We start from the raw sequence: 57671 nt of genomic DNA, 5'->3' as shown, positions 1-57671 counted from the left end.
AACCCGATGGCTAACAAAGGCCTGGTTGGGCGCAACGATTGTGTTGTTCCTCAACACTGCCGCCTATTCAGGCGAGATTTTTTATGGAGCGCTGAAATCAATTCCAAAAGGCGATGTGGAAGCAGCGGATGCTTACGGCATGACGGGTTGGCCACGCTTTAAGCGCATTATTTGGCCCACCATGCTGCGCCTCGCTTGGCCCGCTTATACCAACGAAGCGATCTTTTTGTTCCATGCCACAACTTTGGTGTATTTCTCCGGGTTCCCAGCTTGGCAACAACGCGGCGACGCGCTTTATTATGCCAGCTACTTTGCTGACAAAACGTTCAACCCGTTTGTACCTTATCCGATTTTGGGGTTCTATTTCGTGCTGCTCACGCTCTTGGTGATTTCCATCTATGGCGCCATCAACAAACGGCTCAACAGGCACCTGCCCGAGAACCAGCGCCAGAAGATCAAATATAAACCGCAAATTATTCGATAGGCTTGATCCCTCCACCCTTAATCCCTCCCCACGAGGGGGAGGGAAATAGTTTTGGCGCGAAGTCAACGCTCCCTCCTTCATCCTGAACTTTTCGAAGAATGAAAGTTTATGCACCGCATTCATGGTTCGACAGGCTCACCATGAGGAAGGTGGAGGGCCGTAGCCGCCCAAAACGGTTACAGCCCCAACCAGATATCGCCCATTACTCTGCCCAAGGATAGACGGCAGCCCAACCAGCGACGATTGTCGCAATGGCAATGTCAGGGACGCAACGTGCGCGTCGCGAACGCCACATAGTTGTGCGGTATGTCCCGTGGGAACGACAACCTTCCCTCCCGGCCTCCCCGGACTTGATCCGGGGTCAATTCTTCTTTTTACACCGCTAATTGACGCCCAAATCCCGCGCCACACTCCCCGCCCTCATCCTGAGCTTTTCGAAGGATAAAGCCACAATGCACGTCATTCATGGTTCGACAGGATCACCATGAGGTGGGATGCTGGTTCATCCTTTTAGTCCAGCGAAGCGCACACCGCTGAGGTCGGCCATTTCTCGTTTCCACGTTGTAATGTCACGTTCGTTCAAATCGCTTAGGGCCGCGTGGCCGCACGCCCGTGCCAGTACTTGCATAAGTTCCACACTGGCCCCAAAATATCGTGACAGACGTTCTGCACCCACCTGCACATCAAGGCGCTTGCGAAGCTCGGGCTTCTGGGTCGCGACGCCTACCGGGCAGTTGTTCGTGTTGCACATGCGCGCAGCGATACAGCCGACGGCTTGCATTGCCGAGTTGCTCAAAGCAACAGCATCTGCGCCAAGAGCCATAGCTTTCACGAAGTCTTCAGCCACACGTAAACCACCTGTTATGACAAGTGTCACTTCGCGACCTGTCTTGGCATCTAAATGGGCACGAGCGCGGGCAAGCGCCGGAATGGTTGGAATAGAAATATGGTCGCGAAAGATCAATGGGGCCGCACCTGTGCCGCCGCCACGACCGTCAAGGATGATATAGTCAGCACTCGCCTCAAGGGCGAAATCAATATCGTCTTCGATGTGATTGGCGGACAATTTAAACCCAATGGGAATACCGCCCGAACGCTCGCGAACCTGATCGGCGAGGTGTTTGAAATCCGCTGGTGTTTCAAGATCAGGGAAGGTTGACGGAGAAATCGCGGATTGCCCCGGTTCCAATCCCCGCACTTTAGCGATTTTGCCCTGTACTTTGTCGCCAGGCAAATGCCCACCCGTGCCGGTTTTCGCGCCTTGGCCACCTTTGAAGTGGAACGCTTGCACGCGCGACACAAGATCAAGGTCCCAGCCAAACCGCGCAGATGCCAATTCGTAAAAGTACCGCTGATTTTCTGCTTGCTCTTCGGGCAACATGCCACCCTCACCCGAGCAAATACCGGTCCCCGCCATCTGCGCACCACGCGATAAGGCCGTCTTGGCCTCTTCTGATAATGCCCCATAGCTCATGTCGGAGACAAAAAGCGGTATATCCAGCTGCAATGGCTTGGCGGCACGCGGGCCAATCGTGACATTCGTTGCCACGGGCACATCATCGAGCTGCGGTTTACGGGCCATTTGCGCGGGAAGTATCTGGATGTCGTCCCAATGCGGTAGGTCTTTGCGCGGCACGCCCATCGCGCCCATTTCACCGTGATGACCCAACTTCGATAGTCCATCCTTGGCGAGCGCGTGGATGCGGGCCACCGTTGGCTCTTCCGGCGTCGGGGTCGCGGTCGGAACGTCAGATTTGGGTTCTGGTGACGGGTCACCTACGTTCAGGTCACCCAGACTGGCGTGCGTGCCGTCGCAAAAAGGGCCTGACCCCGTAGCCTTACACTGGCACAGCGCCGCGCTGCCCGTGCTATCAGCGGTAAACTTCAGTGGTGTCACACCGGAACCAGCATGAGAGCCGTCGCAAAACGGCTGGCTTTTGGACATTCCGCACCGACACCAATAATAGTCCTTACCCTTCTCCAAATCGACTTTGGCAGGATGTTTCGCGGCTATGATCGGTGCGGACTTGGTCATGTGTTTTTCTTTCTCGGTGCTCTTGCTCTTGAGCTATAGTGGCTATTCGCTAGGTTTTATGATGATACATTTTTTCTGCAGCATTGCACCTACTTGCAATTATCCCGCCCCGATACGAATTTGTATGAACTTTTTACGAGTTGAATGACGACTTCAAGACCGTCATTTGTCTTTGGCGTGAAGATCATCCCAAAGCCTTCCCACCCGTTATTCTGCCCAAGGATGAACGACAGACCAACCCGCGTCAATTTCCGCAATGGCCATGTCGGGATTTGGTCGGTGCATCGCGAACGCCACCTAGTTGTCCGGGATGTCCCGTGGGAACGACAACCTCCCCTCTCGGCCGTCCCGGACTTGATCCGGTGTCTGTTCTTTCTTTTACACCGCCAATTGACGCCCAAATCCCGCGCTACACTCCCCGCCCTCATCCTGAGCTTGTCGAAGGATGCAGCCGCACTGCACTTCATTCATGGTTCGACAGGCTCACCATGAGGCGGGAGTGATGCAAACGCTATTTAGACCCAGCATCAAGTGCGGGGTGGCCAATGGTTATCGGGGTTCTGACCCTTTTGGCATTCCCGGCCTCGAGCCGGGATCGAACATAAATTGTACCAAACTCCGCCGCCACCTACGGCCGTCATCCCCGCGCAGGCGGGGATCCAGTCAGAAGCAAATCAAACATACGGCTTTCGCGTGGATAATCTCGCCTGAACCCCAGACTAAATCTGGGGTGACAGTTGTGGATTGTGGCGGCGTGTATACACAACAACTAAGTTCCGGCTCAGTAAAATAGAGTCCCGCAAATATGGCGAGTAACCTCATTGCCTTGTGTAAGTCTCGCTCACCATGCACGCCCCCAACAGGGGTAGAGGCCGAAGCACAGACACTGCTCTCAGCGTCACACTCAGGCCCGACCTGATGGGCCCGACGGGAATGACCTCAGCGCGTCATAGACCCATATGACTCATAGTTAGAGGCCCATAAATACTGGGGTCGACCCAGAATATGACAAGAGGAGACAAATCGGACAGCTCACCAAGCACGCCCTCATCCTGAACCTGTCGAAGGAGGGAACCGCAATGCACTCCATTCATGGTTCGACAGACTCACCATGAGGTGGGGGGAGGTGTTGCAAGCGTTGAGTGGGCCTCGAATCATATTCATCATTCGTGTTGCGTTGAAATCATCACAAAGCCTTCCCACCCGTTATTCTGCCCAAGGATGAACGACAGACCAACCCGCCTCAATTGCTGCAATAGCCATGTCGGGATTTGGTCGGTGCATCGCGAACGCCACCTAGTTGTCCGGGATGTCCCGTGGGAACGACAACCTTCCCTATCTGCCGCCCCGGACTTGATCCGGGGTCTGTTCTTTCTTTTACACCGTCAATTGACGCCCAAATCCCGCACCACATTCCCAGCCCTCATCCTGAGCTTGTCGAAGGATGCAGCCGCAATGCACTTCATTTATGTTCATCTAACATCCAAAGAGCCCCCCACCCTTAATCCCTCCCCACTAGGGGGAGGGAAATAATTTTGGATCAAACGTTTCGACTTCCCGGTCGTCATCCTCGGGCTTGACCCGAGGAACCATGATGCGGTGCCGTTCGGCGATGCCGAATTGGTTAAAGCTACCCTCTGTGAGAGACTAGGTGCTTCACACGCGAAAACGCCACGCTTAGAAATATTCAGAAAGTTCTAGGGCCAGAGCGCTGCGGACACGTTCACGCACGGGTATCGATGTCTCCGGTATTTCGAATTTCAAACCGGTCAGTTGTTCGTACAATGCGACATATTTGTTGCTGAACTCACGCAAGGTGTCGTCGGGAATTACTGGAATTGGATCATTGTAGGGGTCGCATTGGCTAACAACCCACAAGCGCAAAAACTCCTTATCCAAACTGTTCGGTTCCTCGCCAGCCTCAAAGCTTCGCTGATAGGTTTCGGCGATCCAAAAGCGACTAGAGTCCGGCGTATGAATTTCATCTGCAACAACTACAACGCCATTTTCATCAAGGCCGAATTCATATTTTGTGTCGACCAAGATAAGTCCCTTCGTGGCCGCTAACTCTTGTCCACGGGCAAAAAGGGCCAGGCTTTTTTCCTTAATCTCATGCCATTGTTCCGTCGTGACAAGTTGGGTTTCAAGGATCTCAAATTCTGTGATCGGCGCGTCGTGCCCTCCCTGAGGGGGTTTAGTTGTCGGGGTAATTATCGATTTGGACAATTTCTGGTTTTTCTTCAAGCCGTCTGGAAATTTATGGCCATATATCATTCTCTCGCCGCGCTCATACATTGGCCAAATGCTGGTGTTGGTAGAGCCTGTAAGATATGATCGGACCACAATTTCGATCGGCAACATGTCGAGGTCTTTGGCCATAACGACGTTCGGGTCCGGATAAGAAATCACGTGGTTAGGACAAATGTCTTTGGTTTCATCAAACCAGTAGCGGGCAATTTGCGTCAGCACTTGGCCTTTGTAGGGCACAGCCGCCAAAACCACATCAAACGCTGATTGACGATCGGTTGCTATCAATAGGCGTCGGCGGTCAGGCAACTGATAGGTATCGCGCACCTTATTTCGCGAAAATCCCGGCAATTCAGGGTATTCAGCATCGATTAGAAGGTTGTCTAGCTGATGCGCGTTCCCGGTTTGCTTCGCCATATGACCAATACCCCTTATCTTGAAAAAACGCAGAACGTACCATATGGGTTACGCATTGCAAGAGAACGACATCCAAACCGACCAACACAAAAAAGACAGCTACCCGGATTTGGCCCGGGGTGGCGGCAGGAACTTCCGCAATAAAAATAGTTGCCGTTTGCTCTGGCCTAGTTCCCTGCTTGCGCTGGAATGACGCCGTGGAATTATTTCAGCTCAACACAAGCCTTCTGTATCCGTCCCACCGCTTCTTCCAACTCAGCTTTTGCCGCCGCATAAGAAATCCGGAAATAAGGCGACAAGCCAAACGCTGAGCCCGGCACAATCGCGACATGGGCGCTTTCTAGGATATAGCGACAAAAATCGCTGTCGCTCTCAATTTTTGATCCATCTGGTGCTGTTTTGCCGATCATGCCTTCGCATGAGGAGAAGGTGTAAAACGCGCCTTCTGGGGTGCGGCATTGAACGCCTTCAATGGCGTTTAAGCCTGCCACAACCAAATCGCGGCGTTCTTGAAACGACAAGCGGCGGGTTTCAAGAAATGCTTCATCGCCATCCAGCGCTTCAATGGCAGCGGCTTGGGAAATCGAAGAGGGGCAGGATGTGGCTTGGCTTTGAATGACAGCCATGGCGCGGATCAATTCCTCTGGCCCGGCACCAAACCCTAAACGCCAACCGGTCATCGCGTGGGATTTTGAAACGCCATTGATAACCAACGCGCGGTCTTTTAGGCGTGGCTCGACTTGCACGGGGGTGACGAACTGAAAATCATCATAAATGATGTGTTCGTAAATATCATCGCTCATCAGCCAAACATGGGGGTGAGTGAGCAGTACATCGGCAAGCGCTTGCAATTCATCTGAGTTGTATGCCGCGCCGGTTGGGTTCGACGGAGAGTTTAGCAGCAACCAGCGGGTTTTGTCGGTGATCGCGTTTTCAAGCTGATCGGGTTGCAGTTTAAACCCTGCCTCCCCCGGACATTGCACCAGCACTGGCACACCGCCGCAAATCCGCACGATATCTGCGTAAGTGGTCCAGAACGGGGTTGGGATGATGACCTCATCGCCCTCGTTTAAGGTCGCCATAAAGGCGTTATAGAGCACCTGTTTCGCGCCGGCAGAGACCGAAATGTTTTTCGGCTCAAATTTGAGGCCGTTGCCGCGCGCCAGTTTTCGGCACACGGCTTCTTTCATTTCTAGCGTTCCATCGAGCGTGGTATATTTGGTTTGCCCCGCATCGATGGCTCTATGAGCGGCATCTTTAACATGATCTGGCGTGTCAAAATCCGGCTCGCCAGCGCCCAAAATAATCACCGGATTGCCTTGCGCCTTCAGTTCCCTAGCTCGGGTGCTGATTTTAATGATTTCTGAAACCGAGATATCAGAAATCCGGTTGGCACGGACAAATTTTGATGGCGAAATCGTTTGGGCGGTCATATTGTAATGCTCTTGTTTTTTGATCAGTGACTAGTCAATATCGAAACTTACGCCCTGGGCCAATGGCAATTCAGTGCCATAGTTTACCGTGTTGGTTGCGCGGCGCATATAAGCTTTCCACGCGTCTGATCCACTTTCGCGTCCGCCACCTGTTTCTTTTTCCCCGCCGAATGCACCACCAATTTCTGCACCTGACGTGCCGATATTGACGTTTGCAATGCCGCAATCTGAACCAGATGCAGAAAGGAACCGCTCTGCTTCACGCACATTCAAGGTGAAAATCATGGACGAAAGACCCGCACCAACGGCGTTTTGCATATCGATGGCGTCATCCAAATCTGTGTATTTCACCACATAAAGAATGGGGGCGAATGTTTCTTCAAACATTGGGCCAGACTGTTCGGGCATTTCAACAATTGCAGGGCGATAATAATAGGCGCTTTCATTGCTTTCCACATCAACGCGTTCACCACCAACAATTTTGCCGCCAGCCGCTTTTGCAGCAGACAATGCTTTTTCCATATTATTGGCCGCATCTTTGTCGATCAGTGGACCAACCAAAGCGTCTGAGGACAAGGGGTTGCCGATTGAAACGCCTTCATATGCCTTTTTAAGCTGAGGGACCAACTTGTCATAAACGCTTTCATGCACGAACAAGCGACGGGTTGATGTGCAACGCTGACCCGCAGTGCCCATCGCGCCAAATGCAATGGCACGAACTGCCATGTCCAAATCGGCAGATGGGCAAACGATACCCGCATTGTTGCCGCCGAGTTCAAGAATTGACCGTGCAAAGCGTTTGGCCAAACGTGGGCCCACTTCGCGGCCCATACGGGTTGAACCTGTTGCAGAAACAAGGGCGATTTTTTCATGATCAACCATCACTTCGCCGCCAACGCGATCCGCGACAAAAATAGTCGACAATCCTTCAGGTGCATCACCGAATTTGGCGAGTGCCTTATTCATGATCGCTTGGCAAGCCATGGCGGTCAAAGGTGTTTTTTCTGATGGTTTCCAAATGGTCGCGTTGCCGCAAACAAGCGCTAGCGCGGCGTTCCAAGACCAAACAGCCACTGGAAAGTTAAAGGCTGAAATAATGCCGACAACCCCTAGCGGGTGCCAGTTTTCCATCATGCGGTGTTCAGCACGCTCGGTCGCAATGGTAAGGCCATAAAGCTGACGAGAAAGACCAACTGCGAAATCGCAAATGTCGATCATTTCTTGCACTTCGCCCAAACCTTCGGATGGGATTTTACCCGCTTCGATGCTGACCAAACGGCCAAGTTCATCTTTATGAGCCCGCAATTCTTCGCCAAGCAAGCGAACAAGTTCGCCACGACGAGGGGCTGGCACATTGCGCCACGCTTTAAACGCGACATGGGCCTTGTCGATTTGACTTGAAATCTGATCGGCAGAGGCAAGTTTTACGTTGGCAATGGTCTCGCCCGTCGTTGGGCTTACGACAGCCAAGTCGCCGCCCTGAAGGGCTACGACATCAACGCCAAGTTTTTGCAACAGGTCTTTAGTTTGGTCTTTGACGCTCATGGATGGCTCCAGAATTTGTGATCTCGCAATTCGCCCATTGAGGCGAAACGCAGTCTTTGGTTGAAACGGATTGGCTAAACGCGGCTATTGTTCTTTAGAACAAGTTGGCGCGAGATGGCCTTTAAAATTCGTAATACTCATGATAAAGCAATGAAAAGCCCTGAAGAAGCAATGATTTTTCATTACTTGATGAGGAAAACTTATGCATACCAGTCGTCGCAATTTCCCTTCGATCAACACTTTAAGTGCGTTTGAGTGCGCTGCGCGTCATCTTAATTTCACCCGCGCAGCGGAAGAAATGAACCTGACGCAGAGTGCGATTTCAAGGCAAATTCGCGATTTGGAATTGCAATTAGGGGTTACGCTTTTCGAACGTATCCGCAAACGGGTTGTGCTGACTGAGGCTGGTGCGCGGTTTTTGGTGGACGCGAAATATTTGATTGAGCAGACCGAAGGGCTTGTTTACCGCACCATGGCCTCGGCCAAAGCGGATGCGACCTTGTCGGTTGCGACGCTGCCAACGTTCGGGTCGCACTGGTTGGCCCCACGGCTACCGCAATTCTTGCAGAACAACCCAAAGCTTGCGGTCAATCTTGAAAGCCGGTGGTCACCATTTTCGCTGCAAGAGCAGTTTTTTGATGTGGCGATCCATTTTGGCCGCCCTATTTGGGCTGGCGCTTCATGTCAGCCGCTATGTGATGAGTTTATGCTGCCCGTCGCCGCACCTGCCCTGATGGCCGATATGAACGTCAATAGCGCCAATGATTTGCCAAACGTTCCCTTGCTGCATTTACAGTCAAGACCAACGGCTTGGCGCGACTGGTTTGAGCAACAGCACATTGAAAATGATGAACCATTTCGCGGGCATCGATTTGATCAGTTTTCGATGGTGATTGAAGCATGTGTCGCCGGGTTGGGCGTTGGGTTGCTGCCTCAATATCTGATTGAAACACAAATTGAACTTGGACGTTTGGCCGTTGTCGACCCACGCGCATTGCAAACCGAAGATGCCTATTTTTTAGCGATACCAGACGACAAGGCTGAAAAAGCCGGGGTGGTAGAGTTCACCAAATGGATCCGCTCACAAATCAGCCAACCAGTTGATGAAACGGGTTAATGTAAGGCGAGCCGACTAAGGCAAGCTTCACGCTACAGATCACCCAACCTCATTTTCAGATGAAAACCAAGCGACCAGTTCGGCGGCATTTTTGACCCCGATAGATTTCATGGTGCGGGCGCGATGCGCTTCTATTGTGCGTTTGGATAGTCCAATTTCACTGGCGATTTGTGCATTGGTTTTACCTTGCGCCACGAGCGTGAGCACTTGCTTTTGCCTGTCTGTCAGTGTTTCGACGGTCGGGCGAACGGCTCTATTGATCGGTTCAAAACAATAAATAGCCTTGGCAAAAGGATCAGTCGGTTTCATCGATCGACCCCGCACGTTGCACCAAAACTCTGTCTGGTCAGCACGCCGCATAACCCGCTCATCATAATAGGTTAGCCCGCCAGCAAAATTTGATTTCCACATCTCGCCGGTACGTACGAAGTCTGCAAATTTGGGATATAACAGGTGAAAGCTGGTATTGTGCAATTCATCAGCCGTATAGCCAAATATCGAGGCGAACTCGATGTTGCATTGTTTGATGATGCGGTGTTCTGCAAGCACTAAAGGCACAGGCATTTCTGCCAGAGAAAACTGGTCAGGCTGGGTGCTGGCACCCTGTTGTGCTAAAGTTTCAATTGCATCCATAGGGTATAAATACGACTAAACAATTGCTGTGCGCAAGCTCTACCCTTTGCTATCTTCATCAAAGCTAGAGTGGGCAATGCCATGTCGATCAAAGATCTTGTCATCCTAAGCGCAAAGCGCACACCAATTGGCGCCTTAACCGGAACGCTTTCCAATCATAGCGCCGCTGAATTGGGTTCTATTGCGATCAAAGCGGCAGTCGCCCAGTCTGGTGTCGAAAATGACGCTATTGATGAAGTTTTGATGGGCCAGGTATTAACCGGTGGTGCAGGCATGAACCCAGCGCGACAAGCCTCACGCAACGCGGACTTGCCAGACCATACGCCGGCAGCGACCATCAACCAAGTGTGCGGCTCGGGCTTGCGCGCCATTATGCTTGGGGCGCAGCAAATTCAAACGGGTGTCGCCAGCTATGTGGTGGCTGGCGGGCAAGAAAGCATGACCAACGCGCCCCATGTCGCGCCGATCCGGCAAGGCAAAAAGGCCGGTGATCTGAAACTTGTCGACAGCATGATGTTTGATGCGCTTACCGATGCGTTTCATGGCTACCCAATGGGCAATACGGCCGAAAATGTCGCAAAGAAATATAACCTGTCACGAGAAGAACAGGATCAGTTCGCTTTAGCATCGCACCATAAAGCAGCGGCTGCGCAGTCCAATGGTTTCTTTGATAGCGAAATCATACCCATCACCATCAAAACGCGTAAAAGCGAAGTTAAATTTGGCGCTGATGAGAGCGTTCGCCCCGATACAAACATTGAATTGATGGGCAAATTACGCCCCATATTTGATCAGGAAGGCTCCGTAACCGCGGCGAATTCCTCCAGCATTAACGATGGTGCAGCTGCCCTTGTCATAGCCGACGCGGTTCGGGCAGCGGACGACGGGCTGACCTCACTGGCAAGCATTCGTGCCTATGCCCATACCGGGCTTGATCCCGCCTTTATGGGGCTCGGCCCGATTTCTGCTTCGCGCTTAGCGGCAAAACGGGCAGGTTGGTCTTTAGATCAAGTGGACCTTTTTGAGTTTAACGAAGCCTTCGCCGCTCAAAGTTTAGCAGTTGTGAAAGAATTGGACGTTGATCCGAAAAAGGTCAATATCAATGGCGGCGCAATTGCATTGGGGCATCCGGTCGGCATGTCTGGTGCGCGGGTGCTGAGCACATTGATCTATGCGTTGCAGGCACGCGGCGGCGGGCGCGGCATCGCAAGCTTATGCATTGGCGGCGGCATGGGCATTGCCATGGCGATTGAAGTTTGAGAACCGCAAAGCGGTTTTTTAGGAGGGAATATGAACAAAATTTATAATTCACCTGAAGAGGCCCTGAACGGTCTTCTCCATGATGATATGTTAATTGCCGCTGGCGGCTTTGGCCTTTGCGGCATACCGGAACTGCTGCTCGATGCGATCAGAACGTCAGGTGTTAAAGACCTTACATTCGCTTCAAATAATGCGGGTGTGGATGATTTCGGCATCGGCATTTTGCTGCAAACAAGACAAGTCAAAAAAATGATCTCGTCTTACGTTGGAGAAAACGCTGAGTTTATGCGCCAGTATCTTTCTGGTGAGCTTGAACTTGAGTTTAATCCGCAAGGCACATTGGCCGAACGTATGCGGGCAGGTGGCGCGGGCATTCCCGGTTTTTATACAAAAACAGGCGTCGGCACGATCATTGCAGAAAACAAAGACCACCGCGATTTCAATGGCGAAACCTACATTATGGAAGAAGGCATTTTTGCCGATCTTTCCATCGTCAAGGCGTGGAAAGCTGACGAAACCGGCAATGCGATTTTTAGAAAAACTGCACGCAACTTCAACCTACCCGCAGCAACTTGCGGCAAAGTGTGTGTGATGGAAGTTGAAGAGATCGTGCCTGTCGGGTCGCTTGATCCAGACTACATCCATCTGCCGGGCATTTATGTGCATCGGATTGTTGAGGGTCAACACGAAAAACGGATTGAGCAACGCACAGTTAGGGAGGCGTAAATGAGCTGGACAAGAGATCAAATGGCTGCCCGCGCAGCCCAAGAGTTGCAAGACGGCACGTATGTAAACCTTGGCATTGGCATTCCAACAATGGTGGCCAACTATATTCCTGAGGGCATCAATGTCACGCTTCAATCGGAAAACGGCATGTTGGGCATGGGCCCATTCCCAACAGAAGATGAAATCGATGCGGACCTGATTAACGCAGGTAAGCAAACAATCACCGAACTGCCCCAAACCGCCTATTTTGATAGTGCAACTTCGTTTGGCATGATCCGGGGCGGCAAGATCGCCATGGCTATCTTGGGTGCGATGGAAGTTGCTGAAAACGGTGACCTTGCCAATTGGATGATCCCTGGCAAACTCGTCAAAGGCATGGGCGGCGCAATGGACCTTGTTGCCGGCGTTGGCCGCGTTGTGGTTGTCATGGATCACACCAATAAGCACGGCGCATCCAAAATTCTAAAAGAATGCACCCTGCCGCTTACTGGAACCGGGGTTGTTGACCGTATCATTACCGACTTAGGCGTATTTGACGTGAAACCTGGTGGTTTGGAAATCGTTGAGACAGCCCCAGATGTTTCACGGGAAGATATCCAAAAAGCAACTGAAGCGAAGATTATAAACTGATTTGGGTTCGACTTCGTGTTCAGGCATTGCTGATGCTGTAAGCACCCCACCCTTAATCCCTCCCCATCAAGGGGAGGGAGATAGTAAGAGTAACGGCGTTGCCCAAGCCTTTTCCCCTATGATGGAACGGAAAGTGTTTGCAAAATGAGCTTCCCTCCCCTTGATGGGGAGGGATTAAGGGTGGGGTGGGGCCAAAAACACCCACATATGCGTCCCTAGCTCTTAGAAATCACCACATCACGCGAGCGTTCGGAAAGCACTTCCGGCCCATCCGCACGTAAAATCACAATCTCTTCGAGCCGCACGCCAAACTTGCCCGGCAAATAAATGCCCGGTTCGATGGAGAATACCATGCCTTCATCCAAAACAACCTCTGAAGAGGCCGAAATGTAGGGCGGCTCATGGAGTTCAATGCCCAAACCATGACCTAAACGGTGCGTGAAATATTCGCCATATCCCGCTTCGGTAATAACAGCACGCGCGGCTGCATCAACATCTTTGGCCATAACGCCCGGCTTAGCGGCTTTCATCGCGGCTTGAACTGCAGCTTCTACGGTTGCGTGGACCTTGCGATATTCTTCGCTCGGTTCACCAACCGACACCATACGGGTAATGTCGCTTGGATAGCCTTTTTTGATGCCACCAATATCAACCACCAAAACATCACCCTGATTGATCACGCGGTCACTGGTATGGTGATGCGGGAAAGCGCCATTTTCGTTGGCACCCACAATATCAAATGCTGGTTTAGCGCCCTGAGAAATGAAATATTCTTTGACCGCTTCGGCAACGTCATTTTCAGTCACCCCGACCCGAGCAGCATCGGCGGCAACTTGTTGTGCGCCGTCGGCAATGAGCGCATTCATTTTGAGCAGTTTATACTCATCATCGCCCTTGCGCATCCGCAATGCGCCCACGGTTTCTTCGGTGAAGCAATGTTTTGCCCCCGGCAGCGCTGCCAAAAGATTGAGCGCAAAGTCTGCGCGCATGGTTTCGTCCAACGACACTTTTGAAACTGTGCCACTGGTCACGTCTTTAAGCGCTTCGTCGAGCGCTTTTGAAGCACCATCCGCGTCCGCCCAATTGAAAAACTTGATGCTGGTATGTTCGCGCACCGCGTTGGCGTTTAGCACCGGCATAACAAACGCTTCAGTTGTCGGACCAATAAGCAGCACGCACATGCGCTCATCAGGATAGGGGTAATAGTCCAGCAACCACTGGATGTGCGCACCGGGCGCAAGTGCAACCAGGTCCACATTATGCTCGGACATCCGTTTGCGCAGACGTGCCAAACGGTTTTGAACTCTATCGCTCATTCTTCCCCTCCTGCCGACAATTCATGTCGGTTTCATTATTCATAAAACTTTTTTACTCAAAACAATATTTATTTACTGAACTTACCAGCGGCATTTGATGTTGGTCAATGCATGTTTTTTGGGATCGACGCAAACTCTCTTCAATATCATTGAGGAGAGAACACGATGAAACTCACTGCTGTTTTATGGATAATTATTGGATCAATGCTGGCAGGGATGGCCGTGATCGGCGTGCTGGTTGCACCAACCCTACCTATTTCAGACGGAATGGCGATATCGGTGGCTGGGATAGTCGGCTATTTGCTCGCCATCCCAGCCGCATTTATTATTGCCAAAAAGCTGGCAATTTAACGCACGAACTAGTTCGCCGTGCAGTCATAATCTGGCACGTCGCCGCCCCGCACCACCAACTGCTGGTCCGAAATGGAAGCGCTCATATCACCCCAGATGTCTTGGGCGCGTCCGCTAACTTTTGCCCGGTGTACAGCATATCGACCGTCGATAATGGCGAAGCCGTGATTTGGGGCAACCACCACTTGAACTTGTCTGCCATCACACTGATAGCTTTTTGCGAAGGCGCCTGGATCAGCTTCACCCATGTTCTGCTTGATCAAAAACTCCACATCTTGGCGTGGTGACACGAAACTGGTCACGCAGCCGCCATTTCGGCGACGAACTTCCCAAGATTGTCCTTGTGGGGCATCCACAGAAAGCCTTGCGCCGGACGGAATATCCCGCACCCTAATCCGCTGTCCATTGGCGGCAACTTGGAAGAGGTCAACGGGGCTAGCACTTTGATTGATAAAGGACGAATTGACGTTTCCGCCGCCCAAAGCTTGGGGCAAAACGACATCCGTACAAATCAAATTGGGGTTATTGCGATATTGTTGCAACGCTCTGTCGGCACCCGCATTACTGCTTTCTATTTCAATTTGAATGCCACCATTGCTGCGTTCAGAAATTCCATTGAAAATATCAATGATGGAATCAAACACTTGTTCTTCGCGAGTGGGCTGATCCGGCGTCAAAGGCTGGCGCGGCTCTGGTTCCGCAACATATTGACGACAAGCGTCGACAAACTGACGAACCGGGGTCGCACTGCCTTTAAGCGAATAGGTTGCCATCCGGCGTCCATCCATGGCGATATGCACAATATTGCCGCCAGCAAGACTTGCCCAGAACCCATCATTCATCTCAATTTGAGCAACGGGCACGGTGCCCCAATCAATATTTGGCACATTGCGCGTTCTAGCGACTTGTGTGCCTTGATTGCCGACCGTGTCCCAAAACACTTCAACAGACGTATTTTGGCTGAGGTCCGTCGGCGCAGAAGCGAACATGACTTGAGCGAAACCTTCCCCTTCGTCACACCGCGCGTCTAGGCCGATGCGGTCCGTTCCCAGGTCGCCGAACACCAAACGATGTCCACCATTGGATTGACGCGGTTTTGTCCATTTCAAACTCGAGTCGTTTGTTACATCTCCACTTACGGAAGGGCCGTAAAATTGTTGATTACAAGCGCGGACGAATTCACGCACCGGCCCCGCGCTTCCCTTAAGGGATAGGCGCAAGCGATGTTCTTCGTCTGCAATAAGCGTATATGCGCTGCCTGAAATCAAACCATTCCAAAGCCCATTTTTGGTGCTTAGAGAAAATGACGGCCCGCTTAGCTTATTGCCAATTGGCGAACGACCAATGCGCACTTCGCGTGTGTCTTTATATTGGCCAGCCCAACTTTGCAGTTTTAGTCGACTGTTAAAATCGGCTGATACGGGAAAGCCCGTGACATAGACGGTGGCGTTGCGGCTACCAGGTTCGCATACCGCAACAAATCCTTTGCGACCACTGCGGGAAAAATGCTCCACGACGGCCATATCGTTCGCGTCTTTTGGCGCAATGAACCGCCACGCAAATGATGCGGACATGTTGGTGTCTGATTTATACTGGGCTGCAGGGGTCAGCGTTACATCAAAGTTTTCCGCACAAATATCCATGGTGCCGGCCGCTTTAGCCCCCGAAGCGAAATCAACTTCCAATTTCGCATCGCATTTAAAACTATCTGCGCCAGCGGCTAAACGTGTCCGCACGCCATTGGTAATCCAGCGCAAAATCGGCACTTTGCGCCCATCAACACGTACCGATGAAATGCGGTCGTCTTTGATGGTCGAGCGAATGGTTAGAACTTCAAAATATTTGCGCTCTGGCTCAAGGTCCAGCACAACTTCATTATTGTTCGCGCACAAATCGACTTGTTCTTTAAAACGGTTGCCGTTTGACAATAAAGCGTCCAGCGCCGCGCTACATTTATATCCAGATGGCCCGCGCCGCAGTGTAAACTCTATCCGGTTTGAATCGATAAAGGCCGTGAAGCTTTGCGGTTTTCCATTAACGGCAAGCGAATAGATCCGCACTTCTGGGTCTGAAGGCACAATGGAGATTTGTTTTTTGGAGGTGCCTGCACCGTCGTCGGCAAAGTCGACATCGATTTGCCAGACTTCTTCGCACAAATCATATTTCTTACGCAAGAACCGACCATTCTCGGCAATGACTGAAAGGGTATATTTGCACCGAAACTCATTCACGTCCGCGCGCACTTCCACAAAGGAATATCCAGATTGGCTCGAAATGATTTTGGCCCGTTGCCCATCAATGAACACTGACTGCAATTCAATATTGTTGGGTGCTGTTTTTATGGTCAGCACGCGCGTTGAGATTTGCGCAAATGCGTTGGAAAGACCTCCAACCAAAATGAGACAAACGATCAACAGCTTATAAATTGCGATTTTGGAACGGCGCATAGTGTATTCCCTCAACTGAACAGCGCCCCCGCGCTAAAACTCCATTATACTGAAACGCGCCAATATGTCTAAATTGTGTATTCATGCCTCAATTCAAAGCCACGCTGACGTTTAATGCCTAAAATAGCCAGTTGGGCAGTGCAGTGGCGAATGACGGCCAAAGCCAGATCAGACCAACACCAATTATTTGTAAGCCAATATAAGGCGCAACCCCTCGATAAATATCGCCTGTGGAAACTTCTTTGGGCGCAACGCCGCGCAAATAGAACAGTGAAAAACCAAACGGCGGTGTTAAAAACGAAGTCTGCAAATTAATGGCGATAAGCACGGTAAGCCAAACCGGATCGTGTCCCAGCAAAATCAAGCCCGGCACAATGAGCGGTAAAACGATGACGGCGATTTCGACGAAATCAAGAAAGAAACCCAAAACGAAAATCACCAGCATGGAAAAAATCAGCGCACCGGTCGCGCCACCGGGCGTGTTGGCCAAAATATCTGCCACCCGCTCTTCGCCCCCTAAGCCGATAAACACCAGCGAGAACATGCCGGCGGCAAGGATCGTGGCAAAAATCATCGATGTCATTGTTGTGGTCGCGGTGAGGGCGGGTTGCAAAATCTTGTGTTGCACCAACCCATATACTGCCTTGAGCAATGCCGCGCCGCCAGCCAGTGCCAAGACGATATAGAAAACGCCCAGCGCAATATCAAAACCGGTCAGATCATTTCGTTGCAGACGCACCGGAAAATACTGGGTCAGCACAGCGAGCAACAGCAGAGCAACCAAGCCAACTTTGAGAAAGTTCCCACCAATTTTAAGTTTGAGCGCAGCCATAAAAATAGCCCCAGCCGCGCCAACGGATGCAGCTTCGGTTGGGGTCGCTATCCCCGTTAGGATGGAACCTAAAACGGCGATAATCAAACCAACTGGCGGCAGGATCGCACGCAGGGTGTCCGCGAGTACCACGTGGTTTTCTGATATCTGCAATGGTGGCATATCTTGAGGGCGTAGCAGGCCCCTGATGATCAGATAAGTGATATAGAGCGCGACCAAAAGCAGCCCGGGAAACAAAGCAGCGGCAAAAATTTGGCCAACCGACAATGTTTCAATAGTGAATTTTCCTTGCGCATATTGGGCTTGTTGGAAGCCATTTGACATGACGTCGGAAAGGATAATCAGCAATGTTGACGGGGGTATAATCTGCCCCAACGTGCCCGCCGTACAAACAGTACCTGCAGCAAGTCCTTTATCGTAATTTGCACGCAGCATTGCGGGCAGTGCAATCATGCCCATTGCGACAACTGTTGCGCCCACAATGCCTGTTGATGCGGCAAGTAAAGCGCCAACCAGCACAACGGATATGCCCAGTCCACCCCGAAAACTGCCAAATGCCCTGCCCATCGTTTCGAGTAATTCCTCGGCGATTTTGCTTTTCTCCAACACGGACCCCATCAGGATAAAAAGGGGAATGGCAATAAGCACATTGTTGGTGAGCAGGCCAAAAATCCGCTGGCCGGAAGCACCGAGCAAGCCAATATCCATGACGCCCAGTGTGCTGCCCAAAAACGCGAACAACACGGCAACGCCCGCGATAGAAAACGCGACTGGAAAGCCAATTAGAATTGCACCAATCAGCGCAGCAAACATAATGAGGTCGAGGTGAGCGGCCATTTAATGTTCTCCCCTCAATGTGTTGAAATGCCTTAACAGGCAGGCAATTGATTGGATGATCAGCAAAATACAAAAGATAGGAATAAGGGTTTTCAAGAGAAAACTAGCGGGCAATCCACCAACCGAAATCGCCCCCTCTTTAATTTTCCAAGCGTTGCGCACGCTGGGCCAAGACCAATATAGAATGGTCAGCATTGAGGGCAGTAAAAACACCAGATGCCCGAAAATATCGATCATTGCTTTTCGTTTGGCGCTTAGCCGCGCGTAGAAAATATCAACCCGCACATGTCCATCGATTTGCAAGGTGTACGCAGCGCCGATCATAAAGAGACTGGCATGGAAATAGAGCACCAGCTCCTGCACGGCGATGGAGTTTATGCCAAAAGCATAACGGGAAACGACGATGAAGAACTGCACCAACAGCATTAAAATGGCGAGCCACTTTATGGCACGTCCGGTAAAAATGGCCAGCTGATCAAGCCGATCTTCGATGCGCATAGATTTCCCCCATTCGCGAATTAGAAGGTGCCGCCCATTTGGGGCGACACCAAAATATCAATAGCCGAGAACGTGGGCACGGGCGTTCATTTGACCATTGTCGGCATAGGTCATGTATGAACCAACTGAATCGCGATAGGCGACAAAGCTTTCCGTGATTTCACGCACCAACTCGTCTTGGTCTTCGCGCAGTTCGCTCACCACTTCTTTCGCCGCTACACCAAAGGCATCAATGACGTCATCTGGTAATTTGCGCACCTGAACGCCTTCTTCGGCAACAAGCTTTTTCAAGGCAATCGCGTGCTTGGTGGTATATTCAGTCCAAACTGGGTTGTACAAACTCTCACAAGCCATCGCGACGGCTTGCTGTAGGTCAGCGGGCAAATCATTATAGGCTTTGGAATTGACCACACATTCTTCTGCAGAAGATGGCTCGCCAACACCGGACCAATAGTAGTTTTTCGCCACTTGATAATAGCCCAGGGCGCTATCCGTCCACGGACCGATAAATTCACCCGCGTCCAACGCGCCGGTTTGCAACGCCTGGAACATCGCTGGGCCACTCATCGCCTCGACGGACATGCCAACCTTGGCGCACATTTCAGAAGCCAATCCGGTGGTCCGAAATTTAAGCCCTTTAAGGTCTTCCGCCGATTTGATCTCGTTTTTAAACCAGCCTTGCCATTGTGGGCCCGAATTGCCGCAAAGAAACGGTTTTAGGCCAAATCGCGCATACATTTGGTCATAAAGCGCCTGACCACCACCATGGTAAAGCCAGCCAAATTGCTCGTCTGCGCGCAAACCAAAAGGCTGTGATCCGAACATCAATATGCCTTTGGATTTTGAACCCCAATAGGCAGGAACGGCATGATAAAGCTCAGCTGTGCCTTCCGAAACCGCATCAAATACACCACGGCCCGGCACAAGTTCGCCAGCGGCGTAAAGTTTTACTTTGATCCGACCACCGGAAAGAACCTCAATCCGATCTGCCAACATTTGTGCAGCAACACCCGGTCCGGGCAGGTTTTTGGGCCATGCAGTGACCATTTTCCATTGGCGCACATCCTGAGCGAGTGCTGGCGTCGCTAACGTTCCTGCTGCAACACCTACTGCGCCAGCCTTCAAAAAATCGCGTCTTTTCATTGGTTTCTCCTCCTCTTTGGGTTTTAGGTCCTTACAAAATTCCGGGTAAATTCAATCCCTTTTCACGCGCGCAATCCAGCGCTTCGTCGTAGCCAGCATCCGCGTGGCGCATGACGCCGGTTGCCGGGTCATTCCAAAGGACCCGCTCAAGCCGTTTTGACGCTTCGGGGGTGCCATCTGCAACAATTACCACGCCTGAATGTTGGGAAAAGCCCATGCCCACGCCACCACCATGATGGATTGATACCCATGTCGCCCCAGACGCCGTGTTCAACAGCGCGTTAAGCAATGGCCAATCCGACACAGCGTCGGATCCATCCTTCATGCTTTCGGTTTCTCGGTTCGGCGAGGCTACAGAGCCACTGTCCAAATGGTCACGCCCAATAACAACCGGCGCATCCAGCTCGCCATTGGCGACCATTTCATTAAACGCCATGCCAAGCTTGTGCCGGTCCCCGAGCCCCACCCAACAAATACGAGCAGGCAAGCCTTGAAAGGCAATCCGGTCGCGGGCCATATCCAGCCAATTGTGCAGATGCTTATTGTGGGGCAAAATCTCTTTGACCTTTTGATCGGTCTTGTAAATATCTTCGGGATTGCCCGAAAGCGCGGCCCAACGGAACGGCCCGATACCCCTGCAAAATAGCGGACGAATATAGGCGGGCACAAAGCCAGGGAAATCAAAAGCGTTTTCTAGCCCCTCATCTTTGGCCACTTGGCGAATATTATTACCATAATCAACCGTTGGAATGCCCTTTGCGTGAAAGTCCAACATGGCCTGCACCTGCACACGCATGGACGCACGCGCGGCTTTTTCGACAGCCTTTGGGTCGCTTTCGCGTTTGTCGGTCCATTCCGCCATACTCCAACCAATCGGCAAATAGCCATTGGTGGGATCGTGGGCAGAGGTTTGGTCTGTCACAATGTCAGGCCGCACGCCGCGTTTTACCAGTTCAGGAAACACATCCGCCGCATTACCCAACAGCCCAACGGATTTGGCCTCACCGGCCTTTGTCCAGCGCTCGATCATTTCTAGCGCTTCATCCAAACTGCCGGTTTTTTCGTCGATATAGCGGGTGCGCAATCTGAAATCGATTGAATCTGGATTGCACTCCACCGCTAAACAAGATGCGCCCGCCATCACAGCGGCAAGCGGTTGCGCACCGCCCATGCCGCCCAAACCGCCGGTCAATATCCATTTGCCCTTCAAGCTGCCGCCGTAATGTTGACGCCCAGCCTCCGCGAAGGTTTCATAAGTGCCCTGCACGATGCCTTGGGACCCAATATAGATCCATGACCCGGCGGTCATTTGGCCATACATCGCCAAACCCTTTTTATCGAGTTCGTTGAAATGATCCCAATTTGCCCAATGGGGCACAAGGTTTGAATTGGCAATCAAAACCCGTGGCGCTTCTGAATGGGTTTTAAAAACCCCAACCGGCTTTCCCGACTGCACCAGCAAGGTTTCGTCAGTTTTGAGCGTTTTCAGCGTATCAACGATTTTGTCGAAATCTGCCCAAGTCCGCGCCGCCCGGCCAATGCCGCCATAGACCACCAATTCATGCGGGTTTTCTGCCACATCTGGGTCCAAATTGTTCATCAACATGCGCATTGGCGCTTCTGTTGTCCAATCACCGCATATCAGGTCTTGGCCAATTGGCGAGCGCACCGTGCGCGCATTTTTGCGTGGGTTGTCAGTCATCTTCATTCTCCCTTGTTGGGGTCGCTGGTCAGCGCAAAATTATTCATCATTTCAAGAATTGATTTCAGGGTTGGCCGTAACTTGTCGGCTTTGGCCTGATCATATGTCCACGGCGCGTGCTCGTTGGTGAGGTAGGCACTCTGGGCCGTTTCCATTTGAAAGGCATGTTGGCCATTTTCAGGATCGGCATAATACCGTGTGGTCCAGCCGCCTTTAAAGCGCCCGTTAAGCACGGTGCTAAAGCCAGAATTGGCGCAAATGCGTTTCGCTTCGGTTTGAATTATCTTCGCGCAGGTTTTGCCGTCATTTGTGCCAAGATTTAAATCAGGCAACGTGCCTTCAAACAGAAACGGCAACTCGGAACGAATAGAGTGGCAATCATAAAGCACCACTTTAGCATGCAGCGCCTTTAGGCGATCCATTTGGTCTTGGATGGCTTGATGATAGGGCGCGTGAAAATCTTTACGGCGCGCTTCAATTTCATCCTCATCAGGCTCTTGGCCCTCAGAATAGATGCTTTTGCCTTCAAAATCTTGGGTGGGGCAAAGGCCTGTGGTGTTTTGCCCGGGGTAAAGCGACACCCCTTCTGGATCACGATTTGCATCAATCACATATCGAGAAAATGTTGCCCGAACCACGGTGACATTGTCCAAAAGCCCATCATAAAGCTGATCAATATGCCAATCAGTATCCACCAAACTTTGACCGCGTTCGTTCAGCTGCGACATGATGTGATCCGGCACATAAGTACCCGTATGCGGCATACCCAACATGATCGGGCTTTCGCCCATTTTAACCTCAACAGGATGCATCAGCGTGTCAGCTCCAGTTTCTGCCCGGCGTCCGCCAACAAGTCGTTGCCAAGCACATATTGGCCAGCGGCCACCAATTCGGGTGACATGTAACGGTCTTCTTCAAGCGACGGGATCGACTTGCGCAATGTGGATAAAAGCGAGACCAAGGTGGACGACGTTTTGATAGGTCCACGTAATTCCACGCCCTGTGCTGCGCTAAGCAATTCAATGCCCAAAATGTGCGATAGATTGGTGTTCATTTCCAGCAATCGTCGTGCCGCATGACAGGCCATTGAAACATGATCTTCTTGGTTTGCACTGGTTGGTGTTGAATCAACAGAGCAAGGCGATGCTTTTTGTTTATTCTCTGACATCAGCGCCGCCGAGGTCACTTCTGCAATCATGAAGCCTGAATTAAGCCCCGGATTTGGCGTTAAAAATGCAGGCAGCCCAAACGACAGAGCTGGATCAACCAACAATGAAATGCGTCGCTGTGCAATCGCGCCGATCTCTGCGATGGCCAACGCAATTTGGTCTGCGGCGAACGCCACCGGTTCAGCGTGAAAATTACCGCCTGAAATGATGTTGTGCTCGTCAATAACCAATGGATTATCGGTCACGGCATTTGCTTCAATATGCAACGTCACCGCAACCTGACGCAAAAGATCAAGGCACGCGCCCATCACTTGGGGCTGACAGCGCAGGCAATATGGATCCTGTACGCGTTCGTCATCTTCGCGATGGCTTTCTCGGATTTGCGAACCATCCAATAGATCGCGCAATGTTTGAGCCGCATCAATTTGACCTTGATGGCCGCGCAAGGTTTGAATTTCTTCGCGGAACGGCGCGTATGATCCCATGGCCGCATCCGTTGAAAGCGCGCCGGTGACCAACCCCGTTTTGGCCAACCGCCAAGTATCAAACAAAGCCGCCAACGCCAATGCGGTCGAGGTTTGTGTGCCGTTGATCAGCGCCAAACCCTCTTTCGGGCCCAAGACAATCGGCGTTAAGCCCGCTGCCTCGAGTGCCTTTTGGCCAGACATGCGTTCATCTTGATAAAAAGCTTCGCCTTCGCCAATCATCACTGCTGCCAAATGGGCCAACGGCGCGAGATCGCCCGAAGCGCCAACCGAGCCCTGACCCGGGATTACCGGTGTTACGTTTTTGGCCAGCATCTCTTGGATAAGGTCAACCGTTTCCCATTTGGTTCCCGACGCACCGCGCCCAAGTGACAACAGTTTAAGCGACATCATCAACCGGACGATATTTTGCGCCAAAGGCTCACCAACGCCTGATGCGTGGGACAGGATCAGGTTGCGTTGCAATTGTTCTGTATCTTCAACCGCGATACGGGTTTTGGCCAGTTTACCAAAGCCAGTATTCACGCCATAAACGGCGGCGTTACCTTGCGATGCCTTAAAAATAATTTCAGCCGCCCGCTCAATCGGCGCGCGGGCATCATCTGACAGTTTGACGGGCGTACCGTCGCGGTAGATTTGTTCGAGCTGGCTTAAGCTGGCAGCACCCGGGGTTAAAACCAACACTATAATTGTCCTCCAAAGACAGATTTTTTCAATGGGTTGAAGCCTATGCGATAGGCAAGTTCTGAGGGATGTTTCACATCCCAAATGGCCAAGTCGGCGCGTTTGCCTTGTTCGATTGAGCCGACAGATTGCTCAATGCCGAGCGCCTTGGCCGCGTTCAATGTCACCCCGGCCAATGCCTCTTCTGGGGTCATGCGAAACAGGGTTGCAGCCATGTTCATGGTCAACAATAAAGACGTAAGTGGGGACGAGCCGGGATTGCTATCGGTGGCAATGGCGATGGGCACATTGTGCGCCCGTAAATGATCAAGCGGTGGGGCTTGGGTTTCGCGCAGGGTGTAAAATGCACCCGGCAGAAGAACCGCCACCGTCCCAGCTTCTGCCATGGCTTTAACGCCTGCCTCATCCAGATATTCAAGATGGTCGGCCGATAGAGCTTGATAGGACGCAGCAAGCGCCGCGCCGCCAAGATTGCTCAGCTGTTCGGCATGCAGTTTTACCGGAATGCCGAGTTCACGGGCCTTATCAAAGACCAATTGGATTTGATCGGTTGAAAATGCGATGCCCTCGCAAAACCCATCAACCGCATCCACAAGACCTTCAACAGCAAGGGTTGGCAGCATCGTGTTGGCGACCTGGTCGATATAGCCATCGCTATCGCCTTTGAACTCTGGCGGTGTCGCGTGGGCGCCCAAAAATGTTGTTTTGATGTTGATCGAACGCAAAGTTGAAAGCTTGCGCGCCGCCAACAACATGTTGCGTTCGGATTTTAGATCGAGCCCATAGCCGGACTTAATTTCAATTGTCGTCACACCTTCTGCGATCAACGCATCAAGCCGTGGCAGGGCGCTTTGCACCAATTCATCAACGCTTGCGGCACGGGTTGCGGTGACCGTTGAAAGAATGCCGCCACCAGCGCGGGCAACTTCTTCATAACTCGCCCCTTCAAGCCGCATTTCAAATTCGGTTGCGCGATTGCCGCCATAAACAATATGTGTGTGGCAATCGATGAGCCCCGGGGTGACCAGCGCGCCTTCTAGATCAATTTGTTCGAACCCGGAGAACTTTTGCGGCAAGTCTGCTGATGGACCCGCCCAAGCAATATTTTCACCTTCAACCGCAATTGAACCCAATTCAATCAACCCGCCATATCGCCCAGCGTTTTGCGCCATAGACGCGATTGTGATGTTGGTCAGCACATAGTTTTTTGGCGTTTGTGAAGTCATATGGTTTAGCTTCTTGTCGGTTTTTATAAAAAGCAAAGCTTGTTTCAATCGTTAATATGTATATGCTTATTATGATTATGTACATGCATATGAAATTGGTCAAGTGAAACAAATGCAGCAAATTTTTGTAAAATCCGCCTTGTTGGCAAATGGGTGGGCAGACGATGTCCTGATCAGCATAAGTGGCGGCAAAATCACCGCCATTGAACAGGATGCGAGCCCGACCAAGGACGCCCTAGATCTGGGTGCCCAGATATTGCTGCCTGCCTTGGCAAATGTACATAGCCACTCGTTTCAGCGCGCAATGGCCGGTTTGTCAGAAAGACGCGGAGCGTCAACTGACAGTTTTTGGACATGGCGGGACGTCATGTACCGGTTTTTGGATGATTTAAGCGTCGACGATATTCACGCTATCGCCGCGTTTACTTTCATGGAAATGGCCGAAACAGGGTTCGCATCGGTTGGTGAGTTCCACTATGTACACCATCAAAAAGGCGGGACGCCCTATGACAATCCGGCAGAAACCAGCGTACAAATTATTGAAGCCGCGAAAACGATTGGCTTGGGTCTAACCCATCTGCCCGTGCTTTATTGCTTTGGCGGGGTCAATGAAGAAACGTTAAAAGGCGGACAGTTGCGGTTTGGCAGTGATTTTGAACTTTTCGAGCACATTGTTGATGGATCAAAATCTGCACTAAACGATGCGCCATGCGATTTTTCTCTTGGCGTTGCGCCCCATTCACTACGAGCGGTGAACCCGGGCTTGCTCGAACAAGTCACAAAGCTACTGCCCGATCGCCCCGTTCACATGCATATTTCTGAGCAAAAAATTGAAGTGGCAGAAGTTGAGGCAAAATTTGGCGCACGCCCTATTGAATGGCTGCTGGAGAACACTTCTGTCAATGAGCGTTGGTGCCTTATCCATTGCACCCATATGACGCCCAGTGAAACCATTGGGCTCGCAAAATCTGGCGCGGTTGCAGGGCTTTGTTCGATTACTGAAGCCAATTTAGGGGACGGGATATTTGACGGCACGCGGTTTGTGGAAAACGGCGGCACGTTTGGCATTGGCTCAGATAGCGATTTGCGCATATCCCTTACTGAGGAGCTGCGCACACTAGAGCATTCACAACGCTACGCGACGAACCAGCGCACCGTTTTGGCCAACCCACATGGCTCCAACAGCCAATTTTTGTTGCAAAGCGCGGCTGCCGGTGGCGCTCTAGCCCTTGGCCGTCAAAGCGGCGAAATCGCGGTTGGACATTGGGCGGATTTGATGAGCATTGAGCCGGACGCGTTTTTAGCCGATGGGTTGAAACAAAGCATGGCCCTTGATTATTGGATGTTTGCCGCCCGCCAAGATCGCGTTACAAACCTATGGTCAGCAGGCCGTCACATTGTTAGTAAGGGCGAACATAAAAATCGCAGCCAGATTGAACAGCGGTTCAAAACGGCAGTGCGCAAATTGCGAGCACTTTTATAGAACATGACCTCACCCTTGGAACCTGCATATCTCAAAATTAAGAATGAGCTGCTTGGCCGGATTCGAAATGGTGAGTTGCGCCCGGGTGACAAGATCGAACATGAAGAAATAATCGCCCAGCGTTACAATTGCGCACGCGCTACCGCCCATCGGGCGATTAGAGAGCTTGCGGAAGAAGGATTTGTGTTGCGTAAACGCCGTGCTGGCACGCGGGTCGCGTCCGCTGGTGCGCGGGCGACAAAGGTTACGATTCCCCTTGTACGCCAAGAAGTTGAAGCACGCGGAAAACGCTATCATTTTTCAATGTTGGCACAAAAACAATTGGTGCCCACCGGCATAGCGGCGGCGGCATTAGACCTACCGCCAAACACCCAAGCCCTATATTTGCGTTCTGTGCATTTTGCTGACGATCAGCCCTTTCAACTTGAAGAGCGTTGGATCAATCTGGCATTGGCCCCTGATGCCGTTGGTACTAAATTTGACATTGTTAATCCCAATGAATGGCTGGTGGAAAACTTGCCCTATTCAGAGGCCGCGCATTTCTTTTCGGCGGAAAATGCAAATGCTGATCAGGCCGCTATTTTGGGCCTGAAACCGAACGATGCCTTGTTTGTCATTGAGCGACGCACGCACCTTGAGGGTCAAACGATCACCTATGCACGCCTGATGCATCCGGGGGCTAACTATCGCATGACCGCAGAGAATTTCAGTTTCTCGACGAAAAATTAATAGTTCACCCTTAGTTTCATTACCATTATTTTGACTATTAGTTAAGTAATCAGCTTTTCGATAGTCGACACGATTGTCCTGAAAGCAAAAAATTGCCCTTTGAGTCTGCCACAAATATGGGTACGAACCCCAATTCTGTCGCGTTGATTGGCGATATTGCGACCGATTTGGGTTTTAAGTCCGTGCGCCCATTTTTGGGGCTGGGGGAAGTAGAACGCCAACCAAAGGTCAGTTCTGCCTCATTTTTTCTATTCGATTACGCTGCCAATTTCGATACTACCCGCGCACAGATCAAATCCATCCGTGAAAGCGACGACATTCTGGTTCGGTTCGCGCCGTTAATTTGTTTTGTTGAAACGCCGTCAAAAGCCATCATTTTGGAATGCGTTGATGTCGGGTTCGACGATATTTTGACCCTACCTTGGTCGGTGGATAAAATCCGCAAGCGGTTATCAAAACAGATCGATGTGAAGCACACATTTTTTGAGACCAATAGCTATTTTGGTCCCGACCGTCGCCGTTTCAATGAAAATTACGATCAGCACAAATACAACACGCCCTCGCCGGGGTCAGGATATCGACGTTACGGATTTGTCCGCAATAGTTTTTCTGGGGTGCAAATTATGAGCGAGAAGGTGGTGGGCAAGCCACCTAAACGGCACGGCATCACATCAAAGGCGGGTGTTCAGCATCGCGTGAACATTGGCTAGATCAGCTGCGCGTTTGCACTTATGCGCTTCAAAACCTGCGATTAACAACAGGACTGCAACTATGGGACATATCCATTTCCTAAGCGAGCAGGACCAAACTCTTCTTTAATTCGTCGGCACATTCTTTCAGAATTTTCTGCGGCCTAATACCTCCTCCGTTGGGCATCGCAGGCACTTGGCCTCCTTTATAGGAGGCCATTTTTTGTTTGCTATGGCTTAAAATCTCGCCTAGCGTCCGGCGCACACCTCCTGCCTTTTTGAGATTAACTCCCATGATTAAAGCCCAACACCGCATATACGCGATTTTCTTCCTGTTTTCTTTTGGCCTTGGCAGCATGTTGTCGCGGCTTGCTGACATACAAGAACAACTCAACATCGCAGAAGGATTGCTTGGCCTTGCGCTGATGGGCAGCTCGTTTGGCATGTTGATTTTTTTGACCTTCGGTGCGCCGTTGATCGAACGTTTTGGCACCAAAAATACATTTCTTTTCGCCAATTTGGCCATGGCCACCCTTTATATTGTCGTTGGTGGGTCCACCAATTACGCGCTGATGGTCATCGCCATTTTTGTTGGCGGCATGAGTGTTGGCGCGATGGAGATTTCGATCAATGTAGAAGCTGATCGACTTGAAGCGCATATCGGCCGACGGATTATGAACCGTTGCCATGGGTTTTGGAGCTTTGGTTTTTTCGCAGCGGCACTGCTTGGTGGGTTGATGCGGCACTTTGATGTTGCGCCACTTATGCACATGATCATGGCCTTTCCAATTGTTGTTTTTGGCACAGTTCTTACGGTTTTTGGCCAACTAATGGCGCCCGAAAAGCCCGACGCAAGCCTAGAAAAGACAAGCATCTTCACCCGGCCAACGCCTTTCATTTTGACATTGTGTGCGGTGTCTTTTGGCGCGCTGATTGCGGAGGGCGCTGGCATCGACTGGTCCACCATTTACATGCGCGACAGTTTTGAAATTGGCGAGTTTGCCCAAAGCACCAGCTTGATCGCTTTTACGTTGGTGATGGCGCTGACCCGGTTTTTTGCTGACCCAATTGTTGAGCGCTTTGGCACAGTAATCATGGCGCGCATTTCATTGTTGATTACAATTGTGGGCGTTGCATTGGTGGGGGTTGCTCCAACATTTTGGCTTGCTGTTTTAGGCTTCATGTTGTTGGGAATGGGCTCAAGCATCATTTATCCGCTTGCTGTATCCGCTGCCGCACGGCGCGGAGACCGTTCTGCTTCGACCAACGTTGCCTCCTTGGCACAAACGGCGTTTCTCGTGTTCTTTATCGGCCCAGCAAGTCTTGGCTTTATCGCGGAAGCATTTGGCATTCGCATGGCCTTTCTTGCGCCATTACCATTGCTGATATTGGGACTGATATTTGCTGGGGCGCTTGGCGGTCGCAGCTTTTCAGGGACGCAGAAATCACCTAAACTCTAGGCATGACTTCACATCTGGAAAATTTACCGCCCATCATTGATGGAAGACAATCTGAAACCGCCTTGCGCGTGCAACGCGGCACCATGCGCCTTTTGCGTCAACGGTTTGATTTTTGTTGTTATGCAGAAGTGACCCTTGCCACAGGCCGTCGTGCGGATTTGCTTGGTGTTGGGCCAAAAGGCGACATTTGGATCATTGAGATTAAGTCGAGTTTGCAAGACTATCAGGTGGACAATAAATGGCCTGAATATAGTCAATATTGCGACCGATTTTTCTTCGCCAAACCGCCCGAACTCAATGGTGATATTTTCCCTGAAGATGAAGGTTTAATCGTTGCCGATGGGCATGGGGCTGAAATTTTGCGCCCTGCACAAGAAGATAAATTACCCGCCGCGCGGCGCAAGGCGATTATGCTTCGCATTGCGCGCATGGGGGCGGACCGGATCCACCACTTGATGGACCCGGGGCCAAACGCGCTTTAGTCTGTTTTAAGCTGGCGCTGAAGTTTTTTGATCAATGCCAGACGATCTTTATCATCCATCCCACTTGAAAGAAGCTGGTTCAATTCAATTGTGAATTGCGCATATTCGCCCGTCCAATCCATATTGAATTGCGCGGGATCGATACGTGGCGCTTTGGTATGACGAACACTTTTAATGCCGGTGGCTTTGAGTTCAAACGTATCGTCTAGCTGTGGCGCACGAACCTGATCGCCGGTTAATCCGAGTTTTGCCAACGCATCTTGCATTGCTTTGCGCCCTTCATCTTCCCCATGGGTGAGGAAAATGGCTCCATGGGCAGGCAGACGTTCGCCGATCCACTCCATCAGTTCAGTGTGATCTCCGTGCGCCGAGTAATTGCCGATGCGGCGAATATCGGCCTTAACAGCATGATTTTTACCGTGGATGCGCACTTCGGATTTACCCGACTGGATGACGTGCCCCAGGGTGCCTGGCGCTTGATAGCCGACAAACAGCACTGTGGATTTATGGTCTGATATATTATTGCGCAAATGGTGTTTAATCCGGCCCGCATCGCACATCCCGGATGCCGACATAATGATCGCGCCGCCATTTATTTTATTGATGGCTTTTGATTCTTCAACAGTTTCAACAATCCGAAAACGCTCATCAGCGAACAGTTCTTCGGGGGTTAGTTCCACGTCTTTTAAATCAGCGGCGTGTTCTTTGAAGACCGTTGTGACCTTGCGCGCCAACGGCGAATCTAAGAACACCAAATGAGGATTAATGTCGCCATTTTTGATCAGCAAGCCGATATCATGCAAAAGCTCTTGGCTGCGTTCCACCGCAAAGGATGGAATCACCAAATTCCCGCCCTTGTCCAAAGCGCGATTGATTTCTTTCTTGAAGGCTTCGCGGCGCTCATCAAGCGAATAGTCATCGCGATCCCGGCCGCCATAGGTGCTTTCGCACAAGATATAGTCAAAGCCTGCGGGGGCATCTGGTTCTAGGTAAAACACTTTTTCGTCCGGGCCAATATCACCCGAAAATAGAATACGGATAGGCTTGCCATCGTCGTCCATAACTTGGACTTCAATTGAGGATGAACCCAAAATATGTCCAGCGTTCCAAAACCGCACTTTGACGCCGGGGCCGGGTTCGAACCAGTTTTGATAGTCATAGCCTTTAGATCGATTAAGCGCTTCTTGCGCATCGTCGCGGGTATAAAGCGGCTCAACTGGGTCTTGACCTTTTCGCGACCGACGGCGGTTTTGCCGTTCAGCCTCAAACTCCTGAATGCCAGCGCTATCTGGCAGCAAATATCCCATCAATCCGATTGTAGCCTTTGTCGCGTGGATCGGGCCTTTAAACCCATGTTTGACCAATTTGGGAATAAGCCCCGCATGATCAATATGGGCATGCGTAAGCAACATAAAGTCAATATCGGCTGGGCCATAGGGAAACGGCTTCAGGTTTAGCGCTCGCACGGTCTTGTTGCCTTGGAACAGGCCGCAATCAACGAGAAACTGCCCCTTAGGGTGGGTTATGCGATAGCTTGAACCGGTGACTGTGCCAGCGGCACCATGAAATGAAAGAGTTACGGTCATATTCACCCTGTTTTTTGTCGGCAAGAATTGATTGAGATCACGCTATCAGGCTGGTGGAATTTCTGAAACCACCAGATACATCGATCACGCGAAATTTAAGCCTAGCCCATTTGCTAACGGGGCGCGCGTTTTGCCAAAATGCGCTGCAGTGTGCGGCGGTGCATATTTAAACGCCGCGCCGTTTCAGAAACATTTCTGTCGCACAATTCATAAACCCGTTGGATATGTTCCCATCGAACCCGGTCGGCGGACATTGGATTTTCTGGCGGGTCTGCTTTTATGTCGTCGTCTGCCGCCATCAATGCCTTAAACACATCGTCCGCGTCAGCTGGTTTTGCCAAATAATCAACTGCACCCAGTTTTACGGCCGTTACCGCTGTTGCGATGTTGCCATAACCGGTCAAAACAACAGCCCGCGCGTCGGGACGTATTTCATTAAGGGCAGAAACAACCTGCAAGCCGTTGCCGTCTTCTAAGCGCATATCAACAACTGCAAATGCCGGTGGATTGGACTTCACCTGTGCCATACCCGCGGCAACACTATCCGCCACCCGAACGTCAAATCCGCGTTTTTGCATCGCCCGTTCAAGCCGCGTTAGAAATGGCTTGTCATCATCGACAAGCAGCAAAGACAGATCTTTGTCCATTAGCTCTTGTACATTGATCATAATAATACCTCGCAATCACACAAACTTATGCTGCGCATTGCCGCGCGGCAATAGTCATCTCATCTCCCCAGCAGGCATCATATCTCACTTTTGAATTTCAATCACCTCTCGCGGCCAGCGTATATTGACGCAGGCATTGCCCTTGGCCGTCATATTGGCGAAAGCAATTTGCGCTCCAGCGCGCTCCAATAGCGTTTTGGCGATGAACACCCCTAACCCCAGACCACCGGGTTCCGTCGGGTCGTTATCCACCAATTCATCCTTGGGTCGTGTGGTCAAATAGGGTTCGCCCAATCGAGACAACATCTCGGGGGCGAAGCCGGACCCATCATCTTGGATATTTACCGATACTTGTTTATCGGACCAATCAAGATCAATCGTGACTTTTTGATCCGCAAAATCCACAGCATTTTCAATGAAATTGCCTAGCCCATAAATAAGACCCGCGTTGCGCGCAATGTTGGGCTCAGCCCCTTTGCCCTTTTTATGCATTTCAATGTCGATACCAAAAAACCTATGCGGCTCTGCGACTTCAGCCAGCAGATCAGACAGCGTTAACTCGCTAAACGGGTCTTCCCCCGCATTTAAATTGCGCAGTTTTTGTAAAATAGTCCGGCAGCGTGCGGCCTGTTCTGAAATCAGTTCAAGGTCTTTTTTGACTGAACCTGGGTCATTGAGGTCAGAAAGGGCTTCTTTTCCAGCCAGCGCGATTGTCGCGAGCGGCGTCCCCAACTCATGGGCAGCGGCGGCGGCCAACCCATCCAGCGCGCTGATATGAGTTTCCCGGGCCAGCACCAATTCCGTGGCACTCAGGGCATCGGCCAATTGACGCGCTTCGTGTGCAACGCGGTTGGTATAGGCTGAGATGAAACTGACACCACATACTATCCCCACCCAGATGCCAAAGGTGTATAATTTTGGAAACTGAATTGGAATTTGCGCGTCCCAAGGCAACGAGAAATGAAAGAACCCCAATATGGTCGCGATGACCACCGCCAATACGCTTAAGGCAATTGTCCATCTAAAGCTTAGGGTGGTGGCGGAAACTGAAATTGGAGCCAGCAGCAGAATTGAAAATGGATTAGACAACCCGCCTGTAAGGTAGAGTAAGCCGCCCAGTTGAATTGAATCATAAGCCAACAGCGCCGCAGCATAGACCGAGGGCACGCGAAAACTCGCTGGATATTTGATCAGCAAAATGACGTTCAGCCACGCAGAAGAGGCAATAAGCGTAAAACATGCGCCCAATGGCAGACTGTAGTTAAAGACAAAGGCAACGACCAATACACCAACAGATTGGCCAATGACCGCAAGCCAGCGCAATCGAACAAGCGTTTCCAAGCGAAGGCGATGATGAGAGCCAATATTGTTGGCCGCGAGATTATTTATCATTGTAGATTTCAACCAATTTTTGCCCATCAATAAGCAATTGAGGCCGCAATTCCTATGATTTTTATGAAAATTCACGCCCGATTGGTTCAGTTTTTGTCCATTTCAAGAGGTAATTTTCATTTTTTTGACGCTTGAAGCACGCCAACTAGCCCCCAAATATTGTGTATCGTTGATGAAGGAAGAAAAAAATGAGCACAGCAGTTATTAAACCCCATTGGTCTCCACTTAACATCGCCCTGATGGTTTTAGGCTTTGTTTTCTTCTGGCCGCTTGGCCTTGCAATGCTTGCCTACATTTTGTGGGGCGAACATTACGGTGGCTCTAGCGACAAGGCAGAAAAGTGGATGAAGAACCAAAAATGCAAGATGAAAAGCCGTCGCGCTGGCCGTCATGGTCGTCATAATGCCACAGGAAATGCAGCGTTTGACGAATATCGCGAAGCTGAAATGCGTCGCCTTGAAGAAGAGCGGATGCGTCTAGAACAAGAACGTTCAGATTTTGAAGAGTTCTTGCAAAGCCTGCATATGGCCCGTGACCGTGAAGAATTCGATCGCTTTAAGACAGCGCACAAAGCCAAAAGCTTTGATGATGAGGACACGTCCGAAAAGCCGAAGAAGAAAAAACGCGATTTGGATGACGAGTAAGCTTTAATCATCGCATTTAGGTGCGGTGAACACAGTTCTCCCTCCCCGTCAGTTTCCCCTGACACCCCGAAGGCACCTGTCTTAATATAAGGCAGGTGTCTTTTTTGTTGTTTTTTTCCTGTGTTTTTCGCAAAGTCATCCCATGATCCTACGTCAGATTTTCAAGCCCATTCCTGAGCAAACAAGCATCGAAGTTGATGGCGTGGTGCATGACATTTTTGTACGGCAAAATCCGCGTGCCCGGCGATATCGGATTACCCTTGATAGTCGGCACGGCATTACCCTTACCGTCCCCAAGTCTGGAAACTGGAGGGACGCGGAGAAGTTTCTTGAAAGTCAGCGCAATTGGCTGGCCGCCCGTCAACATCATATCGTCGCCGCCAAAGCAATTGAGGTTGGTGCGATCATTCCTTTGCGGGGAAAAGACACGTTAATTCAAGATACCGGCAAATTGCGCGGCACGCCGAGAATTGAAGTGGCTGAGGCGTTGCAAATTCTGCATATGCCTGGCGATCCCGTTCATATTGGCAGACGGGCAGTAAATTGGCTTAAAGGCGAGGCGAAGTCAGATTTGGTTGATCGCTCAACCTTCCACGCGCGCCAACTCGGCGTTCAATTCAAGTCGATTTCCATGCGAGATCAATCCACCCGCTGGGGCTCTTGTTCTTCGCAGGGCAACCTCAACTACAATTGGCGGTTGATCCTCGCACCAAGTTTCGTTTTAGATTACGTCGCTGCGCACGAAGTGGCGCACCTGATTGAAATGAACCATAGCCAAGCCTTTTGGGATCAAGTCACCCGCACATTGCCTGATATGGAACGTGGCCGTGTTTGGCTGAAGGTTCATGGACGAACGTTATTCGCCTATCAGTGATCTCGGTTGGATCGAAATAGCGGAGGCCTTAACCATCTTGCGTTGTTCTATTTTGAGCTTCCTCTAGCTGTCTTAACTTGCAAATACCGTCTTGACTCCTTCTTGGTCAGCATTTAGCTAATGTATATACCGACCGATCGGTCCGATTTCTAATCTGACGTCTTTAATGGTCGTCGGGCGGTGGGGTGGTTGGTTGCCATTTGTTTGAAGGAAAAGTAAAAATGCCCATCGATGCACTGGATAAACTAAGCGTAAAACAGAGACTGCTATTTGCTGCATTCCAGTTGTTTTTGCAGCGCGGTGTTGATGGCACGGGGTTAGAGGAAATTTTAAATGTTTCCGGCGTTTCTCGCGGTGGGCTTTATCATCATTTTGGCTCCAAGGACGGGCTTTATGATGCTGTGCTGGATCACTATTTCTTACGTGAATTTTCTGAATTCGACCAAAGTGTTTTTGGCGATCTGTCCTTTGACACGCAAAAAACCGTGCTGATTGATATGCTTTCTTCAATGTTTGCGCAGATCGGTGCGCAATATGACGTGGACAAAGCGCGCTATTTCGCTCTGTTTTTTGACAGCCTTGGACGATCCCCAAAATTTCAACGTGCCATCCAATCCCATTATGAGGCGCTGATAAGTGCGCTGAGTGAAAAAGCGCCAACAACATCTGAAGCGCAATCATTTTTGCGGCAATTGGAGGGAGAGATTTATCTCTCCACCATTTTTGACCGATCCCCCGATTTTACATCACTTGACCCACGCGAGGACTAAATGCTCGATCTTTATGCAAATAAGAGCGCTGCAACCTTGCCAAAACTGATCATCACGCTGATCGAATTGGCACTAATCGCCCTCTCGTTTTTCATTTTATTTGGCGATGGTGGCACTTGGATCGCCAACATTTTAGGATGGCCAGTTCTAGACATCATCCCACAGCGACGATGGGTGATATTTTTCTTCAGCATCGTCATCTTGGTGCGCATGGCCGTTATGATGTTTGTCTTTATGAAGCGCGCAATTCCCTGGTCGGAAGTGTTCAGCGTGCCGTTCGCGTTCGCTTTTTACTATGCCGGATTTGCCATTCTCGTGCTGCCTAACGCGGCACCTATGGGGTGGTTAGACTGGGTTGCTATCGCGCTATTTATCCTTGGTTGCTATCTTAATACCGGGGCGGAACTGCAACGGCATATATTCAAGCTGGACCCAAGTAACAAGGGTAAATTGTACACTGGCGGGCTGTTTGGTCTATCGATGCACATCAACTTTTTCGGGGATGTTGTTTGGGTTTTGGCCTATGCCTTAATTGCGATGCACGTTTTGGGTTTTGCTTTACCGCTATTGCTGTTGGCGATGTTTGTATTTTTCAACGTACCCAAATTGGATGAATATTTGCGTCAGCGTTACGGTCAGCCTTTTAAGGATTATGAAGCGCGAACCAAACGGCTCATTCCTTTCATTTGGTGACTAAGGCCAGGGTATCTATCTCATCCTCCGGCCAATAATCGGGGCCTGCGGCGTCACAATTTTCCTTTTTCATTCGTCTTGTTATTGACGGGCCAATTTTTTGGCCAGGGTGACAAGAGGATTTTATGATGAAAATGGGCATGAAGACACTGGTTATCGCGGCACTGGTGGGCGTCTTAATCTCAGCAACTGTTTGGAGTTACACCCCCGATTTGGCAGCGGCTGAACTTGAAGCCAAATATGTAAATGAACATTCCCAATTTGCTGAGATCGATGGTTTGCGCATGCATTATCAAGTGCGCGGCGATGGGCCGACTATCGTTTTGTTGCACGGCTCTAACGCTTCCTTGCAAACATGGGATGGGTGGGCGCAAGCTTTGCAAACTGATCATCGCGTTATTGCCATTGATTTGCCCGGCCATGGCCTAACTGGCCCGGACGAAAAGATGCGGTATGATTGGCCCGAAATGGCCATCCTCGTCGCGCGCCTGCTCGACCACCTGCAAGTTGAAACCTACACAATTGCGGGCAATTCCATGGGCGGTGCAGTGGCATGGAATTTGGCGCTGTTGGACAATCAACGTGCTGAAAGGCTGGTTTTAGTTGATAGTCGCGGATACCCCGCCGATGAACCCAAACCCCTTATTTTTCAGGCTTTTGGCACCTGGGGCGTTGGCCATATTTTAAGCAAAATAACCCCACGCATTGTGGTGGATGCCAATCTGCGTGACCTATATGGCGACCCCGACCAAGTTGAAGATGCGACGGTGACACAATATCAAGATATGCTGGTGCGCGAGGGCAATCGGTACGCTACTTATGTGCGGTTTTCCCAACCCTCCAACGACGTTTTGCTGCCGTTACTCAAGAAACTACGCGTACCCACTTTGATCATGTGGGGCGAGAAAGACAACTGGATTTTACCCAAATATGGCGCTCTGTTTGCCCGTGATATTAAGGGGGCTAAACTGATGACTTATCCTGATTTGGGCCATGTGCCGATGGAAGAAGCGCCGGAACGTACCGTGGCGGATTTGCGAGCGTTCTTGCAAAATAGCTAGGACAGATCAACAATTTGTCGCGCTTTTAGCGGTTGAACAGGTCGGTGAGTAAATCGCCAATCGATCGGCGTTCTGGTGCCTGTTGGTTTTCAGCTTGTTGACGAACGGGCTCCAATGGCACGCGGTCAAACCGGCCATCTGCACCTGGCAATTGGGCGACGGCCCAATTGGAATGGGCTTTTTTCATGAATTCGCGCCAAATTTCCACCGGGAACGAGCTGCCGCCTACTTTGTTTGTCGGGCTGCCATCATCATTGCCTAACCATACGCCGGTGACCAATCGGGCCGAATAGCCGACAAACACCGCATCGCGGTTTTTCTGCGAGGTGCCGGTTTTGCCTGCCAATGGCCAACTGCCGAAGGCGGCTTTGCGGCCGGTGCCAACTTCGATGGCATGGGACAGCATATCGTTCATTTTGCCGACCGCATCTTGGGACATAACAGCGCCAGGGCCAGCCGGAATATGAGAATAAAGCAATTTTCCATCTGCCGTTTCAATCCGTGAAATCACATGGGCAATCACGCCATTTCCCCCGTTGGAAAATGGCGCATAGGCGGCTGTTAGCTCTAACAGTGAAATTTCCGGTGTTCCCAAAGCGATAGAAGGCAATGGCTGAAGGTTAGACGAAATGCCCAGCTTATAGGCGGTATTGACGACATTTTGCGGGCCCAATTCTATCGCCAGTTTTGCAGCCACCAAGTTGGAGGATTGCGCCAAAGCATCGCGCAACTGCATCCGGCCTTTGAATTTGCCAGACGAGTTTTCTGGGCTCCAGCCCTTATAGGTGAAGGGCGTATCTTCAACGATGGTGTTGGGGGTATACCCGTTTTCAATCGCGGTGAGATAAACGAACGGCTTGAACGCAGACCCGGGTTGGCGTTTTGCTGTAACCGCCCGGTTATATTGGCTTTTGGTGTAATCTGTGCCACCGACAACGGATTGAACAGCACCGTCCGGGCGCATGGCGACCAGTGCCCCTTGAGAAAATTTACGCTCTTTGCCGTTTTTGCGAATGATTTCTTTGATCAGAAATTCTGCTTCTTTTTGCAGTTCCCAATCAATGGTGGTGTGAACGATCACATCCTCGTTCACCGTGCCAAGATACGAATCCATCAACGTTTCCACCCAATCCGCCACATAATATTCTGTGCCGGTAATGCGGGTGCGAATGCGTCGGTTTGGATCGATGGCGGCGGCTTTGGCTTCTTTTTCTGAAATATAACCTGCTTGGGCCATCGCATTAAGCACAAGTCGGGCGCGAGCGGCGGCACCATCTGGGTTTTTGTTTGGGGCAAGTCGGGATGGGGCTTTAAGCACACCGGCCAAAATGGCGGCTTCCCCTAAGGAAAGATTGCGCGCAGATTTGCCGAAATATCGCTGTGTGGCGGCTTCAATGCCGTAGCTTGCTGCACCAAAATACATACGGTTGAGATAAAGCTCTAAGATCTCGGCTTTGGAATAGGTATTTTCAAGCCAAATGGCGAGCAACACTTCTTGGATTTTACGGCCATAATTCTGGTCTGGCGTTAGAAATAGGTTCTTCGCCACCTGTTGGGTGATGGTCGACCCGCCATTACCTGAAAGCGGCATACGCCCAGCGCTAACATTGATGCGCATTGCGCCCAAAATACCGATAGGGTCAAAGCCGGGATGGTCATAAAAACGACGATCCTCAATGGCCAAAACGGCGTTCGGCACATAATGGGGCAGTTCGTGGATGGCGACCGCTTCACCGCCCATTTTACCCCGGTTCGAGATCAAACGACCGTCTGCGGCGACAATGCGGATATTTGCTGGTCGGTCAGGGATTGCCCATGTATCAGCGGCGGGGAGTTTCATGCCGTAATAGGCGACAATTCCGGCAACTGCGATAAAGCCCCAAACGGCCATAACGCTGCCCCAATAAAACAGCTTGCCGAACAACCACCAAAACCCACGTTTTTGCTGTTTCTTACGCGTCGATTTTTTGCGTGACGCGTTTGCTGGTTTGGCAGTTCTGGACTTGTTGGCGGTTGAACCTTTGGTCGCTCTGCGCGGCTTTTTTTTGCCACCACCAACACGATCTTGCTGGGTTAAGCGCATATCCGAATTTTTATTGTTGGGTCGCTTTGCCAAAGTCATCGCTCATCTAATTGGGAGGGCTCTATATCCACCTTAAATGTGGCCGGTTTATGTGACGTAAATTTCCACAACAATTTGGGGCCAGCGGCCTTGGCCACTCGCCTTTTGGTCAATTTTGCGGAGCGCGAGATAGATTTTTGCTCAGTGCGCTGAAGAATTGTTTGGGGGGAGCCAAAAACTACCCCGCGCTATTGGCCGAAGCCATATTGTTTTCTTGCCCCGGGGAGCTAAACCCTTCTATCCCCTTTGCATGCACTCCATCAAAACTGTTTGGCTCGCGTTAGCTAACCATTTGATGATAATGAGAAACAGCCTCCCATTAAGCGACTTACAGGTGCCCTCGGCGTCAGGCTGGACCTTTAATCAATATCAACTGCTGCAGTGCGACCACCTCAGCAGGCCAAACTTTCACGACATTGAAGGCCAATGCTCCATTGCCCGTCGGCAACCGGTGGAATGTGAAAGCGTGTTCAGCATACGGGAGATATTTTGGGGGAGGATAAGTATCTCGTGATTGAATGTTGATTGCATTTCGGTTGTCCATATATTGGGGACTAACATGGTGCTGCCAATGAAGGACGCCTCCGATGAACGTTCAAATTCGACCTGCAACTAAAGCGGATAGTGGCCCAATATTGGATGTGTTGAAGTCCACATTTACCCACACATGGCTTCCGGCTTTATCGGATATGGGCAGAGAACACGCTAGGGATATTGATCAACGCTTACGGGGATATGGCGACCGTCATTGGATGGATTTTTATGTTGCTGAACTCAACGAGCAAGTTGTTGGGATGGCCCATTGGCGTGACAATTTCTTGGATGCCTTGCACATTTCGCACGCGCATCAAGGTACGGGGGCTGGAAGCATGTTATTGGCCCACGCGATTGGCGAAATTTCAAAGGCTTATGATGAAGTTCGTTTGGAAACTGATACGTTTAACGCCCAAGCGCGCGGCTTTTATGCAAAGCACGGCTTTGAGGAGGTCGACACTTATCCTGATGAAGAATGGCATAGCGGTTTCACCACGGTTTTGATGGTGCGGAGGCTTTAGGTCGAGCGATCTTCAAAGGTGGGGGAGCCGGTCCCGGCTCGGGGGCCGGGACGGCCAGCAGGTTTTAAACATCGCATCAACAAGTTCTGGGGGCTTCCCCGGACTTCATCCGGGGTCTCGCTGTTGGCGTAAACATTCGTTGGCGATCGGGAACTTTGCTTTTACACGGCTGACGCTATGGATACTCGGATCAAGCCCCAGTATGAAGGATGAGGGCCGCCATACCTGCGAAGGCAGAAACTCAGTCAGGGGTGAGCCTTAAACGCCCTCATATTTTGATATTCATGCCTGGATCCCCGCCTTCGCGGGGATGACGTTGAGAGGGGCAACCTATCATCAAAGGTGGGGGAGCCGGTTCAGATGAGGGCCCTTTTCTCTATTACCCCCCACCCTTAATCCCTCCCCACAAGGGGGAGGGAGATTTTTTTGCGCGAACGTCAACACTGCCCCTCGTCCTGAGCTTGTCGAAGGATGAAAGTTCATGCACCGTGTTCATGGATCGACCGGCTAACCATGAGAATGGGCGAACACCGAGGCGGCCTAACAAGGTCCCTGCTCAGGCCGCGCGTCCGCGAATACCATCAGGTTGTCAGAAGATTGCCACGTGGCACGACAACCATCCCTCGAGGCTTCCCCGGACTTGATCCGGCGTTTCGCTGTTGGCGTAGACATTTGTTGGCGATTGAGGACTTTGCTTTTGCACAGCCGACGCTATGGATACTCGGGTTGAGCTCCGGCATGAAGGATGAGGGCCGCCATACCTGCGAAGGCAGAAACTCAGTCAGGGGCAAGCCTTAAACGCCCTCATATTTTGATATTCATGCCTGGATCCCCGCCTTCGCGGGGATGACGTTGAGAGGACCATGGAGGGCGTTGGGCTTAGTTTAAGCGCAAAAATGTGCTCGGCACTGAACCACTTGTTGGGTGGAGCCGCGCGACTTTTCGCGCGCCCTACAGGAGCGCCAATAATTTGCACAGCGCGGACTTAGCGCGTCGTGCAAATTATGATGCGGCGCGTGAGGTCAAATTAGGCGTCGATATTGGTGGCGCTTAGAGCGTTGTTTTGAATGAACTCGCGGCGCGGTTCAACCAAGTCGCCCATGAGGCGGCTAAAGGTTTCGTCGGCGACGTCGCTTTCTTTCACATGCACTTGCAAAAGCGAGCGCACATTTGGATCAAGCGTTGTTTCCCAAAGCTGTTCTGGGTTCATTTCGCCCAACCCTTTATAGCGCTGCATGGTGATGCCTTTGCGCCCAAAGCTGGTGATCGCTTCATAAAGCGAGAACGGGCCGTAAATTTCTTCGCCGTTGCCTTTGCGCTCAAATTTAGCAACGCCAACAAAAACATCAGCAACCTCTGCCGCCAATCTTTCCAAGTTCCGCGCATCAAGCGAATTAATCAGCGATTGATCTAGCGTATGACGTTCTTCCACGCCGCGCACGATGCGGGCGAAGCTGTAGCCAATTTGATCATCAAACGCGCCGGTCCAACCTTTTTCGGTTTCAGCTGAAACCAAGTTGAGACGTTCGGCCACTTCTTGAGCCATCGCATTTGCTTTGGCGGGATCTTCCAAAACGGATTGCGCTAATGCTCCAGTGATGGTGCATTGCTCGACAATTTGACGATTGTAGCGCGCGTTAAGTGCATTGATGATATGAACCATATCGCGAGCTTTGGCCACGATATCAGCCAGATCATTGCCGCCCCGGGCTGCACCAGCGCCGGTGGTCAACACAGAATCTTCTAAACCAACGGTTAGCAAATATTCTTCGCGGGCCCGTTCGTCTTTCAAATATTGCTCTGACTGGCCGCGTCGCACTTTATACAGTGGCGGTTGGGCGATGTAGATATGGCCGCGTTCCACCAATTCAGGCATTTGCCGATAAAAGAAGGTCAGCAACAATGTGCGAATGTGAGAGCCATCCACGTCCGCATCGGTCATGATGATGATTTTGTGGTAACGCAGTTTTTCGATGTTAAATTCTTCGCGACCAATCGAAGTGCCAAGCGCCATCACCAGATTGCCAATTTCTTGGCTGGAAAGCATCTTGTCGAAACGAGCGCGTTCCACGTTTAAGATTTTACCACGCAAGGGCAAAACCGCTTGTGTACCACGATCACGACCTTGGGACGCTGAGCCGCCCGCTGAGTCACCCTCCACCAGGAAGAGTTCTGAAAGTGCGGGGTCTTTTTCCGAACAATCTTTGAGTTTGCCTGCAAGATAAGAAACATCTAGCGACGATTTACGACGCGTAAGTTCACGCGCTTTACGTGCTGCCTCGCGTGCCGCCGCGGCTTCCGCCACTTTTGAAACAATTTGTTTTGCTTCTGCGGGGTGCTCTTCAAACCATTGGTTTAGCCGCTCATTGACCACCGATTCAACAACGGGGCGCACTTCGGACGAAACAAGCTTGTCTTTTGTTTGAGACGAGAATTTAGGGTCCGGCACTTTCACAGAAAGTACGCAGGTCAGGCCTTCGCGGGTGTCATCACCGGTTGGCTGCACTTTTTCTCTTTTAAGAATGCCGCTCTTTTCCGCATAGCTAATCACTTGGCGTGTTAGACCGCCGCGCAGACCCGCCAAATGGGTGCCGCCATCGCGTTGGGGAATGTTGTTGGTAAAACACAGAACATTTTCATGATAGCTATCGTTCCACCACAGGGCCAGTTCGACCGTGATGTCGTCCTTGTCCGCTGTGATATAAATCGGCGCTTCGATCATGGATTGCTTGGCTTTATCCAAATAGCGCACGAATTCTTGCAGACCACCATCATAGTGAAGCTCTTGGGTGATTTCTTCAGGGTGGCGCTTATCTGTTAGGATAATGCGCACACCAGAGTTCAAAAACGCCAATTCGCGCAATCGATGCTCAAGCGTTGCATAGTCGAACTCAACCATGGTGAAGGTGTCGGTCGAAGGCATAAAGGTCACTTTAGTGCCCTTTTCGGTGCCGCATTCACCAATTTTTGCCAAAGACGCATCTGGCACGCCATGGGTAAAGCGCATTTTGTGGATTTCACCGTCGCGCTTGATTTCCAATTCAAGCCAAACCGAAAGCGCGTTCACAACAGAAACGCCCACGCCGTGCAGACCGCCGGAGACTTTATAGGAATTGCTATCGAACTTACCGCCAGCATGGAGCTGGGTCATGATCAGTTCGGCGGCGGAAACGCCTTCTTCCTCATGAATGCCTGTGGGGATGCCGCGTCCATTGTCGGTCACAGAGACCGAGCCGTCCGCATTGATGGTGACCGTCACATAATCTGCATGACCGGCCAGCGCTTCATCAATCGCGTTATCAACAACCTCATACACCATATGATGCAATCCGGACCCGTCGTCCGTATCGCCAATATACATACCAGGTCGCTTGCGCACCGCATCTAGACCCTTAAGAACCTTAATGCTATCCGCACCATAATCGCCATTTGCTGGAACTGCTTTTTCGTCGCTCATTTGCACCGAATCATTTTCAATTAAACTTAGTTATTTCTAGACTTTTTTTGGCCGAAACCAAAGCTCTGAGCGCTCATTTCACGCAATGGACAGCTAAACAGACCCATTGCACCCAAGATCAGGGATGAATGGGGGTTAAAAGCGCCTCATCGACCCGAAAAAACTGCGCGTCACCGGCTAAAGCGTCGAACAGAATTTGATCGGTGCCTGTCATCCAGCACTGGGTGCCCAGCGCATTGAGCAGCGAAAAGAGCGACGCGCGGCGATTGGCGTCCAAATGCGCGGCAATTTCGTCCAACAGCAATAGGGGTGAAAGACCTGTCATTTGCTTCACAAGACGCGCCTGCGCCATGATGAGGCCCACCAGAAGTGCTTTTTGCTCGCCGGTTGAACAAATGCTCGCGGGCACCTGCTTATCCGTGTTGGTGATCAAAATATCGGTGCGGTGGGGGCCAACCGTTGTGCGCCCAGCTGCGCGATCCAATTGCCGTCGTTGCCGCCACAATTGAATATAGGCTTCTTCCAACTCGGTTGATGTTTGAAACGCGCCAACATGCTCTTGGCTTTCAATTTCCAAGTGGGCTGAGGGGAAGCCGGTATCATCTTCAAGCCGCAACAATTCGTTCAAATGCGCGATTGTATCCAGCCGCGCAAAATGCATGGCGGATGCATGGGCTGCCATCTGCGTTTCGATGGCCGTCGCCCAAGATGGATCGCCATTTTCGTCCAAAAGCTTGTTGCGTTGGCGCATTGCCTTTTCGAACTGGGCAACCTGTGCCCCATGTCCGGGGATCAGTGCCAATACAAGCCGGTCAAAAAAGCGCCGCCGATCCGCCGCTGGGCCTGTAAACAATCCATCTTGGGACGGCGTAAGCCAAAGAATGCGCAAATACTCGCCGAGCTGATCTACGGTTTTTGCAGCGGCACCATTTATCTTAACCCGGCGACCGGAATTGCTTTCAGCTTCAAGGCCCGTCCCTAAATCTACCGTGCCATAAATCGTTTCGACACTCGCCGCCACCGCCCAGCTACCGCTGCCATTGTGCAAGGCAAGGGTGTCAAAATTGGCGCGCCGCAAACCACGTCCGGGAGCAAGCAAGGATATAGCTTCAAGTAAATTGGTTTTGCCTGCCCCGTTTGGCCCCGTCAGCACCACATGGCACTCATTTGGGTCCAAAGCGGCACTGGAGTAGTTGCGAAAATTTGAAAGCCGCAACCGAGAGATAAAATGGCTTGGTGCTTGCCGGTCTGGGGGGCGACTATCCGAAGTTTGGCGCAGTTCCGCCATGAACAATTGCCCCTTTGGCGCTAAACGCGCATCGGCATCAGAACATAGAGCGCGTCATCGTCATTTTGTGATTGAACGATGGTTGGCGACCCTGCATCTGAAAGCATGAAGATGGCCGTCTCTGAGCGCACCTGATCGATAATATCCAACAGGTAACGGGCGTTGAAGCCGATTTCAAATCCCTCATCTTCAAATTCGATGGGCAATTCTTCGCGCGCGGTGCCGTGATCGGGGTTTGTAACGCTCATTTCCAACAGGCCATTGCCGATTGCCAACTTAACGGCCTTGCCGCCCCGGTCTGAAGCAATGGTCGATACACGATCAACTGCTTGCTTGAAACTTGCCGTATCAACCGTTAGGCGCTTATCGTTATTTTGTGGAATAACCCGCTCATAGTCCGGGAACGTGCCTTCGATCAGTTTGGACAACAGCACAACGCCACTGACCTCGATGCGAATTTTGGTTTCAGACAATTCGATGGCAACATCCAGATCGTCTCCAGACAATAGTTTTTGCACTTCCGCAACGGTTTTGCGCGGCACAATGATCGAAGGCATGCCTTGCGACCCTTCCGGCGCAGCCACTTGAGCACGCGCCAAGCGGTGCCCGTCGGTCGCTACAGCGCGCATGATTACCCCATCGCCATCATCCATCGTGTGGAAAAAGATGCCGTTGAGATAATAGCGCGTTTCTTCGCTGGAAATCGCGAACTGCGTGCAGTCGATCAATTGGCGCAGCGCGCCCGATTTAATGTTGAATTTGTGCGAAAACTCGCCCGATTTAAGATCCGGGAACCCATCTGCAGTTAGGCACGTCAAATTAAACTTCGAACGACCTGAGGTGATGGCCATTTGCTCGCCTGCGCCATCAACTTCAATATTCACTTCCGCGCCGTCAGAAAGCTTGCGCACGATCTCATACAGCGTATGGGCTGGCACGGTTGTTGTGCCCGGCGTACCCACCATTGCAGGCACCGATTCGGTCACTTCAATGTCCAAATCTGTGGCGCGCAGTTCCAAGCCACCATCGCTTGCATTAAGCAGAACATTTGAAAGAATTGGGTAGGTTGTGCGGCGCTCAACAACACGATGCACATGGCCGAGCGATTTCAACAGGTGATTTCTCTCAAGCGTAACTTTCATCGATGTCTACTCCCAGTATCTTTTTGCCGCTTTTGGCGCAGCTTATACGTCTTCACCCCCATGTGGGGACAAGGAAAATGGCCTTTTGCAGACCAAAAGGCAAGGAAAAAGGCAAAGCTTTACCCAACTTACCGCCAGCAACTTATTAGTTCAACCGCAACGACGTTGCAATTCTTGATCTTCGCACCCCGTGTCTATCAATATGGCATGATATTTGAGGCGCGCCCTCAAACGTAAAAGGCCTCTTTGCTGATGAACAAAGAGGCCAATTAATCTTCAAATTGTACAAAGACGTCTAGTCTTCGATCATGCGTTTAAGCAATTCAACTTCTTGAGCAAACCCATTGTCTTCAGACATAAGCTGCTCGACCTTACGCACCGCATGCAACACCGTTGTATGGTCGCGATTGCCGAACCGACGACCGATTTCAGGCAATGACCGCGATGTCAGCATTTTGGATAAATACATGGCGATTTGACGTGGACGCACCACTGAGCGTGAACGACGTGACGACAACAGATCAGGTTTGGACACTTTGAAATGTTTGGCGACCATAATCTGAATTTCATCGATCTTGATGCGACGGCTATCACGGGCACGCATTAAGTCGTGCAACGCCTTCTCCGCCAATTCAACCGTTACCGGTTCGCCCGTAAGTTGGTTTGCCGCAACAAGGCGGTTAACCGACCCATCAAGGTCGCGACCATGGGAAATGACTTTACGCGCCACGTAATCCAGCACTTGGGTGGGAATGTGCAGGCCGGGATATTTCGCGATGGCTTGTTCAGCACGTTTTTGCACGATGGCGCGGCGCAAATCTTCGTCCAATGAACGGATCGGCACAACGAGGCCACCTGAAAGGCGCGACCGCAAGCGATCATCAAGCATATCAAGCCCACTTGGGGGCGCATCGCCTGCAACAACGACTTGTTTTGCGCCAGTTAAAAGAGCGCTCAATGCCTGACCAAACTCAGTAACAGACTTGCCTTGTAAAAACTGCATATCGTCGATCAACAATACGTCGATGCCGCGCAACCATTCTTTAAAGCTGATCGCGGACTGACGCTGCACCGCTGAGATGAAATGGTACATGAAGTGATCGGCAGTGAGGTAAACCACATTACGCGATTTATCCGCCCCCCCGGCAGCCCAAGCAATGGCATTTAGCAAATGAGATTTGCCCAACCCAACAGAAGAATGAAGATAAACGGGATTAAAGGTCACCGTGTTTTGCGCCACAGCCTGTGCAACTTGTTTTGCAGCGGCCAATGCCATTTCGTTGGCAGAGCCGACAACAAAAGTATCAAATGTCAGTTTAGGGTCCAACGCAGAGCCAGATAGGGCGTCGCCCTGCTTTACCCGCGCATTGTGTTTGGCACCAGTTCGAATGGTTGCTGAAACCGATGGCCGCGTGTTTTGCTCTTGTGGGGCATCCTCGGGCTTAGCGGCCGATTTGCATTCGACCTTACCATTAACGCGCACGGTGATTTGCAAAGTTTGAATTTGCTGCTTCTCGCCTTGGAACGCCTCGATAATTCGTTCTTGGTAATTTGACAATATCCAAGAACATAGAAAACGGGTTGGAACCGAAAGGTGCGCTAGTTCGCCGTCAATTTCCACCAATTCCAGTCGGGCAAACCATGAATTGAAGATGTCTTCACCAACGCCAGCCCAAAGGCGCTTCTTCACGCGTGTCCACAACTTGGTGTGGTCGACCCCTTTTTCCGTCATACAATTACCGCCCCCGGTTTTTGCCGTCGCAATTAGATGTTTTGCGTCATCATTTTTATCTCGCGCCAACATTGTTGTTTGATCCATTTGTGCCTCTTTTAAAATGATCAACGCACAACCGCTTTTTCGCGCGTTAATCAGCTGATCTTTACCGACCAGACAAACCCCTAGCATTCGCTGAAAACATCCAACGTCTGCTCTATTGCTAATTACTTTGAAAATGACGCAGAATGCGCCTGTTTACTTAACTGCCGAACTTTTAATCAATCTGGCTAGCTATGACTTGAAGATGCTCGAAAACGAAAACTTGCAAAATATTGATCATTAAGCTCGTTCCACTTCGCACACATTGTCATTGCCCCCGGATTATTTAAGCGACGCCTGCTTTTACAGTGATCGTCGCCAGTACTCTTATCAACAGGGGCATTTTAGACCTATTGTGCGGTGGGTTTCAACAGTGGAATCATGCAAAAAGTCCCTTGACTCTGATGCTGGGTTTTGGGTTGGCGCTTGGGTGAGAATCTATGCATTCTTAAGAGCTTGGATTTGTTGACTGAATCATTTTTCAAGTGAAAAATGACCCGTAAAAAAAAATTTACTATTTGTTAAGGATGAGCTCATATAGGCCAAATTCGCATGATAATTTAGCCTTGGTCATGACGATGTAACCATTTGAAATATATAACTTATTTAACAACTTGTTTTAATGGCATGACAAATTTATGAATGGATTCAAGGGGTTCAATATTCAGCTCGTTAAAGCAGAGAATCATAAAACTTGCCGCGACATTTTGTTCATCCATTTTCAGAATACCGAACCAAAATTCAAAAGATAGAACGCAAAAAGCCGCCCCGAGGGACGGCCTTAAACATTTTCAATTCGAACCAGCCAAAAAGCTTATGCGCTTAGCGCTTTAATCCGGTTTGAAAGGCGTGAGATTTTGCGCGAAGCATTGTTCTTATGAACGATGCCTTTTTGCGCAGCACGCATGATCTCTGGCTGTGCAGCCTGCAAAGCTGTTTTTGCTTCATCACCGTTACCGGCGCTAATCGCTTCTTCAACTTTACGAATAAATGTGCGCATGCGCGAACGACGTGTTTTGTTCACTTCGGTGCGGCGCTCAATTTTGCGAACGGCTTTTTTTGCCGATGGAGTATTGGCCATGTGGTCCTCTTTAATGCCTATTCACACTGATGTCCGTTGACATTGTATGAAATAAAAGCGGCGGCACCTAAGGCCGCCAGAAACTACGTTGGGCGGTTTATAGGTTGAAGTTTAGTTTTGGTCAATAGGAAATGAGTGGGAAATTACCCGCAAACCCCTTGTGGAAGAGTCTTTTGGGTCTAGATCCTCGCTAATGTTGGCAGTTGGGACAATAAAATGTCGAACGGCCAGATTGAACCATCCGCGAAATCGTTCCGGGGCAGTCTGGGGTCAGACAAGATTCGCCTTCACGGCCATAGGTTTTAAACCGATGTTGAAAATAGCCCAATTCGCCATCTGCGTGCTTAAAGTCTTTCAATGTTGAGCCGCCTGCAAGAATGGCTTGGTTCAATACATCCACAATTGAGGCCGCCAACACTTCAAGCTGCTTTTTAGGGTCACCATTTTTGCCGACGAGATCACCGACTGGTCGCTTTGGATCGATCTGTGCCATATAAAGCGCTTCGCACACATAGATATTGCCCAACCCAGCGACGTTTTTTTGATCCAACAAGGCGGACTTTATCGGCGTCTTCTTGTTTTGAAAACGTTGAGCCAGATGTTTAGCGCTAAACTGATTGCCCAAGGGCTCTGGACCCATTGTGGCAAAGTGAGGGCTTTTCTCTTCTTCAGCAAATAGGTCCATATAGCCGAAGCGACGCGGGTCATTATAGATAATGTCTACGCGGCCTTTTTGCGGATGTTCAATTTCAAAGACCACATGGTCATGCTTTAGGGCTGCGAGGGGCACAAATTTTCTATTCGCGCCTTCGACCAATTCGGCGTTTATTTTAAAACTGCCGCTCATGCCCAGATGGGCAAGCATATTTTGTCCAGATGCAAGCGGTATGATGAGATATTTTGCCCGTCGTCGAAGTTGCCCGATCACTTGCCCCTCCAATTCAGATTTGAACTGATCTGGAAATGGAAACCGTAAATTGGGTCGATTGAGCACGACTTTTGATATCCGCGCGCCATCCATAAAGGGAGCAAGGCCGTTTTTAACCGTTTCAACTTCTGGTAGTTCGGGCAAAATTCAATTTCCTTAGACGGATATTTGGTTGAAAGACCTGTGATTAATGTCGCACCATCAGCCATGGAAAAGCATAAGCGCTTGGGATAAGGTGCGCCAACATTGATGATTTGCAAATGCCTATAAAGAAGTGTCCATAGATAAGTGACCAAAAAAATGAGCGAAGCGCAACAAACAACCCACTTTGGTGAACGCGAAGTCCCGTTGGAAGAAAAACAGGGGCTGGTCAATGATGTATTTCATAAAGTCGCGGACCGTTATGACTTGATGAATGATCTGATGAGCGGTGGTTTGCACCGCGTCTGGAAAGACGCGTTTGTCGCCAAACTCGCGCCGCCTAAAACTGGAAACCGCCCCTATACCGTGCTCGATATGGCTGGCGGCACTGGCGACATTGCCCAGCGAATTAAAAATGCCTCGCACGGTTACGCTCAGATCACGGTCTCTGACATCAATTCGGATATGTTACGGGTTGGCGCGGAACGCGCAAAAGGCTGGCGTTATCAAGATGGCGTTGAATTTGTTGAAGCCAATGCAGAAGAGCTGCCCTTTGAGGACGCGCAATTTGATGCGTACACCATCGCTTTCGGGATCCGCAACGTGCCGCAAATCGATAAGGCGTTGCGCGAAGGCTATCGCGTCTTAAAACGCGGCGGACGGTTGATGGTTCTTGAGTTTTCCGAAGTTGATGTGCCTGGCCTTGATAAGGTCTATGATTTATTTTCTGACCATGTGATCCCGCCGGTTGGTCAAGCCGTGACCGGGGACGCGCAACCTTACCAATATTTGGTGGAGAGCATCCGCAAATTCCCTAAACCACCTCAGTTTTGTTCGATGATTGAAGGCGCTGGGTTTTCTCGGGTGACCCACCATCCGCTGACCGGCAACATTGCCTGCATCCATTCTGGTTGGAAACTGAAATAGGCGGATAATATGAAGCTTTTTGCTTATCTCCGCTTGGTGCGGGCTGGATATGTTTTGGCGCGAGAAGGTGCTCTCTCATTAACTGAAGGACAAGGCATTACCGGCCCTGCGGCCAACGCCATTTGGTTTGCCCGTTTGATCGAGCGCCGTTCGGTGCGCAAAACGGGGCGGGTCGAACGGCTTTCCGCCGCCTTGCAAAAATTGGGTCCAACATACGTCAAACTTGGCCAAGTTCTCGCAACCCGCCCGGACATTGTGGGTGCAACCGCATCTGGCGACCTTGCCAACTTACAAGACAAGATGCCGCCATTTGATCAAAAATTGGTCCCTGCAATTCTGAACGAGGCACTGGGCGACAGCGCGGCCATGCTCACCGAAATGACCGGACCGATTGCAGCGGCCTCCATTGCGCAGGTGCATCAGGCTCAACTGATTAAAGATGACGGCAAAAAGCAATTGGTGGCGGTTAAATTGTTGCGGCCTGACGTTGAGCGTCGGTTCAAAAAGGATTTAGAATCCTTAAAAGCCGCTGCCGGCTTTTTTGAACGGGTTAGCCCTAAGGCCAAGCGGCTACGGGCCAAGGGCATTGTGGATACGCTAGAACGTTCCGCGCTTTTGGAATTAAATTTGCGGATGGAAGCGGCGGCCATTTCAGAGCTGGCGGAAAACATCAAGGATGATGAGGGATTTGAAATCCCCACTGTTCATTGGTCGCAAACTGGTCGCACAGTGATGACCACCAGTTGGATGGATGGCATTGCGATCCGCGACCATGATGCAATTGAAAAAGCTGGGATTGACCGCAAAAAGGTCGCCAAGGAATTGATGCAGCATTTCTTGCGCCACGCGATACGCGACGGGTTTTTCCATGCGGATATGCATCCGGGCAATCTGTTTGTTGATCCAAAAAGCGGCAATGTCCGTGCGGTTGATTTCGGCATTATGGGGCGCATTGGCAAGCAAGAGCAAAAGTTCCTGGCTGAAATTCTTTATGGCTTTATCACCCGTAACTATCATCGCATCGCCCAACTCCATTTTGACATCGGCTATGTGCCGAGCACCCAATCTGTTGATGATTTTGCCCAAGCCCTGCGCGCGATTGGTGAACCATTGGTGGGACGACCTGCCAGCGAAATTTCAATGGCTAAAGTTTTAACCCAGCTTTTAGATACAACGGAACTGTTTGATATGCAGACCCGCACTGAGTTGGTGATGCTGCAAAAAAACATGGTGCTTGTTGAGGGCGTGGCGCGTTCTTTAGACCCCGAATTGAACATGTGGGAAGTTGCAGAACCCATTGTGAGTACATGGGTGAAGCGTAATCTAGGCCCGATTGGCATTGCGGAGGAAGCACGGGACACCGGCTTGGCGCTTTGGGGCGCGGCGAAAAAAGTGCCTGACCTGATCGAGCGATATGAAACATTGCTCGATGAAGCCGAAAAGCAGCGCGCCCAAACCCCATTTTTCATGCAACAATGGTTTGGTGTGTTGGCGGTGGCGCTGATGCTTAGTATTGGCGTTGCAGCGATAAAGACGCTATTTTAGCTTGAGCTGAATTTGCTCGGGTTCCAAACCAAATGGAGTATGCCATGTTGGCTGGCCGCAAAATATTATTGATTATCACCGGGGGCATCGCTGCGTTTAAGGCGATTGACCTGATGCGGATGATCAAAAAAGCCGGTGGCGACGTGCAACCAATTCTCACCAAATCGGCACTTGAATTCGTGACGCCTCTAACGGCAGGCACCGTTGCGGGCAATCCAGCGCTTAGTGAGCTGTTTGATTTGGGGCGCGAAGCGGAGATCAATCACATTGAATTGGTGCGCGACGCGGATCTGATTGTGGTGGTGCCAGCAACCGGCGACTTTATGGCGAAGATGGCCCATGGGTTTGCTGACGATCTGGCTTCAACGGCGATTTTGGCGCGGGACAAACATGTCATCGTCGCCCCGTCGATGAATGTGCGGATGTGGGAAGCGGCACCAACACAACGAAACTTCCAAACACTGGTTGACGATGGCATGAGCTTTGTCGGCCCAGACAAAGGCGAAATGGCATGCGGTGAGTTTGGCCTTGGCCGATTGGCGGAACCAGACGTGATTTTTGCTGCCATCAAGGACTATTTTTTTACCTTTGGCGAGAACTTACCCCTAAAGGGCAAGCGCGTTTTGGTGACGTCCGGCGCAACACGCGAGCCGCTTGATCCGGTGCGATTTTTGACTAATGCTTCATCTGGCAAACAAGGCACCGCCATTGCAAGCGCTTTACGAGCAGCTGGCGCAGATGTTGAATTTATCACTGGGGCTGCAGATGTGCCGCCGCCGGACGGGGTAAATGTCACCCAGATCACAACAGCCCAAGATATGTATGACGCGGTGCATGAAGCTTTGCCGTGTGACGTGGCAATTTTTTGCGCTGCTGTTTCGGATTGGCGACCAAAAGCGGTCGGTGACAAGAAGATCAAGAAAAATGGCGATGGCACAGCGCCCAGCCTTGAAATGGTGCTCAACCCGGACATTTTACACTCTGTCGCCCAATTGGAGCCCGATCAACGCCCACAACTCGTGATCGGGTTTGCGGCTGAAACCAACGATGTGGTTAAACATGCTGAGGCAAAACTTGTGCGCAAGGGCTGTGATTGGCTTCTGGCCAATGATGTGAGCGCTGGCAGTGGCACATTTGGCGGGGATCATAATTCTATTATATTCTTTGATGGGCAGGGTCATCAGGAATGGGCGCAAATGAGCAAGGCCGAAGTCGGCCAGAAACTGACCAACCAAATCACTTCCTACCTCAAGCAACCGGATTGATTTATGAGTGCTATTGAAGTCCCCTTCACCGTTTTTGAACATGGCAAGGGATTGCCCGCGCCGTTTCAAGCCACCGCCGGGGCTGCCGGATTAGACTTGAGTGCTGCGGTGCCAGCACATGAGCCGATGATCATTGCGCCTGGAGATCATGACATCGTGCCAACTGGTTTTGCCCTAGGCTTACCCGATGGGTATGAAGCACAAATCCGCCCTCGTTCTGGCCTCGCTGCAAAACACGCGGTGACCACCTTGAATGCACCGGGGACGATTGACGCTGACTATCGAGGTGAAGTGCATGTGATCTTGATTAATCACGGCAAACAGGATTTCGTTATCAATCGAGGTGACCGCATCGCGCAAATGGTAATTGCGCCGGTGCCCCGGATTGCCATGATCGAGACAAATTCGCTTGATAAGACTGATCGTGGGGCGGGTGGTTTTGGTTCAACCGGGGTGTCGACTTAACGACATACCCTAATCTATGGTGTTCAACATGACCGTTTTTCGACTTTTCTCTCGCCTTCGCACTCACGTTTTCTCCCGCGTGTTTTTGGGCATTCTCCTTCTGGCAGGTTTTGGCTTTTCCGCCGCACAAGCAGGCGACCGCGCCTTGCTGGATGCGCTTGGATATTCTGATGATGGACGCTATTTCGCGTTTGAAGAATTTGGCATTCAAGATGGGTCGGGCTTTGCCTATTCAACGATTTACCTGATCGACCTTGAAGAAGACAAATGGGTGTCCGGGTCGCCCTATCGGGCAAGGTCTGATGAAGACGGCGTGTCATTGCAAACGGTTCGGGCCCAAGCGGCCAGCTTGGCGCAAGACGATTTAGCAGCCTATGCAATTGAACGCCCAGCGGACCTGATTGCTTACCAAGCCGATGGCGAAGCACAGTCCAATGAAACTGAAATTGAGTTTGATGTGCCCGGCTTTATGGGCCCGAGCCAAAAAGAGACAATGTTTAAGATCTCGTTGGATATTTTTAAAGCGCCATCCAGTGAACCCTGCATCGACTATATGGGGCAAGAGCCGATGGGTTTTGGTGTGAACTTTACCGATCTGAACGGTGATGTGAGCCAGATATACGCCGATAGCAACATCCCCAAATCACGGGGTTGCCCGATCACCTATCGCCCAACTGCGGTGTTTATTCCCTTTAATGCTTATAATTTTGATCACGCCGTCTTGGTGATGTCGGTTTGGGCGCATGGCTTTGAAGGGCCAGACCGGCGTTTCATCGCGGTGCCGTTTTAAGCATGGCGCTTTCCCGTGCGGAAATTACGCGTTACCAGCGCCATATTGTTTTAAAAAACGTTGGCGGCGCTGGTCAGCAAAAGCTTAAGGCCGCAAAGGTTTTGATCATCGGGGCGGGTGGTCTTGGCAGCCCGGTGATCGCCTATTTGGTGGCCGCCGGTATTGGCACAATTGGCGTTGTCGACGATGATGTGGTTTCCCTTTCCAACCTTCAACGCCAAATTGTGCATCGCACAGGCGATGAGGGGATTGAAAAGGTGGGGTCTGCGAAACGATTCGCCCAAGAATTAAACCCACATGTTCAGTTTGATGCAATCAATAAGCGGCTTGACGATCAGAATGGGGCGGCGATTATCGCCCCCTTCGATTTGGTGATTGATGGGTCTGATAATTTTGATACGCGAGCCAGCGTCGCAAAATTGTGCGAACAAGCGCAAAAGCCGCTGATTGCCGGTGCGGTTTCGCTATTTGACGGCACGCTCACCGTTTTCAAACCTTATGAAGACAACAATCCGCGTTTTGTTGATCTCTATCCAACCCGCCCAACGCCCGAACAACTTCCTTCCTGCGAAGAAGCTGGCATATTGGGGCCGATCACCGGGGTGATTGGCGGCTTGCAGGCCATGGAGGCGGTTAAAATGATCACCAATGTTGGTGAGCCGCTTGTGGGACGTCTGATGATTTATGATGGGCGCGATGCGCGTTTTCGCGAGATGAAATATCGACGCGCCTCTTAGGTGATGCTAGCCTTTGCCAAAAATGAAGGGGACACCCAATGCATGACAAAATTTGTGTTTCAGTGATCGGTCTTGGGATCATGGGTCGGCGTATGCTGACAGCGCTAGATAGCCATGAGACGTTTTTCGCTGGGCATATTTGGGACCCAGATGCCCAGGCTGTCGCTAAGGCGAGTGCCATTGCGCCCAACGCAATTGTGTCGGAAAGTCCTGAAATAGCGATTGAGGCTGCCGACGTGGTTTATCTGGCGTGTCCGCCAGAGCCGCGCCGACTATACGCGATGATGGGTGCTGATTGCGGCAAACCATTATTTTTGGAAAAACCGCTTGGGATAAGCCTGCCTGCCAGCCGGTCTTTGGTGCATCATATCGAGCAAGCTCAAGTTCCTGCCGCAGTGAATTTCACCCAAGCGACAGATACCCCGCTTGAAACGATTACGGCCGCGCTCACATCTGGCGAAATGGGTGAATTTTTAGGCATTGATATTCACGTTTCCTACCCCCAATGGCCGCGCGCTTGGCAAGTCGATGCTGATTGGCTGCGGTTTCGGGCCGAGGGTGGCATGACCCGCGAAGTCATTTCGCATTTCGTTTTTTTCGCCGAACGTTTAATGGGCACCACCCATTTAAATTGGGCGCATCCTGATTTTCCTGATGATGAATTGTGCGAAACACATATGGCAGCCCGATTGTCGAACCATGATGGTTTGCCGCTCAATATTTTTGCAGCCGTTGGCGGACAACAGCCCAACCTGCAAGAGGTGTTTGTAAAAGGAAGCAAAAAGAGTTTCAAAGTGCAACAATTCAGCGAACTTTGGGTGAGCGAAGGCGAAGACTTCACGCTGATTGCCGACCCGGGCGAAAACGCACGGATTGACGGACTTCACGCTCAATTGGACGCCCTTGGCGCGTGTATGCGCGGCGAACAAAACAAATTGGCGACAATACAAGAAGCCCTAAGCGTTCAGGAAAAGATTGAGGGCATGTTGGCGAGCTGAGGCAAAGGTTCAGAAGTGGATGGCAAGAAATGAAGTGAAAAGTTTTGGGGATGTTGCCCGATGAAGTTCGTGATTCTCATCGGCCCACCATGTATGTACCGGCTGCTGTTCGCAAGTGATTTCTGCATGTTCTCGGAAGTCGCTCATATGTATCCGGCCTGTTGAT

At 51.0% G+C, this 57671-nt stretch carries 48 protein-coding genes (1 of these 48 running past the window's edge); 24 read left to right on the top strand and 24 right to left on the bottom strand.

Features of this window, described 5'->3' with window-relative positions:
• On the top strand, positions 1-484 hold the 3' portion of the coding sequence (locus tag ACSHWX_RS02165) for an ABC transporter permease (RefSeq protein WP_435666538.1). It extends 356 nt beyond the left edge of the window; 484 of the gene's 840 nt are visible here — the last part of the coding sequence; its start codon lies beyond the left edge, outside the window; its stop codon occupies positions 482-484.
• A gap of 502 nt (positions 485-986) precedes the next feature.
• Here the strand turns inward: ACSHWX_RS02165 and ACSHWX_RS02160 are convergent.
• From ACSHWX_RS02160 to amaB, 4 genes are all read right to left on the bottom strand, one after another.
• Complete coding sequence (locus ACSHWX_RS02160) at positions 987-2519, bottom strand: glutamate synthase-related protein (protein ID WP_435666537.1); 1533 nt, start codon at positions 2517-2519, stop codon at positions 987-989.
• A gap of 1677 nt (positions 2520-4196) precedes the next feature.
• Positions 4197-5183 (bottom strand): phosphoribosylaminoimidazolesuccinocarboxamide synthase, encoded by a 987-nt coding sequence (locus tag ACSHWX_RS02155; protein WP_435666536.1) that lies wholly within the window; start codon positions 5181-5183, stop codon positions 4197-4199.
• 203 nt (positions 5184-5386) lie between these two features.
• Entirely contained in the window at positions 5387-6616 is a 1230-nt protein-coding gene (locus ACSHWX_RS02150) for a pyridoxal phosphate-dependent aminotransferase (RefSeq protein ID WP_435666535.1), read from the bottom strand.
• Positions 6617-6646: 30 nt separating this feature from the next.
• Entirely contained in the window at positions 6647-8161 is a 1515-nt protein-coding gene (gene amaB / locus ACSHWX_RS02145) for an L-piperidine-6-carboxylate dehydrogenase (RefSeq protein ID WP_435666534.1), read from the bottom strand.
• Between the two features lie 202 nt (positions 8162-8363).
• Here amaB and ACSHWX_RS02140 point away from each other — a divergent pair, with 202 nt between their 5' ends.
• Positions 8364-9278 carry a LysR family transcriptional regulator gene (locus ACSHWX_RS02140; protein WP_435666533.1) on the top strand — a complete coding sequence of 305 codons (915 nt, stop codon included), beginning with the start codon at positions 8364-8366 and terminating at the stop codon, positions 9276-9278.
• A 39-nt stretch (positions 9279-9317) separates the two neighbouring features.
• Here the strand turns inward: ACSHWX_RS02140 and ACSHWX_RS02135 are convergent, their stop codons facing one another.
• Positions 9318-9911 (bottom strand): LuxR C-terminal-related transcriptional regulator, encoded by a 594-nt coding sequence (locus tag ACSHWX_RS02135; protein WP_435666532.1) that lies wholly within the window; start codon positions 9909-9911, stop codon positions 9318-9320.
• A gap of 81 nt (positions 9912-9992) precedes the next feature.
• Here ACSHWX_RS02135 and ACSHWX_RS02130 point away from each other — a divergent pair, with 81 nt between their 5' ends.
• From ACSHWX_RS02130 to ACSHWX_RS02120, 3 genes are read left to right on the top strand one after another with little or no spacing between them, the layout of a single operon-like run.
• Positions 9993-11171 carry an acetyl-CoA C-acetyltransferase gene (locus ACSHWX_RS02130; protein WP_435666531.1) on the top strand — a complete coding sequence of 393 codons (1179 nt, stop codon included), beginning with the start codon at positions 9993-9995 and terminating at the stop codon, positions 11169-11171.
• A 30-nt stretch (positions 11172-11201) separates the two neighbouring features.
• On the top strand, positions 11202-11897 hold the full coding sequence (locus ACSHWX_RS02125; RefSeq protein WP_435666530.1) for a CoA transferase subunit A: 696 nt from the start codon (positions 11202-11204) through the stop codon (positions 11895-11897).
• Positions 11898-12527 carry a CoA transferase subunit B gene (locus tag ACSHWX_RS02120; protein WP_435666529.1) on the top strand — a complete coding sequence of 210 codons (630 nt, stop codon included), beginning with the start codon at positions 11898-11900 and terminating at the stop codon, positions 12525-12527. It abuts the gene before it with no gap.
• 215 nt (positions 12528-12742) lie between these two features.
• Here the strand turns inward: ACSHWX_RS02120 and ACSHWX_RS02115 are convergent, their stop codons facing one another.
• Positions 12743-13843 carry a M24 family metallopeptidase gene (locus ACSHWX_RS02115; protein WP_435666528.1) on the bottom strand — a complete coding sequence of 367 codons (1101 nt, stop codon included), beginning with the start codon at positions 13841-13843 and terminating at the stop codon, positions 12743-12745.
• A gap of 165 nt (positions 13844-14008) precedes the next feature.
• Between ACSHWX_RS02115 and ACSHWX_RS02110 the strand changes: the two genes are divergently transcribed.
• The gene (locus ACSHWX_RS02110; protein ID WP_435666527.1) at positions 14009-14194 is read left to right on the top strand and encodes a hypothetical protein; all 186 of its coding nucleotides are present in this window, start codon (positions 14009-14011) and stop codon (positions 14192-14194) included.
• Positions 14195-14202: 8 nt separating this feature from the next.
• Here the strand turns inward: ACSHWX_RS02110 and ACSHWX_RS02105 are convergent, their stop codons facing one another.
• The 8 genes from ACSHWX_RS02105 to hutI all read right to left on the bottom strand — a co-directional run bounded on the left by ACSHWX_RS02105 (position 14203) and on the right by hutI (position 25217).
• Positions 14203-16641, bottom strand: coding sequence for a hypothetical protein (locus tag ACSHWX_RS02105; protein WP_435666526.1), 2439 nt, complete (start codon positions 16639-16641; stop codon positions 14203-14205).
• A gap of 118 nt (positions 16642-16759) precedes the next feature.
• Positions 16760-18310 (bottom strand): TRAP transporter large permease, encoded by a 1551-nt coding sequence (locus ACSHWX_RS02100; protein WP_435666525.1) that lies wholly within the window; start codon positions 18308-18310, stop codon positions 16760-16762.
• Entirely contained in the window at positions 18311-18808 is a 498-nt protein-coding gene (locus ACSHWX_RS02095) for a TRAP transporter small permease subunit (RefSeq protein WP_435666524.1), read from the bottom strand. It abuts the gene before it with no gap.
• A gap of 57 nt (positions 18809-18865) precedes the next feature.
• Positions 18866-19951 (bottom strand): TRAP transporter substrate-binding protein, encoded by a 1086-nt coding sequence (locus tag ACSHWX_RS02090; protein WP_435666523.1) that lies wholly within the window; start codon positions 19949-19951, stop codon positions 18866-18868.
• Positions 19952-19982: 31 nt separating this feature from the next.
• Positions 19983-21653, bottom strand: coding sequence for a urocanate hydratase (gene hutU, locus ACSHWX_RS02085; protein ID WP_435666522.1), 1671 nt, complete (start codon positions 21651-21653; stop codon positions 19983-19985).
• A gap of 2 nt (positions 21654-21655) precedes the next feature.
• On the bottom strand, positions 21656-22465 hold the full coding sequence (gene hutG / locus ACSHWX_RS02080; protein WP_435666521.1) for an N-formylglutamate deformylase: 810 nt from the start codon (positions 22463-22465) through the stop codon (positions 21656-21658).
• The gene (hutH, locus tag ACSHWX_RS02075) at positions 22465-23994 is read right to left on the bottom strand and encodes a histidine ammonia-lyase (RefSeq protein ID WP_435666635.1); all 1530 of its coding nucleotides are present in this window, start codon (positions 23992-23994) and stop codon (positions 22465-22467) included. Before hutH ends, hutG begins: the two co-directional genes overlap by 1 nt.
• A complete protein-coding gene (hutI, locus tag ACSHWX_RS02070; RefSeq protein ID WP_435666520.1) occupies positions 23991-25217 on the bottom strand; it encodes an imidazolonepropionase in 1227 nt (408 codons plus the stop codon). The genes hutH and hutI overlap by 4 nt, the downstream gene beginning before the upstream one ends.
• Before the next feature lie 112 nt (positions 25218-25329).
• On the opposite strand from hutI, the gene ACSHWX_RS02065 reads away from it, so the two are divergent.
• From ACSHWX_RS02065 to ACSHWX_RS02045, 5 genes are all read left to right on the top strand, one after another.
• Positions 25330-26700, top strand: a complete 1371-nt coding sequence (locus ACSHWX_RS02065; RefSeq protein WP_435666519.1) for a formimidoylglutamate deiminase — start codon at positions 25330-25332, stop codon at positions 26698-26700.
• Positions 26701-26703: 3 nt separating this feature from the next.
• Positions 26704-27429 carry a UTRA domain-containing protein gene (locus ACSHWX_RS02060; RefSeq protein ID WP_435666518.1) on the top strand — a complete coding sequence of 242 codons (726 nt, stop codon included), beginning with the start codon at positions 26704-26706 and terminating at the stop codon, positions 27427-27429.
• A gap of 116 nt (positions 27430-27545) precedes the next feature.
• The gene (locus ACSHWX_RS02055; RefSeq protein ID WP_435666517.1) at positions 27546-28139 is read left to right on the top strand and encodes a hypothetical protein; all 594 of its coding nucleotides are present in this window, start codon (positions 27546-27548) and stop codon (positions 28137-28139) included.
• Positions 28140-28411: 272 nt separating this feature from the next.
• Positions 28412-29578, top strand: a complete 1167-nt coding sequence (locus ACSHWX_RS02050; RefSeq protein WP_435666516.1) for an MFS transporter — start codon at positions 28412-28414, stop codon at positions 29576-29578.
• 2 nt (positions 29579-29580) lie between these two features.
• A complete protein-coding gene (locus ACSHWX_RS02045; protein WP_435666515.1) occupies positions 29581-30060 on the top strand; it encodes an MmcB family DNA repair protein in 480 nt (159 codons plus the stop codon).
• On the opposite strand, the gene ACSHWX_RS02040 is transcribed toward ACSHWX_RS02045, so the two are convergent.
• The 3 genes from ACSHWX_RS02040 to ACSHWX_RS02030 all read right to left on the bottom strand — a co-directional run bounded on the left by ACSHWX_RS02040 (position 30057) and on the right by ACSHWX_RS02030 (position 33706).
• The gene (locus tag ACSHWX_RS02040; RefSeq protein WP_435666514.1) at positions 30057-31646 is read right to left on the bottom strand and encodes an MBL fold metallo-hydrolase; all 1590 of its coding nucleotides are present in this window, start codon (positions 31644-31646) and stop codon (positions 30057-30059) included. The genes ACSHWX_RS02045 and ACSHWX_RS02040 overlap by 4 nt on opposite strands.
• Before the next feature lie 113 nt (positions 31647-31759).
• Entirely contained in the window at positions 31760-32314 is a 555-nt protein-coding gene (locus ACSHWX_RS02035; RefSeq protein WP_435666513.1) for an ActR/PrrA/RegA family redox response regulator transcription factor, read from the bottom strand.
• 84 nt (positions 32315-32398) lie between these two features.
• A complete protein-coding gene (locus ACSHWX_RS02030) occupies positions 32399-33706 on the bottom strand; it encodes an ActS/PrrB/RegB family redox-sensitive histidine kinase (protein WP_435666512.1) in 1308 nt (435 codons plus the stop codon).
• Between the two features lie 188 nt (positions 33707-33894).
• Here ACSHWX_RS02030 and ACSHWX_RS02025 point away from each other — a divergent pair, with 188 nt between their 5' ends.
• From ACSHWX_RS02025 to ACSHWX_RS02005, 5 genes are all read left to right on the top strand, one after another.
• Positions 33895-34350 carry a DUF2852 domain-containing protein gene (locus ACSHWX_RS02025; protein ID WP_435666511.1) on the top strand — a complete coding sequence of 152 codons (456 nt, stop codon included), beginning with the start codon at positions 33895-33897 and terminating at the stop codon, positions 34348-34350.
• A 142-nt stretch (positions 34351-34492) separates the two neighbouring features.
• The gene (locus ACSHWX_RS02020) at positions 34493-35224 is read left to right on the top strand and encodes a M48 family metallopeptidase (RefSeq protein ID WP_435666510.1); all 732 of its coding nucleotides are present in this window, start codon (positions 34493-34495) and stop codon (positions 35222-35224) included.
• 221 nt (positions 35225-35445) lie between these two features.
• On the top strand, positions 35446-35994 hold the full coding sequence (locus ACSHWX_RS02015) for a TetR/AcrR family transcriptional regulator (protein WP_435666509.1): 549 nt from the start codon (positions 35446-35448) through the stop codon (positions 35992-35994).
• Complete coding sequence (locus tag ACSHWX_RS02010; RefSeq protein ID WP_435666508.1) at positions 35995-36687, top strand: DUF1295 domain-containing protein; 693 nt, start codon at positions 35995-35997, stop codon at positions 36685-36687.
• Between the two features lie 140 nt (positions 36688-36827).
• Positions 36828-37748: an alpha/beta fold hydrolase gene (locus ACSHWX_RS02005; RefSeq protein ID WP_435666507.1), complete on the top strand. Its 921-nt coding sequence runs from the start codon at positions 36828-36830 to the stop codon at positions 37746-37748.
• 25 nt (positions 37749-37773) lie between these two features.
• Here the strand turns inward: ACSHWX_RS02005 and ACSHWX_RS02000 are convergent, their stop codons facing one another.
• Positions 37774-39870, bottom strand: a complete 2097-nt coding sequence (locus ACSHWX_RS02000; protein WP_435666506.1) for a transglycosylase domain-containing protein — start codon at positions 39868-39870, stop codon at positions 37774-37776.
• Between the two features lie 587 nt (positions 39871-40457).
• On the opposite strand from ACSHWX_RS02000, the gene ACSHWX_RS01995 reads away from it, so the two are divergent.
• The gene (locus ACSHWX_RS01995; protein WP_435666505.1) at positions 40458-40925 is read left to right on the top strand and encodes an N-acetyltransferase family protein; all 468 of its coding nucleotides are present in this window, start codon (positions 40458-40460) and stop codon (positions 40923-40925) included.
• A 1027-nt stretch (positions 40926-41952) separates the two neighbouring features.
• Here ACSHWX_RS01995 and gyrB read toward each other — a convergent pair.
• The 6 genes from gyrB to mutM form a co-directional block, all read right to left on the bottom strand.
• A complete protein-coding gene (gene gyrB, locus ACSHWX_RS01990) occupies positions 41953-44382 on the bottom strand; it encodes a DNA topoisomerase (ATP-hydrolyzing) subunit B (protein ID WP_435666504.1) in 2430 nt (809 codons plus the stop codon).
• A gap of 118 nt (positions 44383-44500) precedes the next feature.
• The gene (recF, locus tag ACSHWX_RS01985) at positions 44501-45670 is read right to left on the bottom strand and encodes a DNA replication/repair protein RecF (RefSeq protein WP_435666503.1); all 1170 of its coding nucleotides are present in this window, start codon (positions 45668-45670) and stop codon (positions 44501-44503) included.
• Between the two features lie 20 nt (positions 45671-45690).
• Positions 45691-46812 carry a DNA polymerase III subunit beta gene (dnaN, locus tag ACSHWX_RS01980; protein WP_435666502.1) on the bottom strand — a complete coding sequence of 374 codons (1122 nt, stop codon included), beginning with the start codon at positions 46810-46812 and terminating at the stop codon, positions 45691-45693.
• 295 nt (positions 46813-47107) lie between these two features.
• A complete protein-coding gene (dnaA, locus tag ACSHWX_RS01975) occupies positions 47108-48544 on the bottom strand; it encodes a chromosomal replication initiator protein DnaA (RefSeq protein ID WP_435666634.1) in 1437 nt (478 codons plus the stop codon).
• 898 nt (positions 48545-49442) lie between these two features.
• Positions 49443-49709, bottom strand: coding sequence for a 30S ribosomal protein S20 (gene rpsT, locus ACSHWX_RS01970; protein ID WP_435666501.1), 267 nt, complete (start codon positions 49707-49709; stop codon positions 49443-49445).
• A 190-nt stretch (positions 49710-49899) separates the two neighbouring features.
• On the bottom strand, positions 49900-50781 hold the full coding sequence (mutM, locus tag ACSHWX_RS01965; protein ID WP_435666500.1) for a bifunctional DNA-formamidopyrimidine glycosylase/DNA-(apurinic or apyrimidinic site) lyase: 882 nt from the start codon (positions 50779-50781) through the stop codon (positions 49900-49902).
• Between the two features lie 156 nt (positions 50782-50937).
• Between mutM and ubiE the strand changes: the two genes are divergently transcribed.
• The 7 genes from ubiE to ACSHWX_RS01930 are packed head-to-tail and all read left to right on the top strand — an operon-like array spanning position 50938 to position 57505.
• Positions 50938-51705 (top strand): bifunctional demethylmenaquinone methyltransferase/2-methoxy-6-polyprenyl-1,4-benzoquinol methylase UbiE, encoded by a 768-nt coding sequence (gene ubiE, locus ACSHWX_RS01960; RefSeq protein WP_435666499.1) that lies wholly within the window; start codon positions 50938-50940, stop codon positions 51703-51705.
• Positions 51706-51714: 9 nt separating this feature from the next.
• Positions 51715-53250 (top strand): 2-polyprenylphenol 6-hydroxylase, encoded by a 1536-nt coding sequence (gene ubiB, locus ACSHWX_RS01955; RefSeq protein WP_435666498.1) that lies wholly within the window; start codon positions 51715-51717, stop codon positions 53248-53250.
• Between the two features lie 44 nt (positions 53251-53294).
• On the top strand, positions 53295-54515 hold the full coding sequence (coaBC, locus tag ACSHWX_RS01950; protein ID WP_435666497.1) for a bifunctional phosphopantothenoylcysteine decarboxylase/phosphopantothenate--cysteine ligase CoaBC: 1221 nt from the start codon (positions 53295-53297) through the stop codon (positions 54513-54515).
• A gap of 3 nt (positions 54516-54518) precedes the next feature.
• Entirely contained in the window at positions 54519-54980 is a 462-nt protein-coding gene (gene dut, locus ACSHWX_RS01945) for a dUTP diphosphatase (RefSeq protein ID WP_435666496.1), read from the top strand.
• 28 nt (positions 54981-55008) lie between these two features.
• A complete protein-coding gene (locus ACSHWX_RS01940; protein ID WP_435666495.1) occupies positions 55009-55770 on the top strand; it encodes a DUF2259 domain-containing protein in 762 nt (253 codons plus the stop codon).
• Between the two features lie 2 nt (positions 55771-55772).
• Entirely contained in the window at positions 55773-56507 is a 735-nt protein-coding gene (gene moeB, locus ACSHWX_RS01935) for a molybdopterin-synthase adenylyltransferase MoeB (protein WP_435666494.1), read from the top strand.
• Between the two features lie 38 nt (positions 56508-56545).
• On the top strand, positions 56546-57505 hold the full coding sequence (locus ACSHWX_RS01930; RefSeq protein ID WP_435666493.1) for a Gfo/Idh/MocA family protein: 960 nt from the start codon (positions 56546-56548) through the stop codon (positions 57503-57505).
• The last annotated feature ends 166 nt before the right edge of the window (positions 57506-57671 follow it).

Source organism: Maritalea sp. (assembly GCF_051251695.1).
In the GTDB taxonomy this organism is placed as follows: Bacteria; Pseudomonadota; Alphaproteobacteria; order Rhizobiales; family Devosiaceae; genus Maritalea.
This window is presented reverse-complemented; position numbering and strand designations above follow the sequence as displayed.

Excerpts from the sequence above, each read along its gene's own strand:
- ACSHWX_RS02160 (WP_435666537.1), bottom strand. The coding sequence starts at position 2,519 with ATGACCAAGTCCGCACCGATCATAGCCGCGAAACATCCTGCCAAAGTC.
- ACSHWX_RS02155 (WP_435666536.1), bottom strand. The coding sequence starts at position 5,183 with ATGGCGAAGCAAACCGGGAACGCGCATCAGCTAGACAACCTTCTAATC.
- ACSHWX_RS02150 (WP_435666535.1), bottom strand. The coding sequence starts at position 6,616 with ATGACCGCCCAAACGATTTCGCCATCAAAATTTGTCCGTGCCAACCGG.
- amaB (WP_435666534.1), bottom strand. The coding sequence starts at position 8,161 with ATGAGCGTCAAAGACCAAACTAAAGACCTGTTGCAAAAACTTGGCGTT.
- ACSHWX_RS02140 (WP_435666533.1), top strand. The coding sequence starts at position 8,364 with ATGCATACCAGTCGTCGCAATTTCCCTTCGATCAACACTTTAAGTGCG.
- ACSHWX_RS02135 (WP_435666532.1), bottom strand. The coding sequence starts at position 9,911 with ATGGATGCAATTGAAACTTTAGCACAACAGGGTGCCAGCACCCAGCCT.
- ACSHWX_RS02130 (WP_435666531.1), top strand. The coding sequence starts at position 9,993 with ATGTCGATCAAAGATCTTGTCATCCTAAGCGCAAAGCGCACACCAATT.
- ACSHWX_RS02125 (WP_435666530.1), top strand. The coding sequence starts at position 11,202 with ATGAACAAAATTTATAATTCACCTGAAGAGGCCCTGAACGGTCTTCTC.
- ACSHWX_RS02120 (WP_435666529.1), top strand. The coding sequence starts at position 11,898 with ATGAGCTGGACAAGAGATCAAATGGCTGCCCGCGCAGCCCAAGAGTTG.
- ACSHWX_RS02115 (WP_435666528.1), bottom strand. The coding sequence starts at position 13,843 with ATGAGCGATAGAGTTCAAAACCGTTTGGCACGTCTGCGCAAACGGATG.
- ACSHWX_RS02110 (WP_435666527.1), top strand. The coding sequence starts at position 14,009 with ATGAAACTCACTGCTGTTTTATGGATAATTATTGGATCAATGCTGGCA.
- ACSHWX_RS02105 (WP_435666526.1), bottom strand. The coding sequence starts at position 16,641 with ATGCGCCGTTCCAAAATCGCAATTTATAAGCTGTTGATCGTTTGTCTC.
- ACSHWX_RS02100 (WP_435666525.1), bottom strand. The coding sequence starts at position 18,310 with ATGGCCGCTCACCTCGACCTCATTATGTTTGCTGCGCTGATTGGTGCA.
- ACSHWX_RS02095 (WP_435666524.1), bottom strand. The coding sequence starts at position 18,808 with ATGCGCATCGAAGATCGGCTTGATCAGCTGGCCATTTTTACCGGACGT.
- ACSHWX_RS02090 (WP_435666523.1), bottom strand. The coding sequence starts at position 19,951 with ATGAAAAGACGCGATTTTTTGAAGGCTGGCGCAGTAGGTGTTGCAGCA.
- hutU (WP_435666522.1), bottom strand. The coding sequence starts at position 21,653 with ATGACTGACAACCCACGCAAAAATGCGCGCACGGTGCGCTCGCCAATT.
- hutG (WP_435666521.1), bottom strand. The coding sequence starts at position 22,465 with ATGCATCCTGTTGAGGTTAAAATGGGCGAAAGCCCGATCATGTTGGGT.
- hutI (WP_435666520.1), bottom strand. The coding sequence starts at position 25,217 with ATGACTTCACAAACGCCAAAAAACTATGTGCTGACCAACATCACAATC.
- ACSHWX_RS02065 (WP_435666519.1), top strand. The coding sequence starts at position 25,330 with ATGCAGCAAATTTTTGTAAAATCCGCCTTGTTGGCAAATGGGTGGGCA.
- ACSHWX_RS02060 (WP_435666518.1), top strand. The coding sequence starts at position 26,704 with ATGACCTCACCCTTGGAACCTGCATATCTCAAAATTAAGAATGAGCTG.
- ACSHWX_RS02055 (WP_435666517.1), top strand. The coding sequence starts at position 27,546 with ATGGGTACGAACCCCAATTCTGTCGCGTTGATTGGCGATATTGCGACC.
- ACSHWX_RS02050 (WP_435666516.1), top strand. The coding sequence starts at position 28,412 with ATGATTAAAGCCCAACACCGCATATACGCGATTTTCTTCCTGTTTTCT.
- ACSHWX_RS02045 (WP_435666515.1), top strand. The coding sequence starts at position 29,581 with ATGACTTCACATCTGGAAAATTTACCGCCCATCATTGATGGAAGACAA.
- ACSHWX_RS02040 (WP_435666514.1), bottom strand. The coding sequence starts at position 31,646 with ATGACCGTAACTCTTTCATTTCATGGTGCCGCTGGCACAGTCACCGGT.
- ACSHWX_RS02035 (WP_435666513.1), bottom strand. The coding sequence starts at position 32,314 with ATGATCAATGTACAAGAGCTAATGGACAAAGATCTGTCTTTGCTGCTT.
- ACSHWX_RS02030 (WP_435666512.1), bottom strand. The coding sequence starts at position 33,706 with ATGATAAATAATCTCGCGGCCAACAATATTGGCTCTCATCATCGCCTT.
- ACSHWX_RS02025 (WP_435666511.1), top strand. The coding sequence starts at position 33,895 with ATGAGCACAGCAGTTATTAAACCCCATTGGTCTCCACTTAACATCGCC.
- ACSHWX_RS02020 (WP_435666510.1), top strand. The coding sequence starts at position 34,493 with ATGATCCTACGTCAGATTTTCAAGCCCATTCCTGAGCAAACAAGCATC.
- ACSHWX_RS02015 (WP_435666509.1), top strand. The coding sequence starts at position 35,446 with ATGCCCATCGATGCACTGGATAAACTAAGCGTAAAACAGAGACTGCTA.
- ACSHWX_RS02010 (WP_435666508.1), top strand. The coding sequence starts at position 35,995 with ATGCTCGATCTTTATGCAAATAAGAGCGCTGCAACCTTGCCAAAACTG.
- ACSHWX_RS02005 (WP_435666507.1), top strand. The coding sequence starts at position 36,828 with ATGAAGACACTGGTTATCGCGGCACTGGTGGGCGTCTTAATCTCAGCA.
- ACSHWX_RS02000 (WP_435666506.1), bottom strand. The coding sequence starts at position 39,870 with ATGACTTTGGCAAAGCGACCCAACAATAAAAATTCGGATATGCGCTTA.
- ACSHWX_RS01995 (WP_435666505.1), top strand. The coding sequence starts at position 40,458 with ATGAACGTTCAAATTCGACCTGCAACTAAAGCGGATAGTGGCCCAATA.
- gyrB (WP_435666504.1), bottom strand. The coding sequence starts at position 44,382 with ATGAGCGACGAAAAAGCAGTTCCAGCAAATGGCGATTATGGTGCGGAT.
- recF (WP_435666503.1), bottom strand. The coding sequence starts at position 45,670 with ATGGCGGAACTGCGCCAAACTTCGGATAGTCGCCCCCCAGACCGGCAA.
- dnaN (WP_435666502.1), bottom strand. The coding sequence starts at position 46,812 with ATGAAAGTTACGCTTGAGAGAAATCACCTGTTGAAATCGCTCGGCCAT.
- dnaA (WP_435666634.1), bottom strand. The coding sequence starts at position 48,544 with ATGACGGAAAAAGGGGTCGACCACACCAAGTTGTGGACACGCGTGAAG.
- rpsT (WP_435666501.1), bottom strand. The coding sequence starts at position 49,709 with ATGGCCAATACTCCATCGGCAAAAAAAGCCGTTCGCAAAATTGAGCGC.
- ubiE (WP_435666499.1), top strand. The coding sequence starts at position 50,938 with ATGAGCGAAGCGCAACAAACAACCCACTTTGGTGAACGCGAAGTCCCG.
- ubiB (WP_435666498.1), top strand. The coding sequence starts at position 51,715 with ATGAAGCTTTTTGCTTATCTCCGCTTGGTGCGGGCTGGATATGTTTTG.
- coaBC (WP_435666497.1), top strand. The coding sequence starts at position 53,295 with ATGTTGGCTGGCCGCAAAATATTATTGATTATCACCGGGGGCATCGCT.
- dut (WP_435666496.1), top strand. The coding sequence starts at position 54,519 with ATGAGTGCTATTGAAGTCCCCTTCACCGTTTTTGAACATGGCAAGGGA.
- ACSHWX_RS01940 (WP_435666495.1), top strand. The coding sequence starts at position 55,009 with ATGACCGTTTTTCGACTTTTCTCTCGCCTTCGCACTCACGTTTTCTCC.
- moeB (WP_435666494.1), top strand. The coding sequence starts at position 55,773 with ATGGCGCTTTCCCGTGCGGAAATTACGCGTTACCAGCGCCATATTGTT.
- ACSHWX_RS01930 (WP_435666493.1), top strand. The coding sequence starts at position 56,546 with ATGCATGACAAAATTTGTGTTTCAGTGATCGGTCTTGGGATCATGGGT.